51 protein-coding genes (1 of these 51 cut by a window edge) are annotated in these 57,671 nt (G+C 34.4%); 21 read left to right on the top strand and 30 right to left on the bottom strand.

The window, feature by feature from the left end:
* The 4 genes in view from LNP22_RS11305 to LNP22_RS11290 are tightly spaced (at most 50 nt apart) and all read right to left on the bottom strand, a layout consistent with a single transcriptional unit that may run on beyond the window.
* Nucleotides 1-46, bottom strand: the 5' end (the start) of a protein-coding gene (locus LNP22_RS11305) for a lipopolysaccharide biosynthesis protein (protein WP_229973546.1). It extends 1,427 nt beyond the left edge of the window; the window shows 46 of its 1,473 coding nt (coding positions 1-46); the start codon lies at nucleotides 44-46; the stop codon falls past the left edge of the window.
* Between the two features lie 23 nt (nucleotides 47-69).
* The gene (locus LNP22_RS11300; RefSeq protein WP_229973545.1) at nucleotides 70-1,380 is read right to left on the bottom strand and encodes a glycosyltransferase family 4 protein; all 1,311 of its coding nucleotides are present in this window, start codon (nucleotides 1,378-1,380) and stop codon (nucleotides 70-72) included.
* A gap of 45 nt (nucleotides 1,381-1,425) precedes the next feature.
* The gene (locus LNP22_RS11295) at nucleotides 1,426-3,888 is read right to left on the bottom strand and encodes a YfhO family protein (RefSeq protein WP_229973544.1); all 2,463 of its coding nucleotides are present in this window, start codon (nucleotides 3,886-3,888) and stop codon (nucleotides 1,426-1,428) included.
* Nucleotides 3,889-3,938: 50 nt separating this feature from the next.
* A complete protein-coding gene (locus LNP22_RS11290; RefSeq protein ID WP_210668381.1) occupies nucleotides 3,939-4,223 on the bottom strand; it encodes a DUF4834 family protein in 285 nt (94 codons plus the stop codon).
* Between the two features lie 123 nt (nucleotides 4,224-4,346).
* Here LNP22_RS11290 and LNP22_RS11285 point away from each other — a divergent pair, with 123 nt between their 5' ends.
* From LNP22_RS11285 to LNP22_RS11265, 5 genes are all read left to right on the top strand, one after another.
* Entirely contained in the window at nucleotides 4,347-5,288 is a 942-nt protein-coding gene (locus LNP22_RS11285; protein ID WP_229973543.1) for a transporter, read from the top strand.
* Between the two features lie 177 nt (nucleotides 5,289-5,465).
* Complete coding sequence (locus LNP22_RS11280; protein WP_229973542.1) at nucleotides 5,466-5,678, top strand: hypothetical protein; 213 nt, start codon at nucleotides 5,466-5,468, stop codon at nucleotides 5,676-5,678.
* Nucleotides 5,679-5,719: 41 nt separating this feature from the next.
* Nucleotides 5,720-6,058 (top strand): hypothetical protein, encoded by a 339-nt coding sequence (locus LNP22_RS11275; protein WP_229973541.1) that lies wholly within the window; start codon nucleotides 5,720-5,722, stop codon nucleotides 6,056-6,058.
* Nucleotides 6,059-6,064: 6 nt separating this feature from the next.
* The gene (locus LNP22_RS11270) at nucleotides 6,065-6,613 is read left to right on the top strand and encodes a hypothetical protein (RefSeq protein WP_229973540.1); all 549 of its coding nucleotides are present in this window, start codon (nucleotides 6,065-6,067) and stop codon (nucleotides 6,611-6,613) included.
* Nucleotides 6,614-6,742: 129 nt separating this feature from the next.
* Nucleotides 6,743-7,861 carry a GTP cyclohydrolase gene (locus LNP22_RS11265; RefSeq protein WP_229973539.1) on the top strand — a complete coding sequence of 373 codons (1,119 nt, stop codon included), beginning with the start codon at nucleotides 6,743-6,745 and terminating at the stop codon, nucleotides 7,859-7,861.
* A 105-nt stretch (nucleotides 7,862-7,966) separates the two neighbouring features.
* Here the strand turns inward: LNP22_RS11265 and LNP22_RS11260 are convergent, their stop codons facing one another.
* Both LNP22_RS11260 and capB read right to left on the bottom strand, forming a co-directional pair.
* Complete coding sequence (locus tag LNP22_RS11260) at nucleotides 7,967-8,437, bottom strand: hypothetical protein (RefSeq protein ID WP_210668372.1); 471 nt, start codon at nucleotides 8,435-8,437, stop codon at nucleotides 7,967-7,969.
* A gap of 118 nt (nucleotides 8,438-8,555) precedes the next feature.
* A complete protein-coding gene (gene capB / locus LNP22_RS11255; RefSeq protein ID WP_210668370.1) occupies nucleotides 8,556-9,818 on the bottom strand; it encodes a cysteate-C-fatty acyltransferase in 1,263 nt (420 codons plus the stop codon).
* A 282-nt stretch (nucleotides 9,819-10,100) separates the two neighbouring features.
* Between capB and LNP22_RS11250 the strand changes: the two genes are divergently transcribed.
* Together LNP22_RS11250 and LNP22_RS11245 are read left to right on the top strand one after the other, a co-directional pair.
* Nucleotides 10,101-10,880 (top strand): NYN domain-containing protein, encoded by a 780-nt coding sequence (locus LNP22_RS11250; RefSeq protein ID WP_210668369.1) that lies wholly within the window; start codon nucleotides 10,101-10,103, stop codon nucleotides 10,878-10,880.
* Between the two features lie 31 nt (nucleotides 10,881-10,911).
* Complete coding sequence (locus LNP22_RS11245; protein WP_229973538.1) at nucleotides 10,912-12,423, top strand: FMN-binding glutamate synthase family protein; 1,512 nt, start codon at nucleotides 10,912-10,914, stop codon at nucleotides 12,421-12,423.
* A gap of 77 nt (nucleotides 12,424-12,500) precedes the next feature.
* On the opposite strand, the gene LNP22_RS11240 is transcribed toward LNP22_RS11245, so the two are convergent.
* Nucleotides 12,501-12,905, bottom strand: a complete 405-nt coding sequence (locus tag LNP22_RS11240) for a hypothetical protein (RefSeq protein WP_229973537.1) — start codon at nucleotides 12,903-12,905, stop codon at nucleotides 12,501-12,503.
* Between the two features lie 50 nt (nucleotides 12,906-12,955).
* Entirely contained in the window at nucleotides 12,956-13,405 is a 450-nt protein-coding gene (locus tag LNP22_RS11235) for a NanQ anomerase/TabA/YiaL family protein (protein WP_229973536.1), read from the bottom strand.
* 231 nt (nucleotides 13,406-13,636) lie between these two features.
* Here LNP22_RS11235 and LNP22_RS11230 point away from each other — a divergent pair, with 231 nt between their 5' ends.
* From LNP22_RS11230 to LNP22_RS11215, 4 genes are all read left to right on the top strand, one after another.
* Entirely contained in the window at nucleotides 13,637-13,981 is a 345-nt protein-coding gene (locus LNP22_RS11230; RefSeq protein WP_229973535.1) for a ribosomal maturation YjgA family protein, read from the top strand.
* A 56-nt stretch (nucleotides 13,982-14,037) separates the two neighbouring features.
* Nucleotides 14,038-14,616, top strand: coding sequence for a non-canonical purine NTP diphosphatase (locus tag LNP22_RS11225; protein ID WP_229973534.1), 579 nt, complete (start codon nucleotides 14,038-14,040; stop codon nucleotides 14,614-14,616).
* Nucleotides 14,617-14,820: 204 nt separating this feature from the next.
* Nucleotides 14,821-16,701, top strand: coding sequence for a DEAD/DEAH box helicase (locus tag LNP22_RS11220; protein ID WP_229973533.1), 1,881 nt, complete (start codon nucleotides 14,821-14,823; stop codon nucleotides 16,699-16,701).
* A gap of 88 nt (nucleotides 16,702-16,789) precedes the next feature.
* Entirely contained in the window at nucleotides 16,790-17,563 is a 774-nt protein-coding gene (locus tag LNP22_RS11215; protein ID WP_210666487.1) for a carboxypeptidase-like regulatory domain-containing protein, read from the top strand.
* A 308-nt stretch (nucleotides 17,564-17,871) separates the two neighbouring features.
* Here the strand turns inward: LNP22_RS11215 and LNP22_RS11210 are convergent, their stop codons facing one another.
* Complete coding sequence (locus LNP22_RS11210; RefSeq protein ID WP_229973532.1) at nucleotides 17,872-19,332, bottom strand: aminoacyl-histidine dipeptidase; 1,461 nt, start codon at nucleotides 19,330-19,332, stop codon at nucleotides 17,872-17,874.
* Between the two features lie 109 nt (nucleotides 19,333-19,441).
* On the opposite strand from LNP22_RS11210, the gene LNP22_RS11205 reads away from it, so the two are divergent.
* The 3 genes from LNP22_RS11205 to LNP22_RS11195 all read left to right on the top strand — a co-directional run bounded on the left by LNP22_RS11205 (nucleotide 19,442) and on the right by LNP22_RS11195 (nucleotide 21,791).
* The gene (locus LNP22_RS11205) at nucleotides 19,442-20,503 is read left to right on the top strand and encodes a DUF3810 domain-containing protein (RefSeq protein WP_229973531.1); all 1,062 of its coding nucleotides are present in this window, start codon (nucleotides 19,442-19,444) and stop codon (nucleotides 20,501-20,503) included.
* Between the two features lie 152 nt (nucleotides 20,504-20,655).
* Nucleotides 20,656-21,150, top strand: a complete 495-nt coding sequence (locus tag LNP22_RS11200) for an RNA polymerase sigma factor (protein ID WP_068843197.1) — start codon at nucleotides 20,656-20,658, stop codon at nucleotides 21,148-21,150.
* A gap of 8 nt (nucleotides 21,151-21,158) precedes the next feature.
* Nucleotides 21,159-21,791: a hypothetical protein gene (locus LNP22_RS11195; RefSeq protein ID WP_229973530.1), complete on the top strand. Its 633-nt coding sequence runs from the start codon at nucleotides 21,159-21,161 to the stop codon at nucleotides 21,789-21,791.
* 137 nt (nucleotides 21,792-21,928) lie between these two features.
* Here the strand turns inward: LNP22_RS11195 and LNP22_RS11190 are convergent, their stop codons facing one another.
* Together LNP22_RS11190 and LNP22_RS11185 are read right to left on the bottom strand one after the other, a co-directional pair.
* Complete coding sequence (locus LNP22_RS11190) at nucleotides 21,929-22,738, bottom strand: lysophospholipid acyltransferase family protein (RefSeq protein ID WP_210666483.1); 810 nt, start codon at nucleotides 22,736-22,738, stop codon at nucleotides 21,929-21,931.
* Between the two features lie 129 nt (nucleotides 22,739-22,867).
* Nucleotides 22,868-23,509 carry an NUDIX hydrolase gene (locus LNP22_RS11185; RefSeq protein ID WP_229973529.1) on the bottom strand — a complete coding sequence of 214 codons (642 nt, stop codon included), beginning with the start codon at nucleotides 23,507-23,509 and terminating at the stop codon, nucleotides 22,868-22,870.
* A gap of 91 nt (nucleotides 23,510-23,600) precedes the next feature.
* Between LNP22_RS11185 and LNP22_RS11180 the strand changes: the two genes are divergently transcribed.
* Nucleotides 23,601-24,032 carry a DUF4268 domain-containing protein gene (locus tag LNP22_RS11180; RefSeq protein ID WP_210666481.1) on the top strand — a complete coding sequence of 144 codons (432 nt, stop codon included), beginning with the start codon at nucleotides 23,601-23,603 and terminating at the stop codon, nucleotides 24,030-24,032.
* Between the two features lie 326 nt (nucleotides 24,033-24,358).
* Here the strand turns inward: LNP22_RS11180 and LNP22_RS11175 are convergent, their stop codons facing one another.
* The 6 genes from LNP22_RS11175 to LNP22_RS11150 all read right to left on the bottom strand — a co-directional run bounded on the left by LNP22_RS11175 (nucleotide 24,359) and on the right by LNP22_RS11150 (nucleotide 29,685).
* Nucleotides 24,359-24,535: a hypothetical protein gene (locus LNP22_RS11175; protein WP_210666480.1), complete on the bottom strand. Its 177-nt coding sequence runs from the start codon at nucleotides 24,533-24,535 to the stop codon at nucleotides 24,359-24,361.
* 73 nt (nucleotides 24,536-24,608) lie between these two features.
* The gene (locus LNP22_RS11170) at nucleotides 24,609-25,019 is read right to left on the bottom strand and encodes a hypothetical protein (RefSeq protein ID WP_210666479.1); all 411 of its coding nucleotides are present in this window, start codon (nucleotides 25,017-25,019) and stop codon (nucleotides 24,609-24,611) included.
* 18 nt (nucleotides 25,020-25,037) lie between these two features.
* A complete protein-coding gene (locus LNP22_RS11165; RefSeq protein ID WP_229973528.1) occupies nucleotides 25,038-25,982 on the bottom strand; it encodes an NAD(P)H-dependent flavin oxidoreductase in 945 nt (314 codons plus the stop codon).
* Between the two features lie 13 nt (nucleotides 25,983-25,995).
* Nucleotides 25,996-27,609, bottom strand: coding sequence for a S8 family serine peptidase (locus tag LNP22_RS11160; RefSeq protein WP_229973527.1), 1,614 nt, complete (start codon nucleotides 27,607-27,609; stop codon nucleotides 25,996-25,998).
* 45 nt (nucleotides 27,610-27,654) lie between these two features.
* Nucleotides 27,655-28,842: a tRNA 2-thiouridine(34) synthase MnmA gene (gene mnmA / locus LNP22_RS11155; protein ID WP_229973526.1), complete on the bottom strand. Its 1,188-nt coding sequence runs from the start codon at nucleotides 28,840-28,842 to the stop codon at nucleotides 27,655-27,657.
* Between the two features lie 138 nt (nucleotides 28,843-28,980).
* Nucleotides 28,981-29,685, bottom strand: coding sequence for a toxin-antitoxin system YwqK family antitoxin (locus LNP22_RS11150; RefSeq protein WP_229973525.1), 705 nt, complete (start codon nucleotides 29,683-29,685; stop codon nucleotides 28,981-28,983).
* 309 nt (nucleotides 29,686-29,994) lie between these two features.
* Here LNP22_RS11150 and LNP22_RS11145 point away from each other — a divergent pair, with 309 nt between their 5' ends.
* Nucleotides 29,995-30,972 (top strand): fasciclin domain-containing protein, encoded by a 978-nt coding sequence (locus LNP22_RS11145; protein WP_229973524.1) that lies wholly within the window; start codon nucleotides 29,995-29,997, stop codon nucleotides 30,970-30,972.
* Nucleotides 30,973-31,032: 60 nt separating this feature from the next.
* Here the strand turns inward: LNP22_RS11145 and yidC are convergent, their stop codons facing one another.
* From yidC to LNP22_RS11105, 8 genes are all read right to left on the bottom strand, one after another.
* Nucleotides 31,033-32,925: a membrane protein insertase YidC gene (gene yidC / locus LNP22_RS11140; protein ID WP_229973523.1), complete on the bottom strand. Its 1,893-nt coding sequence runs from the start codon at nucleotides 32,923-32,925 to the stop codon at nucleotides 31,033-31,035.
* An 81-nt stretch (nucleotides 32,926-33,006) separates the two neighbouring features.
* Nucleotides 33,007-34,620, bottom strand: coding sequence for a CTP synthase (pyrG, locus tag LNP22_RS11135; RefSeq protein ID WP_210666472.1), 1,614 nt, complete (start codon nucleotides 34,618-34,620; stop codon nucleotides 33,007-33,009).
* A 203-nt stretch (nucleotides 34,621-34,823) separates the two neighbouring features.
* Nucleotides 34,824-35,210: a hypothetical protein gene (locus LNP22_RS11130; protein ID WP_229973522.1), complete on the bottom strand. Its 387-nt coding sequence runs from the start codon at nucleotides 35,208-35,210 to the stop codon at nucleotides 34,824-34,826.
* A gap of 74 nt (nucleotides 35,211-35,284) precedes the next feature.
* Nucleotides 35,285-35,521, bottom strand: a complete 237-nt coding sequence (locus LNP22_RS11125; RefSeq protein ID WP_155100644.1) for a DUF3820 family protein — start codon at nucleotides 35,519-35,521, stop codon at nucleotides 35,285-35,287.
* Between the two features lie 197 nt (nucleotides 35,522-35,718).
* Nucleotides 35,719-37,647: a glucosamine-6-phosphate deaminase gene (gene nagB / locus LNP22_RS11120; protein WP_229973521.1), complete on the bottom strand. Its 1,929-nt coding sequence runs from the start codon at nucleotides 37,645-37,647 to the stop codon at nucleotides 35,719-35,721.
* Between the two features lie 27 nt (nucleotides 37,648-37,674).
* Nucleotides 37,675-39,057, bottom strand: coding sequence for a sugar MFS transporter (locus tag LNP22_RS11115; RefSeq protein WP_229973520.1), 1,383 nt, complete (start codon nucleotides 39,055-39,057; stop codon nucleotides 37,675-37,677).
* 169 nt (nucleotides 39,058-39,226) lie between these two features.
* Nucleotides 39,227-40,102: a sugar phosphate nucleotidyltransferase gene (locus LNP22_RS11110; RefSeq protein ID WP_229973519.1), complete on the bottom strand. Its 876-nt coding sequence runs from the start codon at nucleotides 40,100-40,102 to the stop codon at nucleotides 39,227-39,229.
* 27 nt (nucleotides 40,103-40,129) lie between these two features.
* A complete protein-coding gene (locus LNP22_RS11105) occupies nucleotides 40,130-41,215 on the bottom strand; it encodes a GHMP family kinase ATP-binding protein (RefSeq protein ID WP_229973518.1) in 1,086 nt (361 codons plus the stop codon).
* A 231-nt stretch (nucleotides 41,216-41,446) separates the two neighbouring features.
* On the opposite strand from LNP22_RS11105, the gene LNP22_RS11100 reads away from it, so the two are divergent.
* Nucleotides 41,447-42,487, top strand: coding sequence for a LacI family DNA-binding transcriptional regulator (locus tag LNP22_RS11100; RefSeq protein WP_229973517.1), 1,041 nt, complete (start codon nucleotides 41,447-41,449; stop codon nucleotides 42,485-42,487).
* A 2-nt stretch (nucleotides 42,488-42,489) separates the two neighbouring features.
* Here the strand turns inward: LNP22_RS11100 and LNP22_RS11095 are convergent, their stop codons facing one another.
* Complete coding sequence (locus LNP22_RS11095; protein ID WP_229973516.1) at nucleotides 42,490-43,128, bottom strand: sugar-binding protein; 639 nt, start codon at nucleotides 43,126-43,128, stop codon at nucleotides 42,490-42,492.
* A 727-nt stretch (nucleotides 43,129-43,855) separates the two neighbouring features.
* Between LNP22_RS11095 and LNP22_RS11090 the strand changes: the two genes are divergently transcribed.
* From LNP22_RS11090 to LNP22_RS11075, 4 genes are all read left to right on the top strand, one after another.
* A complete protein-coding gene (locus LNP22_RS11090; protein WP_229973515.1) occupies nucleotides 43,856-46,840 on the top strand; it encodes a SusC/RagA family TonB-linked outer membrane protein in 2,985 nt (994 codons plus the stop codon).
* Between the two features lie 11 nt (nucleotides 46,841-46,851).
* Nucleotides 46,852-48,549 carry a RagB/SusD family nutrient uptake outer membrane protein gene (locus LNP22_RS11085; protein ID WP_229973514.1) on the top strand — a complete coding sequence of 566 codons (1,698 nt, stop codon included), beginning with the start codon at nucleotides 46,852-46,854 and terminating at the stop codon, nucleotides 48,547-48,549.
* Between the two features lie 107 nt (nucleotides 48,550-48,656).
* Nucleotides 48,657-49,979, top strand: coding sequence for a DUF3472 domain-containing protein (locus LNP22_RS11080; RefSeq protein ID WP_229973513.1), 1,323 nt, complete (start codon nucleotides 48,657-48,659; stop codon nucleotides 49,977-49,979).
* A 136-nt stretch (nucleotides 49,980-50,115) separates the two neighbouring features.
* The gene (locus LNP22_RS11075) at nucleotides 50,116-51,471 is read left to right on the top strand and encodes a Gfo/Idh/MocA family protein (protein ID WP_429670533.1); all 1,356 of its coding nucleotides are present in this window, start codon (nucleotides 50,116-50,118) and stop codon (nucleotides 51,469-51,471) included.
* Between the two features lie 78 nt (nucleotides 51,472-51,549).
* Here LNP22_RS11075 and LNP22_RS11070 read toward each other — a convergent pair whose 3' ends face one another.
* The 4 genes from LNP22_RS11070 to guaA all read right to left on the bottom strand — a co-directional run bounded on the left by LNP22_RS11070 (nucleotide 51,550) and on the right by guaA (nucleotide 57,618).
* Nucleotides 51,550-51,951: an OsmC family protein gene (locus LNP22_RS11070; protein WP_229973511.1), complete on the bottom strand. Its 402-nt coding sequence runs from the start codon at nucleotides 51,949-51,951 to the stop codon at nucleotides 51,550-51,552.
* A gap of 1 nt (nucleotide 51,952) precedes the next feature.
* Nucleotides 51,953-54,010, bottom strand: coding sequence for a PBP1 and LysM peptidoglycan-binding domain-containing protein (locus tag LNP22_RS11065; RefSeq protein WP_229973510.1), 2,058 nt, complete (start codon nucleotides 54,008-54,010; stop codon nucleotides 51,953-51,955).
* A gap of 96 nt (nucleotides 54,011-54,106) precedes the next feature.
* Nucleotides 54,107-56,026 (bottom strand): LysM peptidoglycan-binding domain-containing protein, encoded by a 1,920-nt coding sequence (locus tag LNP22_RS11060; RefSeq protein ID WP_229973509.1) that lies wholly within the window; start codon nucleotides 56,024-56,026, stop codon nucleotides 54,107-54,109.
* Nucleotides 56,027-56,088: 62 nt separating this feature from the next.
* On the bottom strand, nucleotides 56,089-57,618 hold the full coding sequence (guaA, locus tag LNP22_RS11055) for a glutamine-hydrolyzing GMP synthase (RefSeq protein ID WP_229973508.1): 1,530 nt from the start codon (nucleotides 57,616-57,618) through the stop codon (nucleotides 56,089-56,091).
* Nucleotides 57,619-57,671 lie beyond the last annotated feature (53 nt).

Below are 57,671 nucleotides of genomic sequence, written 5' to 3'. Positions count from 1 at the left end.
ATGTAATTATTGTATTCTTAAAAGACTGATTTAAAACAATACCCATTTTTTGATCGCAGATTTTAAATTTTAGACTTTAGATTTTGACGCTTCAGAATCTGTAATCAATTGTACTAATTGTTTGGTTAGATTTTTTCGGGAATATTGCTGCAAACCAACGCCATTAGCCTGTAATTTTCCGTCTAAAAACTGATTATAAAAGTCCAAAATTACACTTTTTAATTTCGTTTTCTCAGAATAATCAAAAAATACGCCTGTGTTTGTTTCTGTGATAATATCGGCAAAGTCAGAACCTTTTGGTCCAATGGCAATTATTGGGCGGTTTGAAACCATATACTCGAATAATTTCCCCGGAATAATACTTTTGGTATCCTCAGAATTTATTTCGACAAGCAATAAAACCTGCGACTTTTTCTGGTGCGCAATTGCCTCCTGATGAGATACGTAGCCCAAAACATTAAGATAATAATTCAACTTAAACGCAGCAAGAGCATCCAATACTTCCTGACTTACCGCACCAATTAATTTTAACTCTAAATGGTTTTTAAAATCAGGAATTTCTTCAAGCAATTCTACCAAACATTGCCATAAAAATAACGGATTTCTATCTGATAAAAACGAACCAATATGTGCAAGAGTAAATTTGATATCTAACGTTTGCTTCGCTACAGTCTCGATATCATAACCATTTGTAATCACTGAAATTGGCTTGTTGGTAATGGCCTGAAATTCGGTTTTAGTTGTCTTACTGGTCACAATAATGGTGTCCGCAGCATTTAAAACCTTATGCTCTAATTTTTTATGCTTTTTAGCAGCATAATTAGACAAACGCAGGGCTTTGTGATAACCGATCGTGGTCCAGGGATCACGAAAATCAGCCAACCAATTTACCCCTAATTTTTGTTTTAAATTCAAACCAATCAAATGCAAACTATGCGGCGGACCAGAAGTTACAATTGTATCTATATTATTCTCTTTAATGTATTTTTCGAGAAAAGAAACAGATGGTTTTACCCATAAAACACGAGCATCGGGAATAAAAAGGTTTCCTCTAACCCAAAGAAAAGTTTTATCTAAAAAAGTCTGTTTTTTCTTTTGTGGTAAAATTCCGGAACTGATTTTTTTGGTTTTATTTTTCGAAAAAATGGAAGCCAATTGATAAGGCTCCATAATTTTATTTTTAATAATAATGGCTTTCGGCGAAATTTCACTAACCAGACCTTCGTCGATAATAGGATATGTTGGATTTTCAGGCACGTAAACAATTGGCTGAATACCAAATTCAGGTAAATATTTTACAAATTTGAGCCATCGCTGCACACCCGGACCTCCAGCTGGTGGAAAATAATAGGTTATGATTAAGAGTTTTTTTTGTTCCATTTGGCTTTTTGTTTCACAGAGACTCACAAAGTTTCGCAAAGATTTTTAAATATTCTTTTGAGTATCTCCGTGAATTCTTTGTGAATTTTTGCGATAGAATTTTTCAAAATAAATTCCGCCTACCAAAAGCAACAGCATTCCGATTGAACTGACCAAAGCGATTGTACTTCCTATTTTGATTACCTGAGGCTCAAATTTGAATTCGATTGTATGTTTACCTCCCGGAACTTCCATCGCTCTTAGCACATAATCTACGGGGAAATGGTCTGTCAATTTGCCATCAACATAGGCATTCCATCCGTTTTTATAATACATTTCAGAGAAAACAGCCAAACCATCTTTGCCGTTACTAGATTCGTATTTGATATAATTTGGCTTGTATTCTATCACTTTTACAGTTCCGGTTGTGTCCCATTGTTTCTTCAATCTGGCACTTCTAAATTTACCTTCATGTTCTCGAACGTTAAAAACTGCCACTTTTTTAGTATCAATTGTATTCAGCGCCTTCATTACATCATCTGGTTTGTTGACCAGTTTTACTGTACTTACAAACCAGGCATTTCCGTTGGCATCTGGATTTATGGTTGGGAATTCTTTTCCTTCCTTATTGACCTGAATTACATACTTAACATTCAGCATATTAAGGACTTCAAAATTATTTTTCATAATCTGATAATCTATCAATTGTTGCATTCTTCTCGGTCTTACAGCGCTATATCCTCCTATCGTTTTATGAAAATAAGAAGATCTTCCCTGCAATTGCCCTTGTATGTCAAATACACGATAAATAGATTTATCATTTAAAATCTCAGTATCAACAGGTGTTTGCTGAAAAGGAGCGGCAATTTGAACTGGGCTTACAAAGTCTTTGGCTGAAACATATTTTTTATCTACAAAAAACAAATCGAAGATCATTAAAATACCAACTATAATTAAAGTCGTATTTTGAGCCAATTTATTTTTGATACACAACCATAAAATTCCAAAAGTAACTACAATAAAAAATCCTGAGCGCAATAAATCTGCAGAATACAAACTCATTCTATCCTCTTTTAAAGTATCAACAAAGGCGGGGCCATAAGCCTGCATATACCCATTATCATTCATTCCTGTAAAATGAAACATACTTTTTGCGAAGACTAAAATCAATAGAACTCCCAGTCCAAATACTCCCGTTTGCACTAGAGCTTTTTGTTGCAATTTAGGTTCGTCTTTTGATTTAAAAAAAGACTGTAAGCCCATTACTGCAAGCACAGGAAAACACAACTCTAAGATAACCTGAATAGAGGATACCGCCCTGAACTTATCATACATGGGAACGTATTCTATGAAAAAATCTGTTAAAGCTGGAAAGTTTTTCCCCCAAGAAAGCATTAATGTAAATAATGCACCTGCAAGAAATACGTATTTTATTTTTCTTTCATCAATAAAAAGTGCCAAAATTGCCAAAAAGAAAACCACTACACCAATATAGGCTGGCGCAGAAACAATGGGTTGATCTCCCCAATAGGTTGGCATTCCCGAAACAAATTCTTCTGCTTGAGATGCAGGAACTCCTTGTTCAAGCATAAACGAATACATACGACTGTCTGTACCTACATTTTCATTACTTGAACCTCCAAAAAGTCTTGGAGCAATCAAGTTGAAACTCTCTGCTATACCATAACTATATTCAGTGATATAATCTGTTGTCATCGCGGCGGTAGTAAGATTCTTCGAACCATCTGGATTAAAAGTTAATTCGCTTTTATCACGGATACTAAATTTCGCATACTCGCTTGTTGCTAATAAATTGGTAGCATTGGCTCCGATTGCAAAAATTCCAGCTATTGCCAAAGTTCCTATGGTGATTAATAATGGCTTGTATTCTTTTTGTTTAATAAAATTAAAAGCAAAATAACCTGAAAGTATCAATAAGAAAATCAATAAATAATAGGTCATTTGAAAGTGGTTGGCATTTACTTCCAGCGCTACTGCAAACATGGTCAACAGGCCTCCCCAGATATACTTTTTTCGAAAAACTAATAAAAATCCGGCAATTACCAACGGCATGTAAGCAATGGCATGCGCTTTTGCATTATGACCAACACCCAAAATAATAATTAAATATGTAGAAAAACCAAAGGCTAAAGCGCCAATAAAAGCTTTTAAAGGATCTGTTTTCAGAACCAATAATAAACCATAAAAACCAAGAAAGTACAAAAATAAATAATCGGCAGGACGTGGTAAAAAGCGCAACAGATCATCCAACTTGCCCACAAAATCATTAGGATAATTAGCACCTAACTGATAGGTTGGCATCCCTCCGAAAGCTGAATTAGTCCAAAAAGGTTCTGCATGTTCTGTAGCTCTAAAATCATTTTGCTCTTTTGCCATCCCGGTATACTGTGCAATATCGGACTGAAAAATTTGTTTTCCTTGTAAAACAGGATAAAAATAAATTAAGGAAACGAGGATAAACCCAAGTATTACGAGGGCATGCGGATAGAATTTATTTACTATTTTCAATTTTGGTTGGTTTGGGTTAAATGATGAATACCTCTGATTTAGGCACAAATTTAATCTATTTCTTCGTAATCAACATAATCTCCCACTTTTTTGGTCTCACGAGGATTTTTTACATTAGCAGTATCAATGATTATCTCATCCTGACTGGTACGTGTTTTTTGCCAAGAAGTATCTTGACTATATTGTTGTTGTCTCTGAAAATTCTCTCCCGCTTTTTCAACTGCCTTTTTTACTAATACGGGTAAAAAGATTTTAGCCAAAAATTTAAAAATATAATAAAAAGCCATCATCCACATGATTGCTTTTAATAATCCTAAAAATGACGCTTCTTGCATAATAGTCTAATTTTTTTTCAAAATTAATAAATCCATTGTTCAAAATTAAAATATCAATCTTAAATAAATAATAAAATATGTACATTTGAAATGCGTTATTACTTTTTAACCAAAAAATAAATTATGCTAAAAATTAAAAACTGGGTCTTCGCAAGTGCCCTTTTGCTGCCACAATTTTTCTTTGCACAATATACCGATGTGATCAATTCTAACCGTCCGGGAGAGACAATGTCTGCGTACGCGGTAGGAAAAACGGTTATACAAGCCGAAATGGGTCTTTACGGAATCAATGAAAAACATGATTTACTGGGTTATAAAGGAAATGGTATGGGGACCGATTTAACCATCCGATACGGGGCTTTTCTAGAAAAACTGGAATTTATTGCCGATATTCAGTATCAAATGGAGAATTTTACCACTCCTTTTTCAGAATACAAAAAAAATGATTTTAGACAAACCATACTGGGAGCCAAATATTTGATTTATGATCCTTTTAAAGGTTACGAAAAAACAGCTAATATTTATAGTTACAAAGCCAATCATGCTTTTAAATGGCGTCAATTAATTCCGGCTGTTTCTGTATTTGCAGGAGCCAATTTTACTTTCAAAGATAATCCATATTCTTTTTCACCAGAATCGAGTATTTCGCCAAAAATCATGTTGATTACTCAAAATCACTTTGGAGACGGAAGATGGGTTTTGGTCTCTAATATTATTGCTGATTATATTTCTACAGATTACCCAAGTTACGGCTATGTATTGACTTTGACAAGAGGTTTTAACGACAGATGGTCTGGTTTTTTGGAAAATCAGGGATTTAAAAGTGATTTTTACAGCGATGCTATTTTGCGTGGTGGAGCCGCTTATTTATTGAGCAAAAACATGCAGGTAGACGCTTCTATCAGTAGCAATTTTAAAAACACGCCGTCTATTCTTTATGGTGGAATTGGATTCTCGTGGCGCTACGACGCCAAATACAAAGAAGTACAATTGCAAAACAAAAAAGACCAAAAAGAAAAAGATTATCAGGCAGAAGAGAGAAAACGTAAGTCAAAATATGAGTAAATAACAAAGAATGAAAAAAAGAGGTTTTAATCTAATTGTAGCCAGAATATTATTCATAAAACTGTTCTATTTAAGATTCTCAAAGAGACTTTTGCAAACCAACTTAATTCATAACCAACTCAAATACGGACTTTTTACATGATAAAAAGTCCGTATTTTTTTTTACAAAATGAAGAAATGAAAAAAAGAATTTTAATCTTATACATTAGTTTGCAACTCACATCTTGTACATTTCCATCTTATGTTTTTCAGGAAAGAAAAATGCAAACTGGTTTAGATTTTACATCGGGAAAATGGTTATTAAATACTGTGGATGCGCCTTATAATGTTAATGCAAAATTAACCCAAATTATTATCAAAGATTTCACGCAGCATTTAGATAAAGATTAAATTATGTACCAAAAACAAAAGGACTCTTTTTACCACAAAATATGCCTTTTAATCCCACAAAAAAAGAAATAAAGAACTTAAAAATAGGAACTAATTTTGATTACTTTATAAATGTAAAAGCTTTAAAATCTAAACAAAATGTAGGAGCAATAGATATAACACCCCATAGATTTAGAAATGAATCAGAAACCTCTGTTCTCGTTCAAATTGAAATATACGATTTAAACAATGAAGAAATTATTTATTCTGAAACCGTGGAAGGTAGTGTTGCAATTTCTAACAACAATAACAATGATATCATTTTTTCTAAATCAGCAGATGGTTTAATTTTTGGAGCATATAAAAGAATAAAAAAAGATATTAATAAAAAGTCAATCTAATATTTTATGAAAAAAAATATCAAAATAATAACATTATTACTTATAATTTTTCAGTTCACCTACGCCCAAAAGACAGGAGTAGAACAATCCCTTTTTAATGTACAAACTGGATTTCTGGGAGTTTGGGTAAACAATGAATATCGCTTGTCTAACCAAATCGTCTTAAGAAGTGAAGTTGGCCTAGACTTAGGTTTTCAAGGCTGTTCTGACTGTAATACAGTCTATGGATTAATTCCAATAATAAGCCTTGAACCAAGATGGTATTACAATATAAACAAAAGAAACAGCAAAAACAGAGGTGCCAATAATAGTGCAAACTTTTTGGCACTAGACATCAACTATTATCCAGATTTATTTGTGATTTCTAATGATGATAACGCCTATGTACAAAATCAGATTGCTATTATCCCTAAATGGGGAATTCGCAGAAGCATCGGTAAGAGTAATTTTAATTATGAAGCCGGAATCGGAATTGGAGTACTTTATTATTTAGATAATAAAGTATCTGAAACAACAGCCGATTTACATCTTAGAATTGGTTACACTTTTAAATAAGAAAAACTTAAGCCCATTAATTTGGGCTTTTTTTAGTACCAGACCTTTTTAGTTCTAGTAAAGATAACTATATTCGTGGCTTCGATTTTAGATTGAAAAACAAAGACTTCAAAACAAAAAAAGATCTTCATGATTACAATTAAAGAAGCCAAAACCAAGAAGGAATTAACAGAATATGTAAAATTTCCGTTTTCGGTATATAAAGACAATCCGTATTGGGTTCCGCCCATTATTGCCGACGAATTAGAATCGTTTGATAAAACCAAAAATCCTGCTTTTGATAATGCCGAAGCCTATTTTTATCTCGCATACAAAAACAATCAGATTGTTGGTCGAATTACCGCTATTATCAATTGGGCAGAAGTTAACAATCAGCACAAAAGAAAAGTGCGTTTTGGCTGGTTTGATGTTATCGATGATATTGAAGTGACAAAAGCCCTTCTGGAAAAAGTATACGAATTAGGAAGGCAAAACAATATGAATCATGTCGAAGGCCCGATGGGATTCTCAAATTTAGACAAAGTGGGAGTTCTTACCGAAGGTTTTGACCAGGTTGGTACCATGATTACGTGGTACAATCATGCGTATTACGTAAGACATTTTGAAGAATTAGGTTTTAGGGTAGAAAAAGAATATATCGAAAGTATTTTCCCTTTTTCGAATGTAAAACCGGAGTTTTTTCTGAAAGCGCAAGAATTAATCAAAAAAAGATATGAGCTGCGTTCGCTGACTTTTACCAAAACTAAAGACATTATGCCGCACGTGGATAAAATGTTTGATTTGTTTAATGACTCGTATGCAAAACTCTCATCATTTGTCGCCATTTCGGATATTCAAAAAGAATATTTCAAGAAAAAATACATCAGTTTTATCAATCCTGAATACATCAAATTTGTGGTTGACAAAGATGATAATCTGGTCGCATTTAGTATAGTAATGCCTAGTTTTACAGAAGCACTTCAAAAGATAAAAGGCAAATTATTTCCGTTTGGATTTCTCCGCTTATTAAGAGCAAGAAAACACAGCAAAGATGTTGTTTTTTACCTTATCGGAGTGCATCCTGACTATCAAAATAAAGGTGTTACAGCTATTATTTTTGATGAATATTACAAAACTTTTACAGAAAAAGGAATTCGAAATTGTATTAGAACCCCTGAATTAGAAGAAAACACAGCCATCCATTTATTATGGAAAAATTTTGACCCAAAAATTCACTGTAAAAGAAAAACCTATCTAAAAGAGCTTTAGAAAATAAGAGGTATTTTCAACAAGAAACATTAACCTTTTTCAATAAAAAAAATCCATTCGTCAAACGAATGGATTTTTTTATAACTACTTTTTATTTTTCACAGTTTACTTTTCACAATCTATCCTGCTTAATGTATTTTTTACATCAAATTTTAGTTTTGTTCTGTCCTTAAAAACTACTTTATCATTACTTTCTATAACATCACCAAAACCTTCGATAAAAGCACCATCTTTTTGCAAAAAAGCAACTTCTCTAACAGATGAAACTCCTTCTGACATAAATGTATACTCAGCGATTAGGGTATCTCCTTTAAAATTTCCTACTATTGTTCCTTCATTTTTATCTTTTTCATAGAGATTGTAAAGTAACTTTCCATTAACTTCCTGAATCGAATTAACAGTAAAACTCAACTCAACAATACCATTATTGACTTTAGAAATATAACATTGATCTCCAGATGGCTCAGGAGCTGCGGCAGATTTTGGTGCTGCTGGCACTAATTCTTCAGTTGTTGTTTTTTTGCACGAAGCAAAAACACCTAAAATGATTACGGCTAAAACGATTATTTTTTTCATGGTTTTCTTTTTTATGGTTTAGTGGATAAAATTACTTCAAACAAAAAAAATCCATTCGTATAAAGAATGGATTTTTTTATATAATTCCCACCTAGGTGACAATTTATTTTGAAGAAATCTAAGCGTCTAAATCTACTTTTGTTCTGCTTGCAATTTCTTTATAAGTACCGTTTTCAAGTTTCTCACGAATTGCCTCAAAAGCCACTAACGTTTCGTCAATATCTGCCAAAGTATGAGAAGTAGTAGGAATCATTCGTAATAAAATAATTCCTTTTGGAATTACAGGGTAAATTACAATCGACAAGAAAATACCATAGTTTTCTCTTAAATCGTTTACCATTACCATTGCCTCAGGAACACTTCCTTGTAGATAAACTGGTGTTACACAAGTATTCGTATCTCCAATATTAAAATTTCTTGAACGCAATCCGTTTTGCAAAGCGTTTACGTTTTCCCAAAGTTTGTCTTTCAATCCTGGGTTATTTCGCAATAATTCTAAACGTTTCAAAGAACCAATTGTCTGAATCATTGGCAATGCTTTTGCAAACATTTGAGAACGCAAATTGTATTTTAAATAATCGATAATGTCTTTATCAGCAGCTACAAAAGCACCAATATTGGCCATAGATTTTGCAAAAGTCGAAAAATAAACATCAATATCTTGTTGCACTCCCTGCTCCTCACCTGCTCCGGCTCCTGTTTTACCAAGTGTACCAAAACCATGTGCATCATCTACCAATAAACGGAAGTTATATTTTTGTTTTAATGCTACAATTTCTTTTAATTTTCCTTGTTGACCACGCATTCCAAAAACACCTTCTGTAATAAAAAGGATTCCTCCACCTGTTTCAGTCGCCATTTTGGTAGCACGCTGCAGGTTTTTCTCCATGCTTTCAAGGTCATTGTGTTTGTAAGTAAATCGTTTCCCCATGTGTAGACGAACACCATCAATAATACAAGCATGCGAATCGACATCATAAACAATAATATCGTTTTTTGTAACCAAAGCATCAATGATAGACACCATTCCTTGGTAACCAAAATTTAATAAATAGGCTGCTGGCTTCATTACAAACGCTGCCAATTCATTTTCTAATTGCTCATGGTATTTAGTGTGACCAGACATCATACGAGCTCCCATAGGGTAAGCAGCGCCATACTGAGTTGCTGCATCAATATCTGCCTGACGAACCTCTGGATGATTAGCAAGACCTAAATAGTCATTCAAACTCCAATTTAAAATATCTTTTCCACCAAATTGCATTCTTGGACCAAGTTCACCTTCTAATTTAGGAAAAACAAAATAACCCTCAGCTTGCGAAGCCCATTTTCCTAAAGGCCCTTTATTGTTCTGAATTCTTTCGAATAAATCTTTTACCATAAATATATTTTGAAGTAATAATTTTAATTTAAACAGGGTGCAAAAATAAATATTTATTCTGTGGTATCATAATAATTTGAAAATGATTCAGATTAATGATTGCACTTTTATGCCTTTTGCTAACAAAAACTTTGACAATTACCGTAAATTTCCTGAGAAAAACGAAATCCTAATAAAAAAGATTAATAATTTATACCAGTTATAAATTTAATTAAGAAAGCTATTATTGCTTAATTTTTACTAATTTTAAACCAATTATACACAATATCTAACACCTAAATAATGGCTTTAAGCAACTCAAAAGATCTCAAATTAGCCGTTCTTATTGATGCCGATAACGTACCTTACAGCAATGTAAAAGGCATGATGGAAGAGATTACAAAATTTGGAACGCCCACCACCAAACGTATTTATGCCGATTGGACCAAGCCAAACTCTAATGGTTGGAAAGCCGTTTTACTAGAACACGCGATTACTCCTATACAACAATATAGCTATACCGTTGGAAAAAACTCCTCTGATTCTGCATTGATTATTGATGCTATGGATTTATTATATTCAGGTAAATTAGATGGTTTTTGCATTGTTTCCAGCGATAGCGATTTTACAAGACTAGCCATTCGACTCAGAGAATCTGGGATGAAAGTAATTGGTATTGGCGAAAAGAAAACCCCAAATTCCTTTATTGTTGCCTGCGACCGATTTATTTATATTGAAGTTTTGGACGGCGCCATTCAGAAGAAAAAACCAAAACCAACCACGGCAGACTCCAAAAAAGTCATTGAAAAACCAGCCGAAAAAGCATTAAATAAAATTGATAAAGCGACCATAGAACTCATCGAAGCCACCATCGAAGATATTGAGGATGATGACGGATGGGCATTTTTAGGCGATGTAGGCAACATGATTGTAAAGAAAAAACCTGAGTTTGACCCTAGAAATTATGGTTTTTCTAAGCTTACACCGATGCTAAAATCTTTGACCGATATTCTGGAAATTGACGAAAGAGAATCAGACAAAAAAGGCATCAAACACGTTTATGTTCGACTTCGATTTAACTAATAGTATGACCCTTCTATTTAATTTTTAAAACATGAGAAAAAAATTCTTTATCTACGGATTTTTATTATTTCTGGTTGTTGCAGCAATTTATTATTATACCAACCGTGGTTTTCTGCTTGTCATTATTTTACCCATTTTATTAATCGTTGGACTTTATAATACCATTCAAAAAAAACATGCTATTTTAAGAAACTTTCCCGTTTTGGGCTATTTCAGGTATTTATTTGAAATGATCGCACCCGAAATTCAGCAATATTTTATCGAAAGATCGACAGACGGAAAACCTTTTTCCAGAAATCAGCGCTCATTGGTGTATCAAAGAGCTAAAAATATCGATTCGAATTCCCCTTTCGGAACACAATTAGACCTTAACTACAATAATTACGAAGGAATCAAGCATTCTATTTTTCCGGCGAAAGTCAATGACGAATTGCCGCGTGTTTTGGTGGGAGGAAAAGATTGCAAACAGCCGTATCTGGCTTCTTTATTAAATGTTTCGGCAATGAGTTTTGGTTCACTTAGCGAAAATGCTGTTCGCGCTATCAACATCGGAGCCAAAAAAGGAGGCTTTTACCAAAATACAGGCGAAGGAGGTTTGACCGATTATCATTTAGAAGGCGGTGGCGACATTACCTGGCAAATTGGAACCGGTTATTTTGGCTGCCGAAATATTGAAGGAAATTTTAATGCCGAGAAGTTTTCAGAAAAAGCCAATCTTCCAAATGTCAAAATGATTGAAATCAAACTCTCGCAAGGAGCAAAACCAGGCCATGGAGGTGTGCTCCCAGCTGCTAAAAACACCGAGCAAATTGCCAGAATCAGAGGGGTTCTTCCTCATACTTTAATTCTTTCTCCGCCAAGTCACAGCGCTTTCTCGGACGCAAAAGGGCTAATTCATTTTATTGCACACTTACGTGAATTGTCGAATGGAAAACCAATCGGTTTTAAACTCTGCATTGGTAATACCGCCGAGTTTGAAGCCATTTGTCACGAGATGATTGCAGAAGATTGTTACCCCGATTTTATTACCGTAGATGGCGCCGAAGGAGGAACAGGTGCGGCTCCGCTGGAGTTTGCCGATGGTGTAGGAATGCCGTTTGAACCTGCTTTAATCTTCGTCAATAAAACGCTCGTAGGGCTCAATATTCGGGACAAAATACGTATTATCGGGAGCGGAAAAATTATTTCGGGATATTCTATCCTGCATGCTCTTGCTCTAGGGGCAGATATGTGCAATAGCGCGCGAGGTTTTATGTTCTCTTTGGGCTGCATTCAGGCGTTGCGTTGCCATAATAACGAGTGCCCAACAGGTGTGGCTACACAAAATAAAATGCTGATGAAAGGTCTCGTTGTTACCGATAAATCAGACCGTGTGTATCATTTTCATAAAAATACTTTACATGCTGCCAACGAACTTCTGGCCGCAGCCGGCAAAAAAAGTTTTGCAGAGGTAGACAGCAATATTTTTATGCGTGGTGATGAGTTTACCCATTTATCAGACTCGTACTTTCCAGATAATTTAACGAATGTTACCCAACATTAAAAAACAAAAAAATGCCTCTTTCCAAAATTAAAAAGAGGCATTTTTTATTATGCTTATATCAAAAGGAGCTTTTGATTCTACTTTAGTAAAGCATTCAATTCTTCCTTATTTATTATTTTCTTGGCTAAAACAGTATTATCATTGGCTAAAAAGTAAACATCAAATTGAACGCCTTCTTCTATTAATTCTTTTGAAATCTGATCGTTTTTAATCATTTTAATGAGCAACTTAGGAAATGCGATAATAGAAGCTACTTTATTCAATTCGTTTTGCTCTAAATTTGTTTCAAACCTTAACTCTATTTTATCATCATTTATATAGCCTCTTGCTGTCGTCAATTTTACATTTTCTTCTTTAAAATTGCTTGCCTGACTATTATAGGTCGTAACATATTCCTGTAGTTTTTGCTTGGTATTTTTGCAACTTGTCAACAGTAACAACAAAGCAATTGCAAATACTATTCGGCTTAATTTCTTCATCATAATTACTTACTTTTTATTTTTTTTTCTTCGAATAAAATTCTAAAAATTGTCTAAACTTCCACTTTAATAACGACTTTATTCAAGATTCCGTCGGTTATCATAGGAGCATGAACATCTTCGGGAAAGAGGATCACAAACTGATTGCGATGCAACGTAAAAAACATATGAGGTGCATCCTTAAAAAATCGCACATCTTTTTCATCATTATAATCGCCGTTTGGCGTAACACAATTTTTTCTGGGTTTCCAGCCAAAAGTTTCTTTCTCGGTAATACAAAACTGAATGTCTATATTTTTATCATGGCATTCAAAAGTTTCAAGACTTTCTGCTGTCGTTTTTCCCTTTCCATAATACCCAAAAGCCTTTACACCCTCGGTTTCGTACAAAAGTCCTTCGTCAACAATTTCAAATTTAGTAGTTCGTAAATAATCAAAAGCTTTTTTAAATGAAGGATGTAAAGCTTCATATTTAGCGGCATTTTCCAGTGAGTCGATTATCATAATTGCGATCGTATTTTAATGAGGCGATTGAATTTTTATAATGTGAAATTAATATTTAAATTTTAAATGACTGATATTGGTTGGGGTAATTTATCAAAATAGGCGTTATTCTGTTCTCATATGGCTTTAATTTACGTCCCTATTTATAACTTTGAACTTTAAAATAGAAAATTAAAAAAATAGAAAATCCTACATGTGAAAAAAACTAAAATATATTATTTCTTTCTGACCATGGCAATAATTTTTCTTGGAATTCTTTCGAGAAAAATTGAAATTATACCCTTTTGCTTTGGAGATCTGCTCTATGCCGTGATGATCTATTGTATTGTTCGAATTGTATTTACGCATTCAAAAGCCATTTACGTCATCTTAGTTTCGTTACTGATTTGTTATGGTATCGAGTTTTTGCAATTGTATCAGGCAGAATGGATTGTAAAACTTAGAGAAACACTTTTTGGAAAATATGTTCTTGGTCAGGGATTTTTATGGAGCGATATTTTTGCTTACACTTTTGGTGGTGCAATTGCTTTTTTTATTGAAAAAATTGTTTTAAAATATAATACTAATCAAGGATAAGAATTCTAAATTTGTGTTTTATAAAATACACTCCATAACGTCTAAAAATATATAGTATGCAACTTGTTTTTGCTTCAAATAATCATAATAAAATCAAGGAAATTCAAAGTATCCTTAACGGAAGTATTAAAATACTAAGCCTCGAAGAGATTGGCTGTCACGAGGAAATTCCTGAAACGGCAGCTACTATCGAAGGAAATGCGATCCTAAAAGCCAATCACGTAACCGAAAAATATGGCTATGATTGTTTTGCAGATGATACTGGGCTCGAAGTTAAAGCATTGAACGGAGAACCTGGTGTTTACTCGGCTCGATATGCTGGAGAGCAGCGCAACGCAGATGATAATATGAATAAACTTTTGGCGGCCTTAACGGATAAAAAAGATAGAAGTGCCGAATTTAAAACCGTAATTGCTCTGAATTTAAAAGGTGAGCAGCATCTTTTTACCGGAATTGCAAAAGGAGCCATTACATTTGAAAAAACCGGAAATCATGGTTTTGGTTACGATCCAATTTTTCAGCCTGAAAATTATACGGAAACTTTTGCCGAAATATCATCGGAAATAAAAAATAAAATTAGTCACCGGGCAAAAGCTACACAGCAACTAATTGATTACCTGAACTCCATCAAATAATTATTTAAAATACAACATTTTAGAAGAAAGAATTTACATTTGAAGACGAATTTTTTTGTCCTTTTATTTCTTTTCTCATCAAAATGATTTCATAAAAAACATAACTTTTTGATAATCAAATCATAACAAATCAATAATTCTTAAAATAGCATTAGTTTATCTGAATAATTAAAAGTAATTTTGCACCCTATTTTAAAATTACATATGAATAAATTTGAACAATTAGGATTGAATGAATCGTTACTGAAGGCGATTTTAGATCTAGGATTTGAGAATCCGTCAGAAGTACAGGAGAAAGCGATTCCCCTATTATTGGAAAAAGACACAGATATGGTTGCGTTGGCTCAGACAGGGACAGGGAAAACGGCAGCTTTCGGTTTTCCGCTAATTCAAAAAATTGATGCCAACAACAAGAATACACAAGCATTAGTTTTATCGCCAACACGAGAACTTTGTTTACAGATTACCAACGAACTTAAAAACTACTCAAAATACGAGAAAGGTATTAATGTAGTAGCAGTTTACGGCGGGGCTAGTATTACAGAGCAAGCTAGGGACATTAAGAGAGGTGCACAAATTATTGTGGCAACTCCGGGAAGAATGCAAGACATGATCAATAGAGGTTTAGTAAACATTAAAAATATAGATTACTGTATTTTGGATGAGGCTGATGAGATGTTGAACATGGGATTCTATGAAGACATTGTATCTATTTTATCCGATACTCCAGATCAAAAAAGTACATGGTTGTTCTCTGCAACTATGCCAGCAGAGGTTGCAAGAATTGCAAAACAATTTATGAGTGACCCTGTAGAAATTACTGTAGGAGCTAAAAACTCTGGTTCTGCGACCGTTTCTCACGAGTTTTATTTGGTAAATGCACGTGATCGTTACGAAGCTTTAAAACGTTTAGCCGATGCAAATCCGGATATTTTTTCTGTGGTTTTCTGTCGTACTAAAAGAGACACACAAGCTGTAGCTGAAAAATTAATTGAAGATGGATACAGCGCTGCTGCATTGCATGGAGATTTATCTCAGGCGCAACGTGATGGTGTAATGAAATCTTTCCGTGGAAGACAAATTCAGATGCTTGTTGCTACTGACGTAGCTGCACGTGGTATTGATGTTGATAATATTACTCACGTAGTAAATTACCAACTTCCTGACGAAATCGAAACGTACAATCACCGTTCTGGACGTACTGGTAGAGCCGGGAAATTAGGAACTTCTATTGTAATTGTTACAAAAAGTGAGTTGCGTAAAATTTCTTCTATCGAAAGAATCATCAAACAAAAGTTTGAAGAAAAAACGATTCCGTCTGGTATCGAAATTTGTGAAATTCAGTTATTACACTTAGCAACTAAAATCAAAGATACAGAAGTAGATCACGAAATTGATAACTACCTTCCGGCAATCAACAATGTTCTTGAAGATTTATCTAAAGAAGAATTGATTAAGAAAATGGTATCTGTAGAATTTAACCGCTTTATTGCTTATTACAAGAAAAACAGAGATATTTCTTCTCAGGCTTCTGGTGAAAGACGTGAAAGAGGTGATTCTGAGCCAAGAGAATCAAACAATGGCGGAGCAGTTCGTTATTTTGTAAATATTGGTTCAAGAGACAACTTCGACTGGATGTCGCTTAAAGATTATTTGAAAGAAACATTAGATTTAGGTCGTGATGATGTTTTCAAGGTAGATGTAAAAGAAGGTTTCTCTTTCTTTAACACTGATCCTGAGCACACAGATAAAGTGATGGAAGTATTGAACAACGTACAACTTGAAGGACGTCGTATTAATGTAGAAATCTCTAAAAATGATGGTGGCGGAAGACGTGACCATAACGGACGTAGCGGCGGAGGTCGTCCTTCTGGCGGTCCAAGACGTGAAGGAAGCTTTGCTCCAAGACGTGAAGGTTCTGGCGGTGGATTTAGAAGCGATAGAAATTCTGCTCCTAGAGAAGGTGGTTTTAGAAGCGACAGAAACTCATCTGCTCCAAGAAGAGAAGGTGGTTCTGACAGAGCGCCACGTCGTTCAGACAGCTTTGGTGATGCACCAAGACCAAGAAGACCAAGAAGAGATTAATTCTCTTTGTTAATTTTCTGATAATTATATTAGAAGACTGCAAAATATTTAATCACGATTTATTACTTTTAGAGCTTTAAATCAGGATATGAAATATTTTGCAGTTTTCTTTTTTTTAGTACTATCAACTATCGGTTTTTCGCAAGAAATTGACTCTAACATCCCTCATAGAGTTTCTGGTTATATTATCAACGATAATACGAAGCAGCCACTTTCGAGCGTAAATGTCATCAATACCAATAAAGTTCGTGGCGCAACTTCGGATGCAAAAGGGTACTTTGAAATTGATGTGCAAGCCAATGACACACTGCATTTTTCTATCTTAGGATTTCAATCTTTACGCATTCGTGTTACCAATGACTGGATAAAAAATAAAGTTACCCGAATTCAGCTTACAGAAAAAGCAATTGCACTTGAAGAAGTCGTTATTGCACCTTTTAACCTTACTGGTTACCTCGAAATTGATTCAAAATTAATACCAACCAAAGAAAATTACCGTTACAGCATTTCCGGCCTTACTCAGGGTTATGAAGCAGGAGAATACGCTCCAAATGCTTTTGGAAAAGTATTAGGTTCTATTTTTAATCCCGCAGACAAATTATATAGTTTCTTTGGAAAAAATGGTCGGGAACTCAAGAAATTAAAAGAAATGAAAAAAGACGATACGGTTCGTAATCTATTAGAGACCAAATACGACCGCGAAACTGTAGCAGTTCTTTTAGGCATTACCAAAGAAGAAATACCCGAAATAATGCAACGTTGCAACTACTCTGATTCATTTATACAAACAGCAAATGATTTGCAAATTATGGATGCAATAAGCGCCTGTTATGAGCAATATAAAGTACTAAAAAGGAATTAATCGTCATTAAAAAAATACAAATTACATCCTCAATTTTATAATTGGGGATTTTTTATGCATTTTTAAGAAGTAAAAATCACTACATTTACTTGTAAATAAATACAATATCAAAATTTAAATTATATGGCAAAGAGTCAGGATGCTAAGAAAACCGTTAAAAAAGAACCTTTAAAAACGGCAAAAGAAAAAAAAGAAGAGAAAAGAGAAAAGAAAAACAGTCCTAAAAGAGATTAATTCTGTTTTTTAATTCCGGCAACAGTTTTCAGCTTCTTATTTGAAACCGAAAACTGTTGCTGAAAATTATTTTTTTATTTTACTGGAATATTTGAAAGAATTTCTAATACAAATTTCCAATATTTTTGAGCAGATGAGATACTTACTCTTTCGTCAGGCGAATGCGCTCCGTGAATAGTTGGACCGAAAGAAATCATATCCATATCCGGATAATTGGTTCCTAAAATCCCACATTCTAAACCAGCATGACAAGCTACTACTTTTGCTTTTTCACCATTTTGTTTTTCATAAATACCGGTTAAAACATCCAGAATTTCAGAATTTACGTTTGGAGTCCAACCTGGATAAGAACCTGAAAGTTCTACCTCACAACCCACTAATTCAAAGGCAGAACGGAGTGAATTTGCCAAATCAAATTTGGAGGTTTCTACCGAAGAACGTGTCAAACAGCCAATTAAAATTTCGCCATCTTTTACAATTACTCTGGCAATATTATTTGAAGTTTCTACTAAGTTGTCCATATCGGCACTCATTCTATAAACACCATTCTGAGCAGCGTAAATTGCTCTAATAATCCCTTCCTGAACTCCTAAGTCCATTACTTTTTCAGGCGTCTCACATTTTACGATTTCAATAGATAAATTAGGCTCAGTTGTTTTATATTCTAATTTAATATCGTTGATGATTTCCTGCATATCAAAAATATATGCTTCATCAAACATTTCCGAAATGACCACTTTTGCAACACTTTCTCTCGGAATAGCATTACGCAAACTTCCTCCGTTTATTTCTGCTACCTGCAAACCAAAATTTTCAAAAGCATCAAACAATAGACGGTTCATTATTTTATTGGCATTCCCTAGTCCCTTATGAATATCCATTCCAGAATGACCACCATTTAAACCTTTTACCGTTATAATATGCCCCACAGAACCTTCGGGAGTTTCTTCTTCGTAATACGTTCTTGTGGCGGTCACATCAATTCCACCTGCACATCCTATATCAATTTCGTCATCTTCTTCGGTATCCAAATTCAATAAAATCTGACCTTGTAAAATTCCGCCTTTTAGATTCAAAGCACCCGTCATTCCTGTCTCTTCATCAATCGTAAATAAGGCTTCTATAGCAGGATGCGGAATATCTTTACTTTCTAAAATAGCCATAATTGTGGCCACTCCCAACCCATTATCAGCTCCTAAAGTTGTGCCACGAGCACGAACCCAGTCACCATCAACATACATATCAATTCCCTGAGTGTCAAAATCAAAAATAGTATCTGCATTTTTTTGATGTACCATATCAAGATGCCCCTGCAACACAATTGCTTTACGGTTTTCCATTCCCGGAGTTGCTGGTTTTCGTATGATTACATTTCGAATTTCATCTTCAAAAGTTTCTAAACCTAAGCTATTTCCAAAGTTTTTCATAAATTCGATCACGCGCTCTTCTTTTTTCGACGGACGCGGAACAGCATTCAAATCTGCAAATTTATTCCATAGGGCTTTAGGCTCCAGATTTCTTATTTCTTGGCTCATTATTTTTTGTTTGTAGTTTAACAATTATGAGTTTCAAAGTTACAAAGTTTAAATTCTATTTCGATACTATTTAAGATTGATTTATATTTACGTATCCAAAATTTATACTGTGAAATCAAAATACATTCTGCCTCTTTTTTTCGTTGTACAGATTATCATTTTAAAGATACTTCCTTTCTTTCCAGAATTCATAGAACGCTTTTATAGCAACGGATTGTATTTAAAAATTTCACACTTTTCCAGAATTTTTTTAGGGAAAATTCCGTTTTCTGTCGGGGATTGTATCTATTTTATTGTAATTATCCTTTTGATCAGATGGTTTTGGAAAAATCGAAAAACATGGAAACTAAATTGGAAAGACAATCTATTAAAAGCATTAAGCTTTCTTTCGGTACTTTACTTTCTCTTCCATTTTCTTTGGGCATACAATTATTACAGAGAGCCTTTATTCGAAAAAATTAAAATTCAAAAAGAATATTCAGATGCTGACTTATTGCTTTTTACCAAAAAATTAATCGCTAAAACGAATGAAATTCAATCGGAAATTACCAAAAATGATAGCTCTAAAGTAGTTTTTCCATACTCACAAGAACAAGCCTTTAAAATGAATTTAAATGGCTATGAGCATCTTGCCAAAGAACATCCTTCTTTTGAATACAAAAAATTAAGCATCAAAAAATCGCTTTTTAGTTTACCGTTGACTTACATGGGATTTGGCGGTTATCTCAATCCTTTTACCAATGAAGCTCAGGTGAATGATTTGCTGCCTATGTATAATTTCCCTACTACCAGCTCACATGAAATGGCTCATCAAATGGGTTATGCAAGCGAAAGTGAATGCAATTTTATTGGCGTTTTAGCCTCTGTAAAAAATGATAATTTGTACTATCAATATTCCGGTTATAGTTTTGCATTGCGCTATTGTCTGGGAATCTGGCAATTTAAAAATGAGAAAATTTTTAATCAGCTAAAGAAACAAACGCACATCGGGATTTTAAAAAACTATAAAGAAAGTCAGGATTTCTGGAAAAAATATGAAACACCAATCGAAACAGGTTTTGAAATATTCTATGATAATTTCCTTAAAACAAACAATCAAAAAGACGGAATGGACAGTTATAGTAAATTTGTAGATTTGATGGTAAATTATTATAAAACGCGAGAATTATAAAAAACCACGAATTGCTCTAATTCCTATAAAAAACAACTTTTTAATTTTAATTTATACTTATTTAAATAAATGAAATTCGAGAAATTTGCGAAATTCGTGGCAAAAAAAACAATTCATTGTAACAAAACAAACTTCAATACTACTAATACATTATGAGCGAAAATCTAGAACAGTCATTTGTTGCGCAATTGCAGGCAAATCAGAATATAATCCACAAGATTTGTAGATTATATACTGCCGGCGAAGATGCTCACAAAGACTTGTTTCAGGAGATTACGATTCAACTATGGAAAGCGTATCCTAAATTTAGAGGTGACAGTAAATTTTCGACCTGGACCTATCGTGTTGCTTTAAATACTGCCATTACCTTATACCGAAAAACCAAACGTACCGTTTCTACCGTAGAATATGAAAGTCATCAGCATTTTGTAAAAGATGTTGACTACAATTATGAAGAAGAAGAACAAATAAAACTAATGTACAAAGCTGTTTATCAACTAAATGATATCGAAAAAGCATTGGTTTTTATGTATTTAGAAGACAAAGATTATCAAGAAATAGCTGAAACCCTTGGAATTAGTGAAGTGAATGCACGTGTGAAAATGAACAGAATAAAAGGGAAACTAAAAAAAATATTAAATCCTTAAAAATTATTATGAAAGAACTGGATTTACTAAAAAAAGACTGGAAAAAGAACTCGGATTCTTTTACGCAAATTTCTGAAAATGAAATATATAAAATGATTCATAAAAAATCATCATCTATCGTAAAATGGATATTGATTATTAGTATTTTGGAATTTTCATTTTGGACTTTTTCAAACATATTCATCAATACTGATGACTTAATGAGAAAAATTAAACATCCCGAAATCGTCTTAGCCTTAGATATTTTAACCTATTTCAATTATGTTGTTGTACTATTTTTTGTGATTAATTTTTATAAAAACTACAAAACAATTTCAACTACTGTTGCAACAAAAATACTGATGAATGCTATTTTAAGAACCCGAAAAATAGTTCAGTATTATGTATGGTACAATCTAGCAATGATTGTTGTCATCTCGATATTAAGTTATTTTATCGCTTTTGTTTACAATCCCGATATGGAATTTTTAAGAGAAAAACTATCCGCAGACGGTAAAGCAATGGTATTCACTATCGGGATTCTAATCTTGATGACACTAGGTTTAGTAGGTATCTTTTGGTGCTTTTACAGATTACTGTACGGAACACTTTTACGCCGATTGTACAGCAACTATAAAGAATTGAAGAAAATTGATTTTTAATAAAAACACCAAGCAATAGCAAGGTTAAAAGTTTTTTTAGGTTGAAGTTGAAGTTTAATTCGCAAAAAAACTACTAAACAAAAAACGTGAACCTGATTTTTTTAAAGTCTAAAATCTAAACTCAAAATCTAAAATACCTAGTATTCCCAGCGTCTCAGTTTGTTTAGCTCTTCTTGTATTTTGATTTCTTCGGCTGGAATAACCTTCAAAAAAGATGGATGCTGCTCAATAGCAAACTCTACTTTTTCGACAATTTCGTCGATTGTATCATTATCATAATCAATATCAAGAGGTTCTTTTATGATGAACGATTGCAGAATACCTTTCTTTTTCATTCGCAACCCCTTTTTATCAAACGAGCGACGAAAACCGTCAATCACAATCGGAATCACGATGGGTCTGTGTTGCTTAATGATATGAGCCGTTCCTTTACGAACCGGCTTAAATGATTTTGTAGTGCCTTGCGGAAAAGTAATGACCCAACCATCTTCCAAAGCAATTTTAATATTTTCGGTATCGTTAGGATTTACATCACGTTTTTCTGTAACATCTACACCTTTTGCACGCCACGTTCTCTCGACTGTTATTGCGCCCACGTAAGCCAAAATTCTGGGCAATAAACCAGCTTGCATGGTTTCTTTGGCGGCTACATAATACAAATTCATTTTGGGTTGCCACAAATAACCAATGTTTTTTATGTTGTCTTCACGCCCGCTTAAACTTGCATTAAAAACATGAAACATTGATACAACATCGGCAAAATAAGTCTGATGATTAGAGATAAACAAGACATTGGTATCAGGCAAAGACTTGATAATTTCAGATCCTTCAATCTGCAATTCGTTAAAACCTCTATATCTTTTATGCGTAATGGCGCCCAAAATACGGATCAACCATTTTTTGATGAATAATATATGTCCAAAAGGATTTCGCTTAATCAATCCCATAGTTATCGTATTTTTTGTCGTATCGCAAACATACAAAAATTATTCTTTTAGCCATAGCTTTAAACAATTTCGAGGTATTTTTGTTAATCTAATGAATACCAAATTGTTAAATTTATGGTTTTACAACTTTTATTTAAAAGTCACTTTTAAAACCTCCCGCAATTCGCTCAACATCATGGCGGTAGCTCCCCAAACAATATGATTTTGAATATTAAATGCCGGAACCAAAACATTATTTGCATAAGAAGTTGACAATGTGGCATCGATGATAATTTCATCATTCAAAAAAACTTCCAAAGGCAATTCGATTATATCTGCCACCTCTTTTATATCAGGATAAAATAAAAGTTCTTCTTTTGAAATTCCTAAAAAAGGATACACCAAAAAATTACTTGGCGGAATATACATGGGGGTAAAATGCTTAATTACCTCAATTTTTTCGGGAGAAACACCAACTTCTTCGTGTGTTTCTCTCAATGCTGTTTCTTCGTAATTGGTATCAAAAGTCTCGTATTTACCGCCCGGAAAAGCGATTTGCGAAGAATGTACGCCGTTATAAGCGTTACGGACAATTAAAACCAAATGTGTTTTTTCGTTTTTTGGATAAAGCAGCATCATTACAGCTGCAATCCTCGGATCTTTTTCTTTTAAATTGATGTTCTTCAAGGCATCCATTCTTTCTGAAGGAGCCATTTTTAAGTGTGCTAACTCCGCTGGCAGTTCAACTGGAATTAAATTAGGAACAAATTGCAAAAAGTCTTGAAAATCCATAATCAAAGTTTATTTTTGTACTTTCAAATAAAATATAAATATAGTCCAGAAAACGCGGTTCTACAAGTTTTCTAAAACTAAAGCCATAAAAATGTACAGCAAAGAAGAATCACAAAAATTAAAAAGAGAATTTTGGGTGGCTTTCGCCGAAAAATATCCGCGAAAATGGGTGCTTTATGATACTAAAATTAAAGATTTCTCTTTTAAATTTTTTATCGACAACAAAAAAGCACAAGTTTTTATTGATATCGAACCTCGTAACGACGAAAAACGATTTGCTTACTACGAAAAAATAGAAGCCTTAAAAAATATCCTCGAAGAAGAATTTATAAAAGATTTGGTTTTCGAAAAAAACTACACACTCGAAAGTGGTAAAACCATTAGCCGTATCTGGATTGAAAAACAAGGTGTTGGTTTTAGCAATCGCAATAATTGGGATATTATTTTTGATTTCTTTTTTGAAAAAATGAATGCTTTAGAACTGTTTTATCTGGAGTACGATGAGTTTATTAAGGATATTTAGTAAAACAACTACTGAGTCACTAAAAAGCCTAACAAATTTTGAAAACTTGTTAGGTTTTTACAATGAATTATAAAGCAATAAAACATTCTATCTATCGCCTTATAAACCTAATCTCTCACACAATAACATTAGAATAAAGACAGTAGAAATTATATAATAACCATTCCAACCTTCCTTTTTTCTTTGATCAACTGATGTTTTTTTATAATATTTATACCAAGAACAACTATTAAGTATAAATACAATTAGATATAAACTGATAGTAACATAATCATTCCATTTCATAAAAACACTTTAAAAAAAATTAAACACGCACTACTTTATAATCAAAATTTTCGAAGTAATAGCGTTAAGATAAAAATAGAAGAAATCATGTAGTAGTTACTCCATCCTTCTTTTTTTCTCTGGTCTTCAGAAGTATTGTTACGGTATTTATACCAAGAATAACCATTGAATAGTAATGCTATTACATAAAGCCCGATGGTAATATTATTCCAAATCATATATTTTGATTTTGATTAATTATTAAAATAAAAACAAAAATTTATAAAAAATACATTCAATTAAAAACCACATCTACACCGTAGAAATATTATAAACAATGATACGTTCATCGTAATTGATGTAAAGTTGTTTGCGATAGTCTTGTTTTTTGCGGGTGATGATTGAAAGCTTACATTCGTTGCCCTCATTGTCTTTGCAAAGAAACGAATAAACAACATCGGTATCATTTTCTTCGCGTTCTACATATTCTACAATATTATACAGCTGGATTTCTTGAGAGTAAATCACAATTCTGTGTTTATTGGTGTCTAAAATAACAGCAAGATTGGTAAGGTCCAACGAAGACCAGTCGCCCCATTTTCCTCTTTCATTTTTTTCTAAAACACTAAAACCAGAAGTCCTAAACTGATACGATTGGCTATAGGACTTTTGAAATCCTACAACGAGAAAAAACAATATAATGATGGTGCGAATACTCTTCATAGCTTATCAAATGGGCGATTAGAACTCAAATTTAGCCTTTTCCTGGCAAGCAGCTTCAAAATCGTCCATCATTTCTCGAATTATTTTTTCTACAGGTAAAATCTCATGAATCAATCCGGCAATTTGACCTATTTCGAGTTCGCCTTCCTCCAAATCTCCTTCAAACATTCCTTTTTTGGCTCGCGCTCTTCCTAAAAGCTCTATTAACTCTTCTTTTGAAGATTTTTTTTCATATAAAGCCTGCACATTCTGATAAAATTTATTTTTAATCAGTCGCACTGGCGCTAATTCCTTCAGCGTAAGCTGTGTATCACCTTCCTGTACGCCAATAATCGCTTGCTTAAAATTCTCATGTGCCGAAGATTCTACAGAAGCCGCAAAGCGACTCCCAACCTGCACCCCATCGGCTCCCAAAATCATGGTCGCCAACATACCTCTGCCTGTAGCAATTCCACCAGCTGCAATTATAGGAATATGAATTTTCTCTTTCACCATCGGAATCAATGTTAAAGTTGTTGTTTCGTCGCGTCCGTTGTGACCACCGGCTTCAAAACCTTCTGCAACAATAGCATCGACGCCAGCTTCCTGAGCTTTTAAGGCAAAAACGCTGCTACTCACCACATGCACTACTATAATTCCTTTTTCTTTTAAAAATGAAGTCCACGTTTTAGGATTTCCTGCCGAAGTAAAAACAATTTTCACACCTTCTTCGATCACGATATTCATGATTTCTTCGATATTTGGATAGAGCATCGGAATGTTAACACCAAAAGGCCGATCTGTTGCCTGTTTGCATTTCTGAATGTGTTCCCGCAATACTTCTGGGTACATAGAACCAGCGCCTATAAGCCCTAGACCACCAGCATTACTAACGGCAGAAGCCAATTTGTAACCGCTGTTCCAGATCATTCCACCCTGAATAATTGGGTATTTTATATTAAAAAGTTGTGTGATTTTATTCATTTAAAAAAAACTATTATTGTTTGATTATCTTGCCTGTTTTATGCAATCCATTGGTATCAAAAGTATAAAAATACAGCCCGCTATTTAAGATTTCTAATGAAAGAATTGGATTTTGACTGGTAATTTGTTTTTCGATCATTTTTTGCCCTAAAATAGAGTAAATTACAACTGAAGCAGTATTATTTTTGTTCGAAAAAGAAAAAGAAACCTCAGTTTTTGCAGGATTTGGAGAGACTAAAAAAGTTTCATTTTTTACATCAGTATAATTTTCTACTCCGAGAGATGCTCCAAAATTTGGAATTCCGTAGCCAAAATTAATATTTGGAGTCGCATATTTATCAGAAGACTGGAAAACCATTTGCCTGATTTCCTGATTGGTTTTGTTGGGGAAAGCTTGCCACAAACAAGCAATCATTCCGGCCATAATAGGGCACGAAAATGATGTCCCGTTGGCAGTTCCGACATTTCCGGCAGCATCCGAAACTGCGGCGGCAGTACCCTGCGCCATGACATCGGGTTTTATGCGACCATCAAAACTAGGGCCAACTGAGCTGAAACCTGATTTTGCCTTTGTTGCCGTAACCGACCCCACCGCAATAACCGATACAGCATCTGCCGGCGCGCCAATATGAGGCTCTGCGTTTAAACCTTCGTTCCCTGCTGAGGCCACCACAATAATTCCTTTACTAAAAGCAAGTTCTGCTCCAAGCGAAATAAAATTGGTCGTACCATTCATATCGCTGTACGTATGATTATGATTTGGATTAGTAAATTGAAGAAAATATCCTAGTGAAGTAGTTATAATATCTACGCCGAGGCTATCTGCTTTTTCGGCCGCCTCTACCCAAAGGGACTCTTCTATGGGACTTTCAATAGCATCATTTTCTGTTCTAAACAAGTAATAAGAAGCATCGGGAGCAGTGCCTATTAATGCATTTTCTTTGTAGCCACCCATCGTCGAAAGTACTAAAGTTCCGTGACTGCCACCGCTATAAAAATTGGTACTTCTAGCAACATAATCATAACCGCCCAAAATCAGGTTATTATCTCGTAAACGCTGAAAAGGCTGAGCAGTATTGACACCTGGAAAACCAGCATCTAAAACAGCAATCACCTTTCCTGAACCTGTATAATTTTGCTGATGCAATACTTGTCCGTTAAGCATCTGGATTTGATTGGCAGCATTTCCATAAGCATAATCAACTTTGGTTTCCAGATTTTTATTGACAGTTGTAAAATTATTGGTAAATGCTTTTTTTGAAGTAGGATTTAATATTCGATCTGCAAAAACTACTTTATCCACGAAAGTGAAATTTTTTAAGGTTAAAATAGCAGCTTGAGTTCCTCTGATATGAAGGGCATTCAACCATTTTGACTGTGCTAAAATAGTTATTCCGGCACTCGATTTTATTTGAGTAATATATGATTTTTCAACAGGAACATCTGTTAGATTTAAAGCTATATTTTGATTTATCCTTCTGGTTAAAGCACTCTGAGACAGCATTTCTGAAGGATTTGACAAATACGTCTGAGAGCTAGGTTTGGCATTAAAATATACCCAAGCATCTTCCTGCGAAAATGCCGTAGCCGTAATTAGAAAAAGAAAAAAAACGTAAAAACACTTCATAACTTACTTTTTTTAAAGGTTGAACCTCCGTAAAAAAGTATAAAGCTAAGAAATTACTCCCGAACCAACTAATTCAGTATCAAAATACCAAGCTACAAATTGTCCTTCAGTAATGGCAGACTGTGGTTCATCAAAATGTACATACATTCCGTCCTCAAACTGGCGTAAAGTGGCTTTTTGCAAAGGCTGACGGTAACGAATTCGAGCCATTACCTGCATTGTTTCACCTATTTTTAATGCCAAATCGGTACGAATCCAGTGTACTTCAGATTTTTCAATAAATAAAGCTTTTTTAAACAATCCGGGATGCTCACTTGTCAAACCTGTGTAAATAGTATTGGTTTCTACGCTGGTAGCAATAATAAACAGCGGATCTTTTGTTCCACCTACATTTAAGCCCTTGCGTTGTCCTATCGTAAAATAATGAGCACCTTGATGTTTCCCCACTACTTTACCCATTGTAGGAAGATAATTTCGCTTTTTCGCTTCCAATTTCAGCTCTTCTTCTACTGATAAATCAGCAGGTTTTTCGATGGTATAAATAGGGTCGTTTTTATCAATCTGAACAATTTTACCTTCTTTTGGCTGTAATTTTTGTTGTAAAAATTCTGGTAAACGCACTTTTCCGATAAAGCACAAACCTTGCGAGTCCTTCTTTTCGGCCGTTACCAAGTCCATTGCAGCAGCAATTTCCCGAACTTCTGGTTTTGTCAAACCTCCAATTGGAAATAACGATTTTGCCAATTGTTCCTGCGATAATTGGCATAAAAAATACGATTGATCTTTGTTATTATCAGCTCCAGCTATTAATTGATACACCTGTTTCCCGTCTACTTCAATTTCGTTTTTTTGACAATAATGTCCCGTAGCAACATAATCGGCACCAAGACTTAGAGCAATTTTCATAAAAACATCAAATTTGATTTCGCGATTACAAAGAACATCAGGATTTGGAGTTCTCCCCTTTTCATATTCGCTGAACATGTAATCAACGATTTTTTCTTTGTATTCTTCACTCAAATCGACAGTTTGAAACGGAATTCCGAGTTTTTCGGCCACCAATAATGCATCATTGCTGTCTTCTAGCCAAGGACATTCATTAGAAATAGTAACAGAGTCATCGTGCCAATTTTTCATAAACAGGCCAATAACTTCATATCCCTGCTGCTGCAACAAATAAGCCGCAACACTAGAATCTACACCACCAGAAAGTCCAACAACTACACGTTTCATTTTAAATCCTTTATATTTTTACAAGGGTGCAAAGGTACGCCATATTTTAGAAATTTGTAATGGTTTCAATTAGTTTATACAATTCTTGAGTAGATAAAACTTATAATCGGATGTACCTGTTTATATTGAATGTCAAGATTACTCCATCTTTGGTTTCGAATCGGCTTTGTAGCTGCTTTTTGGATCACTCATATTCACTTCTTTAACGAGCTTTCCCTTTTCGAAAAATTGCCACATTCCTGCCTTCTTTCCATTCAAAAATTTTCCTTTAGAAGCTGCTACTCCATCTGAATCATAAAAAGTAGCCTCGCCATTGTACTCATTATTTTTATAAGTACTTTGCTCCAGTAATATTCCGTTTTGCCCGTATTTTTTATAAATTCCTTCTTTCAAGCCCTTTACATAAGGCATTTCTTCGGCAATTTTTGAATTGGGATAAAAAACTGTTCTCACACCTTCTAATTTTCCATTTTTGTATTTTTCTAGCGTCATTAAAACTTTTGAAGCTTTATGATAATATTTCCATTCGCCCTCACGAGCTTTGCCTATTTCTTTCCCTTCACTGACTTTGTTTTTATTCTGATCGAAAAAAATAGTGTAAGAACTACCGTCATTGGCAGAAAAGTCTCGTGTTGCGACAATATCACCTTTTTTGGTATCATCAAAAAATTTAAAAACTCCCGTTTCCTTACCATGACTAAAAGTTCCTTCGTAACGAGGTCGCTGCGATAACTCGTATTTCCCTTTCCACAAGCCGTCTTTTTTACCGTCAGCGTCTAACTTATTAAACTCTTGTGAAAAACCTAGTGAACTAATTAAAAGCAAAATCAAAAAACTTCTCATACTCTTTTTCTTTATATAACAACAAATAAACTGTTTTAGTATTACAAAAATAACATCTAATTTGAATGATTATTAAAATTTTAATACAAACAATAGTTTTATTATTTTTTGTTTAATAAAATTAATAAAAATCAAAACAGTTAAAAATAAAAAAGTAGTAATATTCATCAGTAAAAGAACGTATTTATATAAAATTTAATACATTAAACAAAAATAAATAAAATATTAAAATTTAATGTCGTTTAACGAAAACGTAAAAATATTAAACATAAAATTCTACATTAGCAGAACAAACAAAAAAAACATATTATGAAAACAATCAAAATTAAATTATTCGCTTTATTAGCATTATGTACATTTTTAACCATTTCATGCAATAATGATGACGATAACGCATCACAAGAACCACAAACTATTGCTGCGATTGCAAAATCTGACCCCAATTTAAGCTCTTTAGTAGCGGCTTTAAAAAAAGCAGAGCTAGAAACTACTTTAAACAGTTCTGGAACTTATACGGTTTTTGCCCCAACAAATGCCGCTTTTTCAGCTTTTTTAACAGCAAATGGTTATGCCAATCTTGATGCAGTTCCTACTGCCGCATTAAAAGAGGTTTTATTGAACCATGTACTTGTTACAAAAGTCAAATCGGCTGATATTACTACTGGCTACGTAAAAACTCTTGCCAAAGGAAGCGCTTCAACATCTAACACTATTAGTATGTACATCGAAAAAGGAACTGCAGTAACTATAAATGGTGGAAAAACTAATGGCGGTGCAGTAGTGACAACAGCAGATATTGAAGCTTCAAACGGCGTAATACATGTGGTTGACGGCGTAATTGGACTTCCTACAATTGTAAATCATGCTATTGCTAATAAAAATTTTACAACGCTTGTGGCTGCCCTGACATACAATCCTGCGTCGGGATTTGCAGGAGTTTTATCAGGAACTGTAAGCTCACCATTTACTGTTTTCGCACCAACAAATACAGCATTTACAAGCTTTTTGACCGAAACTGGATATTCTGGTTTAGCTGCAATTCCGGCTAACGTTTTAGAGACTACACTAAAATACCATGTCGTGACGGGTGCCAATGTTCAATCGACGGCATTGACAAACGGACAAGTTGTGACTACTTTTGCAAGTCAAAACTTTACGATAGGATTAACTGGCGGAGCCAAAATTACAGATGCCAGCGACAGGGTTAGTAATATTGTGGTAGTCGATGTACAATGTTCAAATGGAATTATCCACGCAATTGATAAAGTTTTATTACCCGAATTTTAATGAAACAAAAAAACCGCTGTTAGTAACAGCGGTTTTCTTTTTTTTATTCACAAAAGATAATTATTTCTTTTTCTTAGCAGCTTCTTGTTGCTCCATTACTTCCTGAAGACGTTGTTGAAACTTACTTTGTTTTTTTGGCTCTTTTAATTTGTTTTCCTGAATTTGAGCATGAATTTTATCTGTATCAACAATATAATTCTTAATGACAAACATAATTCCGATTGTAATTAAGTTCGAAATAAAGTTATACAAACTCAAACCTGCACCATAACTATTGAAGAAAATTAACATCATTAATGGTGAAACATAAATCATGATTTTCATCATTTTTGCCATATCCGGCATCCCTTCTTGCTGAGGCGCCGCCATCTGTTGGTCTCCCGAAGTCATTTTCATATAGAAGAAAATCGCTATTGCGGCCAAAATTGGAAACAAACTAATATGATCTCCATACAATGGAATATTGAATGGTAATTTTACAACTGAATCAAAAGAAGATAAATCTTCTGCCCAAAGAAAGCCTTTTTGTCTTAACTCAAAAGCCGATGGAAAGAACTGGAACGATGCATACATAAAAGGAAGCTGAATAAGAGCCGGGATACATCCTGCCATTGGGTTTACCCCTGCTTTATTGTATAATTTCATTGTTTCTTGCTGCTTCTTCATTGGGTCTTTTTTGAATTTTTCGCCCAATTCTGTGATTTCGGGACGCAAAACTTTCATTTTAGCCTGAGACAAGAACGATTTATATGTAATTGGCGACATTGCCAATTTGATAATAATAGTAAAAATGATAATCGCAATTCCGTAAGCAATAAAAGAACTTAAAAATCCGAATAACGGAATAAAAATCAATCGGTTAATCCATCCGAAAATCCCCCAACCTAATGGAATAATTTTTTCGAAGTTTTTATCGTAAGATTTTAATACTTTGTAATCAGCTGGTCCAAAATACCAGTTCATTTTATAATCGATTTCTCCGTTAGAAAAAGCTAGAGGAATATTACTTCTGAATTGTTTTGTAAAAGTAGTATCGATTTTCTCATCATTAACCAAATCAATAGATTCTAATTTAGAATTTAAAAAAGGCTTGTCTGTCAATAAAATAGAAGTAAAAAAGTGCTGTTTATATGCAATAAAACTAACTTTTTCGATAGTTTCTTCTTCATGTTTACCTAATCCAGCATAGTTAATTTTTCCATCTTCATGCTCATAATAAATCTCAGCAAAACGCTTTTCGATAGAAATACTTTTTTCGTTTCTATAAGTTTTCAAATCCCACTGTAAATCTAATGGTTTGGAAGTATTTAAAACTTTATTCAAACCTTGAGAACGAATATCAAAACCAACTAAATATTCATTTGGTTTTAAAACGTATTTGTATTCAAGGAACTCATTTGGTCCTGCTTTTAAACGCATGGTCAGAATTTGATCTGCTCCGTTTTTAATCAAAGTAGGCTCAAAAAACAAATTTTTTGAATTTAACGTTCTGTTGTCAGTAGTCTGTAACTGAATATTTAAATTCGAATTATTATCTTTTATTAATTCTACTAATTGTCCGGAATTTTTCTCAAACCTTTTGAATTCTTTTAAGGTAGCTTCGACTATATAACCGCCTTTGTTTGCGATTTTAAGTTTTATCTTTTCATTTTCGATGATTGTAAAAGCTTCTTTTGCAGAAGGAAGTGTAGCAGAATAAGCAAAACCACCTAATGTTTTTTGTAGTTGCGCTAACTGTACAGTATCACCAGGCGTTACAGTTGCAACTGGCAAAACCTCAGTTTGTTTTGTTGAAGCTTTTGCTTTCGTTTCTTTTGCAACTAATTCTTTCTTAGCCTTTTCAGCAGCAATTTCTTTATCAGAAGGCTGATTTTGGTACATAATCCAAATCAAAAGTCCAAATATCAATACAAAACCAATGATTGAATTAAAGTCAAATTTTTTTTCTTCCATTATATTTAAAAAAGGTTACTCGTTTAAGGATATTGGTCTTGAGTTTTGCTCAAAAGTTACATCCTTTTAGAATATTAATTATTATTTTTTATGCGCAATTACAGCTGCAGCTACAAAATTCACAAAAATAGGATGCGGATTTGCAACCGTACTTTTGTATTCAGGATGGTATTGTACCCCTATAAAAAACGGATGATTTTCCAGCTCTACAATCTCTACCAAACCTGTATCAGGATTTACTCCCGAAGATTTTAGACCTGCTTTTTCTAATTCATTAGCATACTTATTATTGTACTCATAACGATGACGGTGACGTTCTGAAATTGTCGTTTGTCCGTAAATTTTATGTGCAAGTGTGTTGGGTTTTATATCACATTTCCAGGCACCAAGACGCATCGTTCCGCCTTTATCGGTAATTGTTTTTTGTTCTTCCATCAAATCCACCACCGGATAAGGAGTGTTTTCGTTCATTTCTGTAGAATTTGCTTCAGCGTGACCTAAAATATTTCTGGAATATTCGATAACCGACATTTGCATTCCCAAACAAATTCCGAAAAACGGAATATTATTTTCACGTGCATAACGTACCGCTTCAATTTTTCCTTCTATACCTCTTTCTCCAAAACCTGGCGCTACCAAAACACCGTCTAAAACACTTAATTTCTCCTCAACATTATCACTATTGATATGTTCTGAATGAATCGAAATTACATTTACTTTCGTTTCATTTGCCGCACCAGCATGAATAAACGCTTCTAAAATAGATTTGTAACAATCCTGCATTTCTACATATTTACCAATCAAACCAATATTAACAGTTTGTTTTGGATTTTTTAGTCTACGTAAAAAAGTATTCCAGTTTTTTAAGTCCGGAGCTGCTTTTTTAGGCAAATCTAATTTCTTTAGTGCCACAACATCTAATCCTTCTTCAAGCATCAAATTTGGAACTTCATATATGGTCGAAGCATCGATAGACTGAATCACCGCTTCTCTTTTTACGTTGCAAAATAACGCTAATTTATTACGTAATTCAGGGGACAATTCATGTTCTGTTCTACACACCAAAATATCTGCTTTGATACCGCTTTCCATCAGGGTTTTTACCGAGTGTTGCGTAGGTTTTGTTTTCAACTCACCCGCTGCAGCCAAATAAGGCACTAAAGTCAGGTGAATAACAATTCCGTTGTTCTCTCCCAACTCCCAAACCAACTGACGAACCGACTCAATATAAGGCAATGACTCAATATCACCAACAGTTCCACCAATTTCTGTAATTACAATATCATAATCGCCGGATTTTCCCAGCAACTGCATTCTATCCTTGATTTCGTTTGTAATATGAGGCACAACCTGAACCGTTTTTCCAAGGAATTCCCCTCTTCTCTCTTTCTCAATAACCGACAAATATACTCTTCCTGTGGTAACGTTATTCGCCTGAGAAGTAGGAACATTAAGAAAACGCTCATAATGACCTAAATCTAGATCTGTTTCTGCACCATCATCGGTAACGTAACATTCTCCGTGCTCATATGGATTAAGAGTTCCCGGATCTACATTTATGTACGGATCAAATTTCTGAATAGTTGTACGATATCCTCTTCCTTGTAACAATTTTGCCAAAGATGCTGCGATAATTCCTTTTCCTAAAGAAGAAGTCACACCGCCTGTAACAAAAATATATTTTGTTTGATTCATTCTGTTGTTGTTTGTATTGTAGTTGTGTAAAAAACTTGGCAAAAGTACAAATTTAATTAGATAATTTATCAATTAGAGAATGAGATAATTTGCAAATTTTTAAATAGAACGATTGCATGTTTCCGTAATCAATAATTTTAACTTTTAATTCGACTTTTTTTTGAAGAATCTATAGGTTAAATTAACTTTTCGAAGTTGAAAGATCAACCTTTAACGGTATCTTTTACCATTTTCAGAGAATCACTTTTCTTTTTTTCCGCCTCTATTGACTTTATTTTTTCAATCATATCATCTTTACGATGTACATGTTCTACAGCCATAAAACCAATCAAAACCAACAACCTTACTAATATGAATGCCGTTACAGAAATACCAACCATCAATCCGGCTTTTGGTGTTGAAGTAGAAACATTTAGTTTTTTTGCCTGTGAAAAGCCAATTGTTCCAAAAATTATGGATAGAATTCCGAGCGGTATAGCAACTATAGAACAATAAGGAATGAAAAAGAAACAAATTGCGGATATGCCTAATGCCAAAGATGCAATGCCTTTTCTTTCAGCTTTATTAGAAGATTGTAAATTATTTTCCATAAAATTTTTACAAGAAGTATTTTACAAAAATATATAAAAGTCATAGTAATCTCGTTAACAATAAAAACTTTTCTTTATTTTATCGGCTTTGGATATTGCTTTTTTATATTTCGAATTAATTCTTCTAATCCGTTTAGTTTTAGCTCGTAGATGAGCTGTAATTGTTGCCCTAATTCACCATTTGGAAAACCTTTATTGTGATACCAAACTACATAATATTCGGGCAAATCGATTAAAAATCGTCCTTCATATTTCCCGAATGGCATTTTGGTATGGGCTAATTTTATGAGAAGTTTTTTGTCTTGTTCCATTTTTATAAAAGAAAAAAAAAGAAGCAAGAACAAAGAATATAGACTCATTCTTTGTTCTTGCTTCTAACGGTACAAAGCTATTATTATTTTTATTCTTTTGCCACAGATTTAAAAGATTTTCACAGATTTTGAAATCAATTGAATAATTATAAATTAAAAAACTTAGAAACTCAGTATCTCAGAATCTTAGCTCCTTTTTAATAATGCCATCTCACAAAAGCTTCCATTGCGGCATACGTTGCTAGACCTAATTGTTGATACAAAGCTGCTGTTTCTGCATTTCTGTCTTCGGCTCTTTGCCAAAATTCTCTTGCATCAGTTCCCTGAAAAACAACGCCATCTTTTTGAGATTGGTGTTTGAAAATTCCGTGACGTTTTGCCAAAACCTGATCCGGGCTCATTGGTACCGCCATTTCGACTTCGTCTATACCCCATTCCTGCCAAGCGCCTCGGTACAACCATAACCAACAATCATTCATAAATGATTTTGGTTTTAAAGCTTTTACAGCTTCAAAAATAGCATCCAGACAAACTTTATGCGTCCCGTGTGGATCTGCCAAATCACCTGCTGCGTAGATTTGATGCGGTTTTATTTTTTCGATTAAATCCATCGTCAGCTGAATATCCTCTTGTCCGATTGGTTTTTTTTCTATTGTACCTGTTTCATAAAAAGGTAATTCCATAAAATGAATCTGATCATCTGTTAATCCAACAAAATGACTTGTAGCTCTCGCCTCTCCTTTTCTAATCAATCCTTTAATATAGCGCACTTCAGGAATATCAATTTCGCTATTCTTTTTATTGGTTAAAAAAGTTACCGCTTTTTGATAAATATCCTCAGCTGCCTCACTTTTGATTCCGAATTTTTCGTTGTAATCAATTACAAACCTCGCAAAACGCAACGCTTCATCATCCGCAACAGCAATATTTCCTGAAGTTTGATACGCAACATGCACTTCATGTCCTTGTTCCTGCAAACGCATAAAAGTACCCCCCATACTTATAATGTCATCATCAGGATGCGGGCTAAAAATCAGTACTCTTTTTTTGGATGGTTCTGCTCTTTCGGGACGATTCGAATCGTCTGCATTTGGTTTTCCGCCTGGCCAACCCGTGATGGTATTTTGGAGTTTATTGAATATTTTAATGTTAATATCATACGCCGGCCCCGAATCTGCTAGTAAATCGCTCATTCCGTTTTCGATGTAATCGGCATCTGTAAGCATTAAAATTGGTTTTTTAAGATCTAGTGCCAATCCTAAAACTGCTTTTCGAATTAATTTATCTGTCCAGATAACTTTTTCTACCAACCAAGGTCTATTGATTCTTGTAAGTTTTGAAGACGCTTCTTTATCCAAAACAAAAATTGCATTGTTGTGCTCTTGCAAAAACGACGCAGGAATTTGGTTGGTTACTTCATCTTCTACCGATTTTTTGATGATATTGGCTTTTCCCTCTCCCCAAGCCATCAAAATAACCTGTTTGGCCTCCATGATTTTCTTTACTCCAAGTGTAATGGCAGTTCTTGGCGTGTTGCTCAAACCAGAAAAATCTTTACTCGCCGCAACTCTCGTAATGTGATCCAGAGCAACCAAACGTGTTTTGGAGTTTTGCAGCGAACCCGATTCATTAAAACCAATGTGTCCGTTACCTCCAATTCCTAAAATCTGCAGATCGATTCCGCCCAGCGCTTCAATTTTGGCTTCATAATCATGGCAGTAATCTGCAATTTGTTCTTTGGTCAAAAGTCCGTCCGGAACATGATAATTTTCAGGTAAAATATCGACGTGATCAAACAAAAGTTCCTTCATAAAACGAACATAACTGTTAATAGAATTGGGTTCCATCGGATAATATTCATCCAAATTAAAACTGATTACGTTTTTAAAACTCAAGCCTTCTTCCTTATGCAAGCGCACCAACTCTGCGTACAATCCTTTTGGAGAAGAACCCGTTGCAAGACCTAAAATGCAAGGACTGTTTACTTTTTGTTTCGCCTGAATGAGAGTTGCAATTTCCTGAGCAACTGCTTTTGACGCCTCATTTGAATTTTCAAAAACAACCGTATTGATGTTTTCGAATCGTTTTTCGAATCCTGTAGCTTTGTCGATTTTACTTTTTAACATGATATTTTTTTTTAAAAATTCCTTTTATTATCTGCTCCATCGCCTGTATTTATGACCTTTAATTGCATAAAAAAGTATCATTATATAAGATGGCAATAACATTAAATACCCTATTTGATTGCCGCTTTTTGCAGTTTTTTGCATATTATTTGCAAGATTAGCGGCATTTATATTTTCTGTTATCATTCCATACAGCAAAGGAAAAATAGCACCGCCAATAATTCCCATGATCAAAATGGCACTTGCAATTTTAGTATATCCGCCCAAATCCTGAAGTGCCATTGGCCAAATTGCAGGCCAGCACAATGCATTTGCCAAACCAAGAAAGGCAACAAAAAGAATAACAACAGGCAAGTTTGGAATTCCCGGTAACTGAATCGTTATCGTTGGAGAAATCAAAACAATTGCCACTACTAAAATTATTCCCAAAAAACCTGATGCTTTTAAAGCAGCTACCTGCGAAAGGTGTTTTGGAATTAATGTTATACCAATTACATATCCAACCACCATTGCCGACATGGTAAAAGAGGTTAATTTTAAATAAAAATTACCATCCTCTCCATACACTCCAAGCTGTTTTCCGAAACCTCCAATAGAATCCCCCGCCAGTACCTCGGCAGCCAAATACAGCATTAAAGTTATGACACCTAATACGAGTTGCGGGTATTTAAATGCATTGCTGATTTGCTTGAAAATACTCAAATGTGTTACCTTATTATCTTCATCCAGATCAATTTCAGGAAGTGGTGACAACTTCACAAAAAAAGCTAAAACAACAATAATCAATCCCATATAAAGATAGGGTCTTTGCAATTGTAATGCAAGAGAATTTAAGGCATTTGATTTTGAAACCGAATCTAACATCGCTATTTTGTCTGCGGTAAACTCCTGCATATTAGACAAAACCAATGCCGTTAGTACAATTGGAGCCACAAATCCTGCCAACTTATTGGCAATGCCCAAAACACTAATTCTTGCTGCAGCACTTTCTCTCCGACCAATAACAACGACATAAGGATTTGCAGCTGTTTGCAAAATTGCCAAACCTGTTCCCATTACAAACAAAGCAATTAAAAACAATAAAAAGGTTCTGCTTTCGGCGGCTGGATAAAATGTAAAAGCACCGGCAGCAATGATTAATAATCCTAAAGAGATTCCATTTTTGTATCCTACTTTTTCTATGACCCAAGAAGATGGAATCGCCATAACAAAATATGCAATATAAAAAGCAAAAGTTACAAAGTAAGCCTGAGAAGCCGTTAACTCGCAAGCCATTTCGAAAAAAGGAATCAGAGGTCCGTTAAGCCAGGTAACAAATCCGAGGATAAAAAATAATACCGTCAGGATTATCATAGGCATAATCGTATTGCTTTTTTCTACCACTAAAGAGCTTTGAGTGTTTGAAATCATATCGTTTGAGATTAGTAATACATTAGTTATTTTTTTTTTGAATCTAAAATAGTACCATCATTTTTACTTTTGCAAATATTTTTCAAATATATGCGTTTTTTTTGCAAAAAGAAAATAATGTATCAATTATTTTTATTTTCTAAATTAGAAATCAAGATTTTGAATGTTTTTAAATTTGCCAATTTAAGACCGGATAATGTTTTTTGAGATATTCTTTTACATCAGCAATATCTTCTTTGGCAGTCAAATCCGGGACATGCTCTGAAAAAGGGATTCCTACGGTACTATTTGGAAATTCTTTTAGAGCATTTAAAAGTACCGTTGGCAATTCTTTTTCATCTCTTTCAGGATGTACGGGGCAATTTTTCAAGAAAGAATATACCATAGCACCATTAAATTTAAAAGCATTCATACTTACTCTTATCTTGCCTTCTACATCTTTATAATGTTCTAAATCATCTGCCGAAGGCTTTTCTAAAATATCTAATAAACGGTTGCTTTCATCTAATTTAGCAATGGCAAAACGCGAAATTCTTTCAGATGAAAACTGTAAAGCATCACGATCATAACTTATAAATGCATTTGGACTTTCGGTACGACGAAGCGCATATAACGCTTCGGCAGAATACAGATTATCACTATTGCAAACTGCGTATTCATCGGCATTAAGCTCTGGAAACTGTTTAACCGCCTGCCACAAAGCATCTGCCGTTCCAAATGGTTTTACTCTACCCTCTGGAATATATTGTGTTGCAAAAGAAATATTTAGCCCATTAAAATTATTATTGGCATTTTGGTTTCCGTAAAATTCTTTAAACAAATCACCTTGTTCGCCAATGATGATATAAATTTTTTCGTAACCCGCTTTTTTAGCATTCAATAAAAGATAATCTAATAAAGGTCTTCCTTGCGCACCAACGCCAATTAAGCCTTTACTTCTTTCGTTTGCCTGTACAATTTCTTCTGTTGTCAAATTTTTGGCAACTGATTCTTTCTTCATTCGCGAAGATGCGCCACCCGCCAAAATAACTAATTTTTTATGCATTTTGTTTTTTTTTAAAATTATACTATTTTAACTATTCTTGACAATTCTTACTCCCGGATCTACACACACTGGATAGGCGGCTGCCGCGCCAGCGTCTAAAATGGCTTGAATAACCAAGTTTTCTTTATCGGGATCAGCAATTACAACGATACTGCCGCCGCCGCCGGAACCAACAATTTTTGCACCGTAAGCTCCTGCTCTTAGGGCTGCATCGATCATCGAATCAATTCTTGGAACTGTGATTTTTAACAAATCGCGTAAAACTTCATGATGTCGATTCATTAATTCACCAATTTTTCGAAGATTTAAAACGGGTTTTTCAAACTCTTTCAGCGCTTTTTTGGTGTAATCATAATTCATAATTGCAGCTTCGAAATACGGAATTAAGCGATCAGGCAAAGAATTTCGATACAAATCCAAGTCTTCGATGTTAGCCATATTCAAATCAAAATTGGGGAACTCTTGTTTGATACAATCAATAGCTATAAGCGCATTTCCTTTTAGCTCTCCAATCAACCCGATGGTTTCTTTAGGAATCCCGGAAACTCCTGTAATCAAACCTTTTAGTTCGGTACCGATGATTTTATACGAAAAAGGATTTTGGGTATTTATATAAACAATATTTCCGACTCCTATGCTAAAATGATCCATCATTCCACCTGGTTCTGCGTGTTCTAAAACCTCAGAAGCATAACCTATTTGCGCAATAAATTCGGGCGTAACGGGTTCATCTACTCCAAAAGCAGTGATAAGAAATTTTATCCACGCCATTAATAATGCTGATGAACTTGAAGTGCCCGAATTTATTGGGATATCTCCTGAAACAGTAATTGTGTAACCAACCGTAGGAATGCAGCCATGTCTGCGTAAAACACGCAAAGCCGATGCAAAATAATCTCGTGGTTCTAATTCTGTAAAAGTTTCGTTGATATTAATTTCCCTAATTTCATTAATATCCACCATATTAAGAACAAAAGTACTACTCTCGTTTTCTTCCGCAATCAATTGTATATTTCGATTTATAGCACAGGCTATAACAGGCAATCCCAAGTAATCTTGATGATCTCCAAAGAGACAGGTTCGACCGGGAGCTAATGATATTATTTTCTTCATTAAAAAAGCAGATTAAACCAATGTAATTGAATGAATTAGATTGATTTTAGATTAAAAATTGATTTTGGATTTTGGTTTTAATTCTACGAAACTAGCTAATAATTTTTGATAAAACAAACAAAATGAATAAAATGTGCTCGAACACACTTTGCAAATGTTCTCGAGCACACTTTAGTTATAGGAAAAAAAATAAGGATACTAAATTCCATCAAAGTTGTTATATTTGCGTATATGGATAAAAAGTACACAATAAAGGATATTGCCAAACTTGCAGGAGTTTCAAAGGGAACTGTAGATCGTGTTTTGCACAATAGAGGAAAAGTTTCCACTACGGCACTTGATAAAATAAATGAAGTACTTAAAGTAATTGATTACCAACCCAATCTTATTGCACGAAACCTCAAAAACAATAAAGTTTACCACATTTGTGTTTTATTGCCGGATCCTGATTTTGACCCCTATTGGCTTCCGTGTATCAATGGAATTGACGATGCTAAAAAAGAATTTAAAGCTTATAATGTGAATATTGAAACACATTTTTTTAATCCCGAAAGCAAAAAATCTTTTGTAAATACCAACCAAACTGTTATTGCGCAAGCTCCAGACGCCGTTTTGCTGGCTCCTCTATTTCATAAAGAAACATTGGAAGTCATGAAACAATACGAGGAATTGAATATTATTGTCAATACTTTTAATAATCAAGTCGAATCGGATGTCATAAAAAGTTTTGTGGGTCAGGATTTGCACAAAAGTGGCCGAGTTGCTGCAAGTTTAATGAGTTTAATTGTTTCCGAAGGCCAAATTGCCATTATTCATATCGATGAAAGTGTGAAAAACGCTGTTCACATGCAGGAAAAAGAAAAGGGTTTTAGGAATTATTTTGAAGAAAAAAACAATCCTAATTTTACTATCACCACGTTAAAATTAAAATTCTCTAATATTGAGGCAAAACTGGAAGCTTTCCTTGTTGAAAACACCAATTTGAAAGGAATTTTTATCACTACCTCAAAAGCATATCAAATTGCCTCGCTTCTTCCTGAAGAAAAATGCAAAAAAATTGCATTGATTGGTTATGATTTGATACACAAAAATATTACCCATCTCAATCAGGGTTCAATTCATTTTTTAATTCATCAAAATCAGAAAAGACAAGTTTATTTAGGAGTTGCAACTTTAGTCGAACACTTTTTGTACGGTAAAGAAATCCCTCAAACGATAGTATTGCCAATTGATATTATTAATGCTGAAAATGCCTCTTTTTACATTTCATAATTTTATTTTATCAAAATAAATCTGCCAAAAGAAGAGGCAATATGAAAATTAGGGTCAGCCGTCTCCGGATCGACCCAAGTGATCCATGTTGGTTTGTATTGCAAATCATTTATTCTATTGAATTTCGCTCTAAAAACACCAACTTCGAGAGTATCATTTTTGATGAGATCCAAGGCTTTCAGAGACTTTAGACTTATCTGGCCTTCTACGCTAAAAGAAGTAGTATCGTTTGAAGATCGTACTTGTAAATCTGTTTTAGGCCATTTCCATACTACATCAAAATTTTTATTAGGAAAAGCCTTAAAATCCATTATTCTTGCAGCGGAATCCATTTCTAAACAATAATAGGGATTGATATCCTGGTTTGTCCTAAAAAATAATTCTACCCGATCTGATTTGCTAATACTCTTAAAACTTTCGTCTGTCGTGTCAATGTAAACATCAGTATCAAAAACACTAAATTTAAAAAAAAGAGTTTCTAAATTCCAAAGTCCTCTAAATTCAATTTTAGAAAACTCACCTTTCTCCCAAGGTGAACAAAAATCTGTCAAACAATTTGCTTTTTTCCAAAACGATTCATCAAAATAAGGTGTTTTTTTTTCGATAAAATTCACCTGATATTCTTTTAAAATTTGACTCATTAATTTTTAATTTTCATTAGAATTAAAACACAAAAAAACTGTTTCTTCCTTTTCAAATCTGAAACAAAACGACTCTTAGTTTCTACCTTTTTTTGCTTTGCTAAGATACTATAAAACTGTAGAGAAAAAATACCTGCTTTTTGAGAAACATTTTACCAGAAAAAGAGCAAGTATTTTTCACAATTGAGCTTTAAAATTCATCTCTAAAAAATTAAGTTATTGTTGAAATTAAAGATTAGTAATTACATAATTATCAAAATAACACCATAGTAACTATTATAATTCAATAAAAAATATTTTTACTGAATAAAATGCTTTCTGAACGACTATTCATTAATCATTTTATTTTAGAAAAAACATATCAATTTGGGTTTAAAAAAACGTTTTACTTAATTTTATGTGCTCGAGAACATGAATTTTGTGTGTTCGAGCACATTTTTTCTGTTTTTTATTGTTTAATAAAAATATAATCGATAGTTTCGTCCAATAATAAATTTTAGGAAGTAAAAAAACACCTGTTTTTTGATCACTTTACCATCAAACATTTTTATTTAAAAAAACAACAATTTCATCCTTTTTTTATTGAAAAACACAACGACAAAACCAATTTATTAACCTAAACCATCTCAACTACATGAAACTATTATCCCAAAAAAAACCAAGAAATTTGCGGCTAATTAAGGGTCCTGGAAAAACAATCAAATTGATCACTTTATCGGTATTATCGATGGCTTTTCAAGTAGCAAATGCAACAAGTCTCAAAGAAATAAGAACGCATGAAACGACATCCTTTGTACAAAAAATAGTAAAAGGAAAAGTAATTGACGAAAAAGGAGTACCGATTCCCGGTGTCAATGTTACTGTAAAAGGCACGGCAACTGGAGTACAAACAGATATGGATGGCAGTTTTGCACTAGAAGTTCCCAATGCAGGTTCTATATTAATTTTTTCGTTCTTAGGAATGCAAGAACAAGAAGTGACTGCTGGAAATAATCCCTTGATTATTATCATGAAGGAGGAAGGAAAACTTATGGACGAAGTAATTGTGGTAGGTTACAGCAAAGTAAAAAAAGAAAGCTTGACCGGTTCTCTGCAAACTTTAAACAATAAAAAACTACTGGATGTAACGACTCCAACCGTCGAAAATTTATTGGCAGGAAAAGCAACTGGTGTATTTGTAAGCACAAGTGGTGGGCAGCCTGGAGGTGCTTCTAAAGTAGTAATTAGAGGCCGAAGTACCGTAAATGGCAGCACCGATCCTCTTTGGGTAGTAGATGGTGTGATCGTAGGAAACAGTTCTCCGAACATGAATCCTGCAGATATCGAAAATTTAACGGTACTGAAAGATGCAGCATCTACAGCTGTTTATGGTTCTCAGGGTGCCAACGGTGTTATTGTGGTTACGACAAAAAGCGGGAAACAAGGCAAAGCCGTGATCAATTTTTCGGCAAAAACGGCTATGGCAACCCTAAACTCAGGGAATTTTAAAATCATGAACGGAGAAGAATTATATGATTTATATGACTCATTTTCGAACAAACAAGATTTTGAAAATGTTTGGTGGTGGAATCCAGATTTACGCAATAAAAACTACAATTGGTGGGACAATGCTACACAAACCGGCATTGCCAAAGATTATAACTTGTCTATTAGTGGTGGTGGAGAAAACTTTAAAAGTTATGTTTCGGTGGGAGTTTATGACGAAACAGGTGCTATAAAAGGCTATGATTATAAAAAATATAACGGTCTCATGAAATTTGAGTACAAGCCCAACAGCTGGCTAACAATAAGACCTCAGGTAAATTTAACAAAAGAAAAAGTACATGACCAACAACATTCTGTAGGCGCTTTGTACGGAAATATGCCTTGGGATAGCCCTTACTTACCCGACGGAACTTTAGTAGGAAACGCACCCAACCCAACTTGGGTAAATACGACCGGATCTAACTACTTGTATGACTTGCAATGGAATTTCTATGAATCTGAAGATTACAACGTGCGCTCAAATCTTGATTTTGATGTCAAACTTACGAAATGGCTGACTTTTGCATCTGTGAACAATTATATTTTTGGCAATGCCAATTCAACTTCTTATTCTGATCCGAGATCTTCTTCTGGTTTGGCTGTAAAAGGTAGAATTGAAGATAATTTTAGCACATTTAACCGATTTTATACCAATCAATTATTAAAATTCAATACCGCATTTGATAAGCATGAAATAAATGCTATTGCGGGTTATGAGTGGAATGAATACAGTTCTAAATCCAGTCGTGCGGTTGCCACTGGTATTCCTCCCGGAATTATCGTAACTGATCCTGCTGCAATTCCGGAAAAAGTAGGCGGAAACCGTTCTGAATGGGCGGTACAATCCTTATTATCAAACGTTAATTATTCGTATGATAATCGCTATTTAGCACAATTTTCTTTTCGTCGTGATGGTGCTTCCAATTTTGGAAAAAATGCGCAATATGGTAATTTCTTTTCTATAAGCGGTGGTTGGAACATTCATAACGAAGATTTTTTTAAAGCAGATTGGGTTACTAATTTAAAACTAAGAGCCAGCTACGGTTCTGTGGGTAATCGTCCAAATAGTTTGTACGGACACTTACCATTATATTCTTTCTCTGAAAGTTATGATGCAAATCCTGGAGCTTTGATCTCGCAATTAGGAAATCCCGATCTGAGCTGGGAAAAAACATATACAACAGGCGTAGGTCTAGATGTGAGTTTCTTTGATAGAGTAAACATAACATTTGATTATTATGACAAAAACACTTCTGATTTGTTGTACAGGGTTCCGCTACCAGGAGTTATTGGTGTTACGAGTATCTGGAGGAATGTGGGTGCTGTAAATAATCGAGGGTTTGAAGCTTCTATTAATGTAGATATTATAAAAAATGAAAACCTAAAATGGTCTGTTGATGCCAATATTGGCGTAAACAAAAACAAAGTAACAAGCCTTTACGGAGACCGTCAGGAAATCATTGTTGGAGACGGCAGTGGTGTAGCTGGTTCTGCTTCAAAACTACTAAAACCAGGTTACGATGTAGATAGCTGGTATTTAACAGAATGGGCTGGAGTTGACCCTGAAAACGGTAAGCCACAATGGTTTACTACTAATGCTACCGGAGAACGTGTAAAAACATACAGTTATGGTGAAGCCTCAAAATTTAGAAAAGTAATTGGTTCTTACACTCCTGATTTCTTTGGAGGGTTCTCGACTACTTTAAATTATAAAAACTTTGATTTTGCTGCTATTTTTAGTTATTCTGTTGGAGGTGAAATTTACAACTACGCTAGAGCTGAATTTGATTCGGATGGTGCTTACACAGACAGAAACCAAATGAATTTGCATAGCGGATGGAGTCGTTGGGAAAAACCAGGTGATATTGCTACACACCCGCAAGCGATTTATAATAATCCAAGTAACTCCAACAAATCTTCTTCTCGCTTCTTAGAAACCGGAACGTACTTAAAAATGAGAAGTGTTTCTTTTGGTTATAACTTACCAATTAAAACATTAAATATTAATAGTTTAAGATTATTTGTTGCGGGAGAAAACTTATTTACAATCTCACATTTCTCTGGTGTAAGCCCAGAACTTTCTCCTAATTACGATAGCGGAACTGGTCAATACGTAATTTCTGGTGTTGCAACTCAAATGTACCCTCAGACCCGTAGAATTACACTTGGACTCAATCTAACTCTTTAAAAAACAAAATCATGAAAAAGATATTATTATTAAGTATAGCAATTAGTTTCCTGTCTTCTTGTGAGTTAGACAGAGAACCTTTTGGCTCCTACACACAAGACAAAATACAACAGGACAAAGAAGCTTCTATTGAAGTTTTATTAAACGGATGTTACGCACAGCTAAAAGGTTGGTCTGATGTTATGCACCGTGTCGGAGAATATCCCGGGGACAACATTATGATTAGAGGAACTTCTACTGACTCTTTCTACTCTTTTATCTCCTACCAACATATTCCTGACAACGGAAGATTATCTACTTTTTGGAATAACGGTTACAAAATCATTTCGCAATCAAGCGATTTGATAAAAATAATTCCGGAAGGCGAAAGTCCCGCTGTTGACCAACAGTTAGGAGAAGCCTATTATTTAAGAGGCATGATCTATTTTTACTTATGCCGTACCTACGGAAGACCTTATGCACAGTCACCTGACACCAATTTAGGTGTGCCAATTGTAAATGGTTTACCTGCTGATTTAAGCAATCTTGCCTTACCTGACCGTTCTAGTGTAAAAGACACGTATGCTCAGGCTATCAGCGATCTAAAAAAAGCCGAAGCCTTAATGACGGTAAACAAATCTGCCGTTTATGCCACCAAACAAGCCGCACAGGCCATGCTTTCGAGAGTGTATTTGTACATGAGCGGTACGTATGAAAATCCAAATCAGGAATTTGCAACACTATCTATAGAATATGCCAATAAAGTGATCGCCAGCGGAAGATATAATTTGTTAAATCGAGCTAACTTTATGAAATACAATACCTATGCACCTGATGCTGGAGAACAAACCGAAACTATTTTTGCCATAAAAAGAATTGCCTCAGAATATTCAGGATTTGACCATTATTATGGAATTGGCGGAATGTACGCTAACATTCAAGGGCAAGGTTGGGGCGAAATGTATGCCAGCGGAGAATATCTTGATTTGCTTCGAAAAGCAGGATTGAAAAAAGATGCGCGCTGGGCCTTTATTGATCCGCAATATACCGAAGATGCCTCGGGAAACAAAACCGAAGCCTTTCGCTTTGTCGTTGATGTCAAAAATAGTTCTGGCGTGCAAACTGGGTACAATTATATTCAACAGCCATTAAAAACCAATACAAATGGTTCGTATTATATCACTATTGGAACCACCGACTATAATCTTACTACGGTAAATGCCGCCGAAAATCAATATTCTATTGTCTATGAAGGTAGAACTTACACGGGTGAAAAAGATTACATGATGCTCTTAAATCGTGTATATCCAATGTTTTACATTACAAAATGCTCTTTACAGAATAATGATTCGCACTTGCACTCACCGATCATTTCCAGATTGGCAGAAATGTATTTGAATATGGCCGAAGCTTACGCTAAAAAAGGAGACTATAATAATGCTTTGACTAATCTTAATATTATCAGGGAGAGAGCGATTCTAGGAGGAGGTTATACTTCTTTAAATAGTACAAATGCGGTACAGCGTATTGACGAAGAACGCCAGCTGGAACTAGCTTTTGAGGCACACCGTGGTTATGATGTGTACAGAAACGGACAAACGATGACGCGCCGTTATCCCGGTCCGCATACACCAATGGTTGATGTTCCTGCTTCCAGCCCAAGAGTTATACAATATATTCCGCAGTCTGAGATTAATGCCTACCCAGGTACTCTAACGCAGAATCCATAGTTTTTAGTTTTTATTGTTTTTTGATAATATAGCCTCTCTAAACTAGTACATTAGGGAGGTTGTATTAAAAAAAAAGAAGAAGTCATGTAAACCAATAAATCAAAAAGATGAAAAATAAATTTTACTTAGTTTTAACTTCAATGTTATTATCCTTTTCTTGCGCCGATAACAACGATATTACTATACAAGAAATTGCTATTGAAAATCCAAAAACCAAAATTTCGTTACCTTTAGCAGGAAATGCCTACAGCTCTAAACATCTGGAAAGTACAACAATTACAGATAACGGCATCGAAAACTGGAGTGATGCCAGTGAGTATTTTACGGCCTACTTTAGAATTTATAAAGCAGGTACTTTTCAGATTACTGTTGAAGAACCTATCGAAGTTTTTGGTACATCCGAACTTGAATTTTCCATTAATGGAGAATCTAAAAAGATAAAAATAGATGCTAATTCAAAAAAAACGATTACAGTTGGAAGTTGGAAAATCGCTAAGGAAGGATATGTAGCAGTCAAAATAAAAGGAATTAGTAAAACCGAAAATCGTTTTCCGTCTATTAATCGTCTCACGATTAGTAGTCCTGATTATGATGGCAAAATTGCTTATGTTCCTAATAATGAAGGTGATTTTTTTCATTGGGGACGCAGAGGTCCTTCGGTTCATTTGAATTACCAAGTGCCTGAAAATACCAATGCCGAATGGTATTATAACGAAATTAAGGTTCCTGAAAACGAAGATAAAATTGGTTCTTACTTTATGGCAAATGGTTTTGGTGAAGGATATTTTGGAATACAGGTAAATTCTGCAACCGAAAGAAGAGTTCTTTTTTCTATATGGAGTCCTTTTGAAACCGATGACCCGACTACTATTCCGGATTCTCATAAAATTAAACTGTTAAAGAAAGGCGAAAATGTTATTACAGGCGAATTTGGAAACGAAGGATCTGGCGGACAAAGCTATCTCAAATACAATTGGAAAGCAGGAAATACCTATAAATTTTTGCTTCGCGGAATTCCACAAGCGAACAACACGACAACTTATACAGCCTATTTTTTTGCACCAGAACTTAATAAATGGTTATTAATTGCGAGCTTTAATCGTCCTGAAACAAATACCTATTTAAAAAGATTTCATTCTTTTTTAGAAAATTTTATTCCTGAACAAGGAGATTTATCGCGTAAAGTATTGTTTAACAATCAATGGATTTGTAACGAAAAAGGTGTTTGGACAGAAATCAATTCGGTTCGTTTTACAACTGATAATACAGGTGAAAAAGAATACAGAATGGACTTTGCAGGCGGACTAGATAATGGCTCTTTTTATTTGAAAGACGGAGGTTTCTTCGATAATTATACCACTCCAAATACAACTTTTACAAGACCTTTAAACAATAAAAAACCAGAAATAAATTTCAGTACTTTGCCATAATTTTCAAATTAAAAAAAGAATAAAAAAAAGAATAAAAAAAAGAATAAAAAAACATATTTTACCGATAGTCAGCACTTTGATTATCAATATTTCAAATAAAATTAATTCAATTATGAAAACTAGTATTTTAAAATTCATGTTAGTCGCTTGTCTTTTGTTTGGATGGACAATTGTATCTGCACAAATAATAAAAACCAAAGCGCTAGCTCGTGCAAAAGGTCAGCAAGATGTTTTACGTCTTGCTACTGCTCCGTTACCTAGCGTCCGTGTGGCTTTTATTGGACTTGGAATGCGCGGTCCCGGAGCTGTCGAAAGAATGACGCATATTCCTGGTGTAGAAATTGTAGCTCTTTGCGATATGTTGGAAAAAAACACACAATCGGCTAACGAAATTTTAACCAAACAAGGGTTTCCAAAAGCGCAGGAATTTTTTGGAGACGAAAATGCCTGGAGAAAAGTGACTGCTTTACCCAATGTAGATTTAGTTTACGTAGCCACCGACTGGAAGCATCACGCAATTATTGGCGTGCAAGCAATGAAAGACGGCAAACATGTTGCTATAGAAGTGCCTGGAGCAATGACTATGAAGGAAATTTGGGAACTAATTGATACTTCAGAAAAAACTCGTAAACATTGCATGCAATTAGAAAACTGTGTCTACGACTTTTTTGAATTGACTACTTTAAACATGGCGCAACAAGGCTTATTTGGAGAAATCCTTCACGCAGAAGGCTCTTATATTCACGGGCTTCAACCGTTTTGGGGAGAATACTGGAACAACTGGAGAATGGATTACAACATCAAACACCGAGGTGATATCTATGCCACTCACGGAATGGGACCAGCCTGCCAGGCTCTGAATATTCATCGTGGCGATAAAATGAATTTCTTAGTTTCGATGGATACAAAGGCCGTTGGAAACCCAGCTTATATTAAAGAAAAATCAGGACTAGAAATTAAAGATTTTAGAAATGGAGATCATACGATGACGATGATTCGCACCGAAAACGGAAAAACAATCCAGATTCAGCATGATGTAACATCACCCCGACCATATAGCAGAATGTATCAGTTGAGCGGAACAAAAGGGTTTGCCAACAAATACCCACTTGAAGGTTATGCCTTAGACGGAAAAGAATTGGGAGATGATCTCAAACCAAATCATGAGAAATTGAGTGCTCACTCCTTTGTTCCTGAGGAAGTAAAAAAAGCATTGATGGAAAAATACAAACATCCAATTGTAAAAAATATTGAAGAAAAAGCCAAAAAAGTGGGCGGTCACGGCGGAATGGATTTTATAATGGATTACCGTTTGATTTATTGCCTTCAAAAAGGACTTCCGTTAGACATGGATGTGTATGATTTGGCAGAATGGTCTTGTTTAGGCCCTTTGACAGAAATCTCTCTTGATAATAATTCTGCTCCGGTAGAAATTCCAGATTTTACACGTGGTGCCTGGAATAAATTAAAAAAATTAGAGTTTTCTGAGTAGTTAGTATTGATTAGTTTTAGAATGAAAAAAGGGTACTTATTAAGGTACCCTTTTTTTGTAAATATGTTTTTTATAAAATTAATTCCAATTAAAACTAATTCGTTTTTCGATTTCTGGATGCAAACTTAAAAATACAGGACAAGTCATTGCAGCTCTTTCTAAAATAGTTTTATTTTTTTGATCTGCCTCGCCTTTCATATTAAAAGCAATCTCGATAGCACCAATTCTTCTTGGTTCGGCATTCATAATTTTAGTTACTTCTGCACTAGAATATACAATATTGATGTTTAAATCGCGAGCTTTAATTCCCATAATTGTCATCATACAACTTGCCAAAGCGTTTGCTACAGTATCCGTTGGAGAAAAAGCTTCCCCTTTTCCGTTATTATCTAATGGCGCATCAGAAATAATTTCACTTCCTGATTGCACATGAATTGATTTTGTTCTTAAATCGCCTAAATAGGTTACTTTTGATGTCATATTAATTCGCTACTTTTAATGTTAAATCGGTGTCGTAATACAAAATATAAACACCTTTGTTAGCGTGTCCGCCATCTTCTTTTTTATAATATTGAAATTTATTATCTACTTGTTCTGTAGTCATTAAATCGGCTGTTTCTTGATACGTTTTTCCTTGCATCAAACGCATCATCGCATCAAAAGTCACATCAAAACCTCTGGTTGCAAAAGTATTGGGATTGACCTTATTTTTTAATCTGTATTGTTTTTCAAAAATTAAAACAGTCTGATCATCACTTTCTCTGCTTACAGAAGGATACATTAATTTTAACTTAATCAAATTCTCAAAATTAATCTCATCGGTATCAAGAGTAGTATTAGGTTCTAAAATCACCAATTGTACCTCACAAGTTTTTTGCGCATCCAGCATTGCTTTGATAGTTGTTTTTACCATCGCAGTGTTACCTGTTTCCATTACCACATAATTTATTCTGTTAGGCAATAATAGACTTTTTAATTGAGCAACATCAAGACCGCCTGTTTCATTCAAAGATGCAAAAACTACTCCTTTTTGATGCTCTTTGATATAACTGATAACCGACTCTTTTTTCTTATCCACAACGGCTACGATATTTCCGTTTTTAGAACGCATATAGTCAAAAACAGCATTACGAACCACATCATTTGTTGGAACCGATTGATACAAATTATCGATCGGATTGGCTTTGTCTTTCGATAACGGCGAAATAACAGGCACGTTGTACATCTTCAATAAATTAGCCACATCCTCTGCATTACTTTGATAAAAAGGTCCTATCACAGCATTGGCATTTTGTAATTTGTTTTTTGCAATCAGACCAGAAATATTCGAGCTGCTTTTGGTTTCCTGCGAATCATAAATATCAACATCGATGGGTAATTTTAAGGTTTTGGCCGAATCTATTGCCATCATAGCACCTGAATAAAAATCAAGTGTCATATTCAAAAATTTATCGTTTTTTATTCGATTTGCGGCACTTACCGTATCATTTTGCATTTTTGCCAAATTGAAAGGCAGTAACAAGACCAACTTTTTACGATCGTTTTGTCCTCTTGGTTTGGTCAATTCAACCACTTCAGGATTAACGGAAATCGTTTCCGATTTTACTTTTTCCACTATTTTTATAGAACCACTATTTTCTCCAGCTTTTTCTTCTACCAAATCGGGAGTTGATTGTTGCGGCTCAACTATTGGAGCTGGTTCAACATATCCTGTTGGAACTTTTAAAACCATTCCCTCTTTTAGTCCTTCAGCAAGAGCAGGATTTAAAACCGCTAATTCTTCTTGAGACAGATGAAAAGTTCGTGATAAACTATATAATGTTTCCTTTGGTTTTACCTGATACTGCATGTAAGAAATTGCTTTGTTGCTTTCTGCCGGTTTTGCAACATTTGTAGTGACAGTAGCCGATTCCGTTTTAGGAGCTTTTCCTTTTATAGTCAGTCGAAAACCGATGGGTAAATTCAAAACAATTTCAGGATTGCGTTTTTCCAGTTCTTCGATAGTAATTCCGTATTGTTTCGCAATCGAAAACTTAGTTTCTTTTGCTACCACATCGTGATATACATATTTTCCTGAGCCCGAATTGGTCTTTACAGGCGCAACTGAATTCTGTTTTGTGTTTTTATTAGACGGTATAATGAGTTCCTGTCCTATTTGCAATCCGTCTGAAACTAAAAATGGATTAGCGGCTTTTAGGGCTTCATCTGTAACATCATACTTTTTCTCAATACCAAAAAGTGTTTCTTTTGGCAATACTTTATGTGTTACTTTACCTTTTACATTTTTTTCAACTAAATTTCCTTTAGCATTCGCTTTTTTTGCTCCCACACTCGGAATCAACAATACAGTATTAGGTTTTACTCCGTTTCTTGCATCTGGATTTAACTCATAAATGTCAAAAGGCGTAACCTTAAATTTTACCGCAATCTGATTTATCGTTTCTCCACCTGAAACAGTATATTTTATGACTTTTTCTTGCGAAAACACAAAACTGCTGGTAAAAAAAACAAGAGATAATAATGTCGAATAATATTTCATAATAGGGGTTAAAACAATTTAATTTCTAATTTAAAAAACAAGGTAACATTTTTTATGCCAATCAGGTAAAACTTGCTTATTTTTTTCTTTTTTTAATTATTGCCTAAGGTCAATTTCGGCCTTCACAATAACAATATTCTGATACAATTCTTTGTCTTCTTCTTGCTTGCATTTGTACAAAACCTCTTCCATGTTATTGTATTTTTCTGAATATACATAATACGAAAGACTATTAATATTAAAGAAAAAACTAGCATTAAAATCTCCTGAATCTATTAGTTTCATGATCAATTTGTCTCTTGGAATCGACTCTGTAAAGGTACCTAAAACCAAATAATAGCCATTAGGAATTTCTTTAAGATTATCATAAACTTCGATACTTACATTTTTCTCGTTTTTAAGAGGATTTTGTTTCAGTTCTAACTCCATTTCTTCTTTCGTAATTGCCTTTGAAACCTTATCTCCGTTCACTCTCCGTTCTTTTTCGATGGCATCATTCTGATATTTTTTAAGTTTTACCAAAGCCAGTTTATCATCAAAATTACGAGCTTCCATACTGTAAAAAGTAGCTTTGCTAATATGACGTTTTACCTCTATTTCTTTCTGAGTATCTAAAGAATCTATCTTCGAAATTAACAGCTGATTTTGCGCATCACCTTTTTCCTGCTCTATTTTATACTGTTTTATATCCTCTAATGAAAGTCTCTGTTGCAGAGATTCTGTCGTATTCTTTTTTGAGCTTTCGCGAATTTTTTTCTTGTATTCCTGATTTTCTTCAACTGCAATTCGCTCTACTTTGTTCATCAAACCGGCGTATGCTTTCCTGTTTTCTGCCAGTTCTTTTTTTAATTGAGAGGATAATTCACTGGTTTTACCGATGCTTTCATTCGAAAGTTTTTCTAGTCTTTTAGATTCGTCAACATTCAAAACATCCATTCTTTTCAATTCTGCCAAATCGTCATTCATCGTATTTACTAATGAATCTAATTTAGACATTAAAACATCCTGTACATTTTTGTTCGCTTCAAGAACCAGACGTAATTTTTCAACAGAATTTTCTTTTGAAGCATTCATTTCATTCAAATTAACATTCAAATCGTTAATCTTTATAATCTTCTGATTCATTTCTTTCTGAACGATCAATCTGTCTTTCAGATCTTCCAATTCAACCGTTTTGGCTTTTGTTTTTTCAACTACAACTTGCTTTTCGGCCAAAGCCAACATCAGTTCTTCGTTATCATTCGATGGCTTAATTTCTTTTACATTAATCGCCAATTGATTTCCCTCGACCAAACCATTCACAATTTCAGGGTTTTGATTTTCGAGTTTTTCAATCGAAATGCCATATTTTTTTGCAATAGAATATTTTGTTTCTTTTGGTTCTACCACATGAAAAATAGTCTCCTGATTTATAACGCGAACTCTCCCGTCTATGGTTTTTCTTTTATTCGGAATAACAATTGCCTGACCAATCTGCAATCCGTTTTGAAGAATTTCTTTGTTTAAATTTTCTAAATCTTGCACCGAAACATTGTATTCTCGAGCAATACTAAACAACGATTCTTTGGGCAAAACTTGGTGTATTCCTTTTGAGGAAATAGCGACTTCGGTTCTTGGAAAATTCAATATTTTTTGCGGAATACTTAATTCCTGACCGATTTGCAAACCGTCGCTAAGAATTTCGAGATTAGCATTTTGAAGAGCTTCAACTGTTACGTGATATTGTTTTGAGATTCCAAACAACGTTTCTTTGGCTGCAACAACATGCGTTGTTTGTTGGTTTTGAAGTGTTTTGGGTTCGTGGTGAACAGGAATCTTAATGATTTGGTTGTCTTGGATTCCGCTTTGAGATCCCGGATTGAATTTGTAAATTTCATCAATCGAAACCTTATATTTTTGGGCAATAAAATAAGCAGTTTCTCCTTTTTCAATTTTGTGTTCGATAAACGAATCTTGGGCAGAGGATTTGTTAAAAATTAAAAGAAATACAAATAAAATCGTTAATTTTTCTTTCATAAATAGTAGGTTTTAAACAATTAAGGCGTTACAAATGTAACGCCTTAATTGCAAAAATAGTACTATTCCCACTCAATTGTTGCTGGTGGTTTTGAACTTATATCGTAAACCACACGATTCACGCCTTTTACCTTATTAATAATATCGTTTGACACTTTCATCAAGAAATCGTAAGGCAAATGAACCCAGTCAGCGGTCATACCGTCTGTCGATTCTACAGCTCTAAGCGCTACAACTTTCTCGTACGTACGCTCATCGCCCATCACTCCTACACTGTTTACAGGAAGCAAAATTGCTCCAGCCTGCCAAACTTTATCGTACAATCCCCAAGATTTTAATCCATCAATAAAGACAGCATCAACATCTTGCAGAATCTGAACTTTCTCCGGAGTAATATCCCCCAAAATCCTGATTGATAATCCTGGTCCCGGAAAAGGATGTCTTCCTAATAATTCGGGATCTATTCCTAAAGTAGCACCCACTCTTCGAACTTCGTCTTTAAACAACATTCGAAGTGGCTCTACAATTTTTAATTTCATATAATCCGGCAATCCACCTACATTATGGTGCGATTTGATCGTTGCCGATGGCCCTTTTACAGAAACCGACTCAATTACATCTGGGTAAATAGTTCCTTGCGCCAACCATTTTACATCTTCAATCAGGTGTGATTCATCATCAAAAACTTCTATAAAAACACGTCCGATCGTTTTACGTTTGGTTTCAGGATCACTGATTCCGGCCAATTCGCCAAGAAAACGATCTCCCGCATCTACTCCTTTTACATTCAATCCCATCCCTTTGTATTGATCTAATACATTTTGGAACTCATTTTTACGAAGTAAACCGTTATTTACAAAAATGCAATATAAATTTTTACCAATCGCCTGATGTAATAAAACGGCTGCTACAGTAGAATCTACTCCTCCAGACAATCCTAAAACGACTTTATCATCTCCTAATTTTTCTTTTAATTCTGCTACCATTTCTTCAACGAAAGCATTTGGAGTAAAGTTTTGAGGCACTTCTGCAATATTTACCAAAAAGTTCTCCAGCATTTTTGATCCATCAGTAGAATGAAAAACTTCAGGGTGATATTGAATAGCATAAGTCGTTTCACCTTCAATTTTATAAGCCGCAAATTCTACATCATGTGTGCTCGCCAATTTTACGGCATTTGTTGGTAAAGCCTTGATACTATCACTATGGCTCATCCAAACTTGGCTGTTTTCTGAAACTCCGTTAAAGAAAACTTCATTCTCCTTAATATAAGACAAATTAGCTCTACCATATTCTCTGGTGTTTGAGGCCGCTACTTCGCCACCACTAAAATGGGCCAAATATTGTGCTCCGTAACAAACCCCTAACATGGGTAATTTGCCTCGAATTTGAGATAAATCAGGATGTGGAGCATCTTCTGCGCGAACAGAAAATGGGCTTCCTCCTAAAATAACTGCTTTATAAGATGATAAATCACTAGGAAAGTGATTGTATGGGAAAATTTCGCAGAATATATTTAATTCGCGAACTCTACGCGCAATAAGTTGTGTATATTGCGATCCGAAATCTAAAATAAGTACGTTGTGTTGCATGCGCAAAAATACTTTTTATATTCGAATTTGAAAAATGGAATTTTGATTTTTTT

It is taken from the genome of Flavobacterium flavipigmentatum (genome assembly GCF_020911905.1).
Taxonomy (GTDB): Bacteria; Bacteroidota; Bacteroidia; order Flavobacteriales; family Flavobacteriaceae; genus Flavobacterium; species Flavobacterium flavipigmentatum.
The sequence above is the reverse complement of the archived record's forward strand: the minus strand, read 5'-3'. Positions and strand labels throughout refer to the sequence as shown.

Excerpts from the sequence above, each read along its gene's own strand:
- LNP22_RS11075 (WP_429670533.1), top strand. The coding sequence starts at position 50,116 with ATGTTAGTCGCTTGTCTTTTGTTTGGATGGACAATTGTATCTGCACAA.
- LNP22_RS11175 (WP_210666480.1), bottom strand. The coding sequence starts at position 24,535 with ATGATTTGGAATAATATTACCATCGGGCTTTATGTAATAGCATTACTA.
- LNP22_RS11165 (WP_229973528.1), bottom strand. The coding sequence starts at position 25,982 with ATGAATAAAATCACACAACTTTTTAATATAAAATACCCAATTATTCAG.
- nagB (WP_229973521.1), bottom strand. The coding sequence starts at position 37,647 with ATGTTAAAAAGTAAAATCGACAAAGCTACAGGATTCGAAAAACGATTC.
- LNP22_RS11240 (WP_229973537.1), bottom strand. The coding sequence starts at position 12,905 with ATGATGAAGAAATTAAGCCGAATAGTATTTGCAATTGCTTTGTTGTTA.
- LNP22_RS11125 (WP_155100644.1), bottom strand. The coding sequence starts at position 35,521 with ATGGAACAAGACAAAAAACTTCTCATAAAATTAGCCCATACCAAAATG.
- LNP22_RS11210 (WP_229973532.1), bottom strand. The coding sequence starts at position 19,332 with ATGAGCCAAGAAATAAGAAATCTGGAGCCTAAAGCCCTATGGAATAAA.
- LNP22_RS11270 (WP_229973540.1), top strand. The coding sequence starts at position 6,065 with ATGAAAAAAAATATCAAAATAATAACATTATTACTTATAATTTTTCAG.
- LNP22_RS11245 (WP_229973538.1), top strand. The coding sequence starts at position 10,912 with ATGAGAAAAAAATTCTTTATCTACGGATTTTTATTATTTCTGGTTGTT.
- LNP22_RS11085 (WP_229973514.1), top strand. The coding sequence starts at position 46,852 with ATGAAAAAGATATTATTATTAAGTATAGCAATTAGTTTCCTGTCTTCT.
- LNP22_RS11105 (WP_229973518.1), bottom strand. The coding sequence starts at position 41,215 with ATGAAGAAAATAATATCATTAGCTCCCGGTCGAACCTGTCTCTTTGGA.
- LNP22_RS11145 (WP_229973524.1), top strand. The coding sequence starts at position 29,995 with ATGAAAACAATCAAAATTAAATTATTCGCTTTATTAGCATTATGTACA.
- LNP22_RS11100 (WP_229973517.1), top strand. The coding sequence starts at position 41,447 with ATGGATAAAAAGTACACAATAAAGGATATTGCCAAACTTGCAGGAGTT.
- LNP22_RS11235 (WP_229973536.1), bottom strand. The coding sequence starts at position 13,405 with ATGATAATCGACTCACTGGAAAATGCCGCTAAATATGAAGCTTTACAT.
- LNP22_RS11180 (WP_210666481.1), top strand. The coding sequence starts at position 23,601 with ATGTACAGCAAAGAAGAATCACAAAAATTAAAAAGAGAATTTTGGGTG.
- LNP22_RS11225 (WP_229973534.1), top strand. The coding sequence starts at position 14,038 with ATGCAACTTGTTTTTGCTTCAAATAATCATAATAAAATCAAGGAAATT.
- LNP22_RS11200 (WP_068843197.1), top strand. The coding sequence starts at position 20,656 with ATGAGCGAAAATCTAGAACAGTCATTTGTTGCGCAATTGCAGGCAAAT.
- LNP22_RS11185 (WP_229973529.1), bottom strand. The coding sequence starts at position 23,509 with ATGGATTTTCAAGACTTTTTGCAATTTGTTCCTAATTTAATTCCAGTT.
- LNP22_RS11065 (WP_229973510.1), bottom strand. The coding sequence starts at position 54,010 with ATGAAATATTATTCGACATTATTATCTCTTGTTTTTTTTACCAGCAGT.
- LNP22_RS11090 (WP_229973515.1), top strand. The coding sequence starts at position 43,856 with ATGGCTTTTCAAGTAGCAAATGCAACAAGTCTCAAAGAAATAAGAACG.
- LNP22_RS11130 (WP_229973522.1), bottom strand. The coding sequence starts at position 35,210 with ATGGAAAATAATTTACAATCTTCTAATAAAGCTGAAAGAAAAGGCATT.
- LNP22_RS11275 (WP_229973541.1), top strand. The coding sequence starts at position 5,720 with ATGCCTTTTAATCCCACAAAAAAAGAAATAAAGAACTTAAAAATAGGA.
- mnmA (WP_229973526.1), bottom strand. The coding sequence starts at position 28,842 with ATGAAACGTGTAGTTGTTGGACTTTCTGGTGGTGTAGATTCTAGTGTT.
- LNP22_RS11215 (WP_210666487.1), top strand. The coding sequence starts at position 16,790 with ATGAAATATTTTGCAGTTTTCTTTTTTTTAGTACTATCAACTATCGGT.
- LNP22_RS11265 (WP_229973539.1), top strand. The coding sequence starts at position 6,743 with ATGATTACAATTAAAGAAGCCAAAACCAAGAAGGAATTAACAGAATAT.
- LNP22_RS11070 (WP_229973511.1), bottom strand. The coding sequence starts at position 51,951 with ATGACATCAAAAGTAACCTATTTAGGCGATTTAAGAACAAAATCAATT.
- yidC (WP_229973523.1), bottom strand. The coding sequence starts at position 32,925 with ATGGAAGAAAAAAAATTTGACTTTAATTCAATCATTGGTTTTGTATTG.
- LNP22_RS11150 (WP_229973525.1), bottom strand. The coding sequence starts at position 29,685 with ATGAGAAGTTTTTTGATTTTGCTTTTAATTAGTTCACTAGGTTTTTCA.
- capB (WP_210668370.1), bottom strand. The coding sequence starts at position 9,818 with ATGGTAAAAGATTTATTCGAAAGAATTCAGAACAATAAAGGGCCTTTA.
- LNP22_RS11110 (WP_229973519.1), bottom strand. The coding sequence starts at position 40,102 with ATGCATAAAAAATTAGTTATTTTGGCGGGTGGCGCATCTTCGCGAATG.
- LNP22_RS11220 (WP_229973533.1), top strand. The coding sequence starts at position 14,821 with ATGAATAAATTTGAACAATTAGGATTGAATGAATCGTTACTGAAGGCG.
- LNP22_RS11250 (WP_210668369.1), top strand. The coding sequence starts at position 10,101 with ATGGCTTTAAGCAACTCAAAAGATCTCAAATTAGCCGTTCTTATTGAT.
- LNP22_RS11280 (WP_229973542.1), top strand. The coding sequence starts at position 5,466 with ATGAAAAAAAGAATTTTAATCTTATACATTAGTTTGCAACTCACATCT.
- LNP22_RS11190 (WP_210666483.1), bottom strand. The coding sequence starts at position 22,738 with ATGGGATTGATTAAGCGAAATCCTTTTGGACATATATTATTCATCAAA.
- LNP22_RS11285 (WP_229973543.1), top strand. The coding sequence starts at position 4,347 with ATGCTAAAAATTAAAAACTGGGTCTTCGCAAGTGCCCTTTTGCTGCCA.
- pyrG (WP_210666472.1), bottom strand. The coding sequence starts at position 34,620 with ATGAATCAAACAAAATATATTTTTGTTACAGGCGGTGTGACTTCTTCT.
- LNP22_RS11195 (WP_229973530.1), top strand. The coding sequence starts at position 21,159 with ATGAAAGAACTGGATTTACTAAAAAAAGACTGGAAAAAGAACTCGGAT.
- LNP22_RS11115 (WP_229973520.1), bottom strand. The coding sequence starts at position 39,057 with ATGATTTCAAACACTCAAAGCTCTTTAGTGGTAGAAAAAAGCAATACG.
- guaA (WP_229973508.1), bottom strand. The coding sequence starts at position 57,618 with ATGCAACACAACGTACTTATTTTAGATTTCGGATCGCAATATACACAA.
- LNP22_RS11260 (WP_210668372.1), bottom strand. The coding sequence starts at position 8,437 with ATGAAAAAAATAATCGTTTTAGCCGTAATCATTTTAGGTGTTTTTGCT.
- LNP22_RS11290 (WP_210668381.1), bottom strand. The coding sequence starts at position 4,223 with ATGCAAGAAGCGTCATTTTTAGGATTATTAAAAGCAATCATGTGGATG.
- LNP22_RS11230 (WP_229973535.1), top strand. The coding sequence starts at position 13,637 with ATGGCAATAATTTTTCTTGGAATTCTTTCGAGAAAAATTGAAATTATA.
- LNP22_RS11300 (WP_229973545.1), bottom strand. The coding sequence starts at position 1,380 with ATGGAACAAAAAAAACTCTTAATCATAACCTATTATTTTCCACCAGCT.
- LNP22_RS11095 (WP_229973516.1), bottom strand. The coding sequence starts at position 43,128 with ATGAGTCAAATTTTAAAAGAATATCAGGTGAATTTTATCGAAAAAAAA.
- LNP22_RS11170 (WP_210666479.1), bottom strand. The coding sequence starts at position 25,019 with ATGAAGAGTATTCGCACCATCATTATATTGTTTTTTCTCGTTGTAGGA.
- LNP22_RS11060 (WP_229973509.1), bottom strand. The coding sequence starts at position 56,026 with ATGAAAGAAAAATTAACGATTTTATTTGTATTTCTTTTAATTTTTAAC.
- LNP22_RS11080 (WP_229973513.1), top strand. The coding sequence starts at position 48,657 with ATGAAAAATAAATTTTACTTAGTTTTAACTTCAATGTTATTATCCTTT.
- LNP22_RS11160 (WP_229973527.1), bottom strand. The coding sequence starts at position 27,609 with ATGAAGTGTTTTTACGTTTTTTTTCTTTTTCTAATTACGGCTACGGCA.